This window comes from Ruegeria sp. BC1, from assembly GCF_056539305.1.
Genome location: NZ_JBQFUT010000006.1, coordinates 171,853 through 228,591, shown reverse-complemented (window position 1 = coordinate 228,591; position 56,739 = coordinate 171,853). Strand labels below are relative to the sequence as shown.

Annotated in this window: 54 protein-coding genes (2 of these 54 cut by a window edge); 18 read left to right on the top strand and 36 right to left on the bottom strand. The window is 58.5% G+C overall.

Annotated elements, in window-relative coordinates:
• The 5 genes from ACR0IY_RS14415 to meaB all read right to left on the bottom strand — a co-directional run.
• Window positions 1-274, bottom strand: partial view of a copper chaperone PCu(A)C gene (locus ACR0IY_RS14415; RefSeq protein WP_480674433.1) — the 5' portion only. Its footprint begins 200 nt before the window's first position; 274 of the gene's 474 nt are visible here — the first part of the coding sequence; the start codon lies at window positions 272-274; the stop codon falls past the left edge of the window.
• A 40-nt stretch (window positions 275-314) separates the two neighbouring features.
• The gene (locus ACR0IY_RS14410; RefSeq protein WP_480674431.1) at window positions 315-632 is read right to left on the bottom strand and encodes a hypothetical protein; all 318 of its coding nucleotides are present in this window, start codon (window positions 630-632) and stop codon (window positions 315-317) included.
• Window positions 633-1,068: 436 nt separating this feature from the next.
• Window positions 1,069-1,356, bottom strand: a complete 288-nt coding sequence (gene rpmB, locus ACR0IY_RS14405) for a 50S ribosomal protein L28 (RefSeq protein ID WP_480616186.1) — start codon at window positions 1,354-1,356, stop codon at window positions 1,069-1,071.
• A 119-nt stretch (window positions 1,357-1,475) separates the two neighbouring features.
• Complete coding sequence (locus ACR0IY_RS14400; protein WP_480674429.1) at window positions 1,476-2,669, bottom strand: Hint domain-containing protein; 1,194 nt, start codon at window positions 2,667-2,669, stop codon at window positions 1,476-1,478.
• Between the two features lie 130 nt (window positions 2,670-2,799).
• A complete protein-coding gene (gene meaB / locus ACR0IY_RS14395; protein WP_480674427.1) occupies window positions 2,800-3,774 on the bottom strand; it encodes a methylmalonyl Co-A mutase-associated GTPase MeaB in 975 nt (324 codons plus the stop codon).
• Between the two features lie 129 nt (window positions 3,775-3,903).
• Here meaB and hrpB point away from each other — a divergent pair, with 129 nt between their 5' ends.
• From hrpB to ACR0IY_RS14380, 3 genes are all read left to right on the top strand, one after another.
• Complete coding sequence (gene hrpB, locus ACR0IY_RS14390) at window positions 3,904-6,348, top strand: ATP-dependent helicase HrpB (protein WP_480674425.1); 2,445 nt, start codon at window positions 3,904-3,906, stop codon at window positions 6,346-6,348.
• A gap of 89 nt (window positions 6,349-6,437) precedes the next feature.
• The gene (locus ACR0IY_RS14385; protein ID WP_480674423.1) at window positions 6,438-6,896 is read left to right on the top strand and encodes an NUDIX hydrolase; all 459 of its coding nucleotides are present in this window, start codon (window positions 6,438-6,440) and stop codon (window positions 6,894-6,896) included.
• Between the two features lie 92 nt (window positions 6,897-6,988).
• On the top strand, window positions 6,989-8,467 hold the full coding sequence (locus ACR0IY_RS14380; RefSeq protein WP_480674421.1) for an inorganic phosphate transporter: 1,479 nt from the start codon (window positions 6,989-6,991) through the stop codon (window positions 8,465-8,467).
• 7 nt (window positions 8,468-8,474) lie between these two features.
• On the opposite strand, the gene ACR0IY_RS14375 is transcribed toward ACR0IY_RS14380, so the two are convergent.
• The 3 genes from ACR0IY_RS14375 to ACR0IY_RS14365 form a co-directional block, all read right to left on the bottom strand.
• The gene (locus ACR0IY_RS14375; RefSeq protein WP_480674419.1) at window positions 8,475-9,449 is read right to left on the bottom strand and encodes a 2-dehydropantoate 2-reductase; all 975 of its coding nucleotides are present in this window, start codon (window positions 9,447-9,449) and stop codon (window positions 8,475-8,477) included.
• A 66-nt stretch (window positions 9,450-9,515) separates the two neighbouring features.
• Complete coding sequence (locus ACR0IY_RS14370) at window positions 9,516-10,478, bottom strand: pirin family protein (RefSeq protein ID WP_480674417.1); 963 nt, start codon at window positions 10,476-10,478, stop codon at window positions 9,516-9,518.
• 130 nt (window positions 10,479-10,608) lie between these two features.
• Entirely contained in the window at window positions 10,609-11,451 is an 843-nt protein-coding gene (locus tag ACR0IY_RS14365; protein WP_480674415.1) for a phytanoyl-CoA dioxygenase family protein, read from the bottom strand.
• Window positions 11,452-11,630: 179 nt separating this feature from the next.
• Between ACR0IY_RS14365 and ACR0IY_RS14360 the strand changes: the two genes are divergently transcribed.
• Both ACR0IY_RS14360 and ACR0IY_RS14355 read left to right on the top strand, forming a co-directional pair.
• Complete coding sequence (locus ACR0IY_RS14360; RefSeq protein ID WP_480674413.1) at window positions 11,631-12,119, top strand: twin-arginine translocation pathway signal; 489 nt, start codon at window positions 11,631-11,633, stop codon at window positions 12,117-12,119.
• Between the two features lie 4 nt (window positions 12,120-12,123).
• Window positions 12,124-12,723 carry a ferric reductase-like transmembrane domain-containing protein gene (locus tag ACR0IY_RS14355; RefSeq protein ID WP_480674411.1) on the top strand — a complete coding sequence of 200 codons (600 nt, stop codon included), beginning with the start codon at window positions 12,124-12,126 and terminating at the stop codon, window positions 12,721-12,723.
• Here the strand turns inward: ACR0IY_RS14355 and argF are convergent.
• Window positions 12,720-13,646 carry an ornithine carbamoyltransferase gene (gene argF / locus ACR0IY_RS14350; RefSeq protein ID WP_480674409.1) on the bottom strand — a complete coding sequence of 309 codons (927 nt, stop codon included), beginning with the start codon at window positions 13,644-13,646 and terminating at the stop codon, window positions 12,720-12,722. The genes ACR0IY_RS14355 and argF overlap by 4 nt on opposite strands.
• Window positions 13,647-13,722: 76 nt before the next feature.
• Entirely contained in the window at window positions 13,723-14,910 is a 1,188-nt protein-coding gene (locus tag ACR0IY_RS14345) for an acetylornithine transaminase (RefSeq protein WP_480674407.1), read from the bottom strand.
• A gap of 295 nt (window positions 14,911-15,205) precedes the next feature.
• On the opposite strand from ACR0IY_RS14345, the gene ACR0IY_RS14340 reads away from it, so the two are divergent.
• On the top strand, window positions 15,206-16,096 hold the full coding sequence (locus ACR0IY_RS14340; protein WP_480674405.1) for a DMT family transporter: 891 nt from the start codon (window positions 15,206-15,208) through the stop codon (window positions 16,094-16,096).
• Here the strand turns inward: ACR0IY_RS14340 and ACR0IY_RS14335 are convergent.
• Complete coding sequence (locus ACR0IY_RS14335) at window positions 16,078-16,881, bottom strand: ABC transporter permease (RefSeq protein ID WP_480674560.1); 804 nt, start codon at window positions 16,879-16,881, stop codon at window positions 16,078-16,080. The genes ACR0IY_RS14340 and ACR0IY_RS14335 overlap by 19 nt on opposite strands.
• A 126-nt stretch (window positions 16,882-17,007) precedes the next feature.
• On the opposite strand from ACR0IY_RS14335, the gene ACR0IY_RS14330 reads away from it, so the two are divergent.
• Window positions 17,008-17,577 carry a GcrA family cell cycle regulator gene (locus ACR0IY_RS14330; protein WP_480674558.1) on the top strand — a complete coding sequence of 190 codons (570 nt, stop codon included), beginning with the start codon at window positions 17,008-17,010 and terminating at the stop codon, window positions 17,575-17,577.
• A gap of 143 nt (window positions 17,578-17,720) precedes the next feature.
• Window positions 17,721-18,470: a hypothetical protein gene (locus ACR0IY_RS14325; RefSeq protein ID WP_480674404.1), complete on the top strand. Its 750-nt coding sequence runs from the start codon at window positions 17,721-17,723 to the stop codon at window positions 18,468-18,470.
• A gap of 3 nt (window positions 18,471-18,473) precedes the next feature.
• On the opposite strand, the gene ACR0IY_RS14320 is transcribed toward ACR0IY_RS14325, so the two are convergent.
• Window positions 18,474-19,550 carry a DUF2235 domain-containing protein gene (locus ACR0IY_RS14320; RefSeq protein ID WP_480674402.1) on the bottom strand — a complete coding sequence of 359 codons (1,077 nt, stop codon included), beginning with the start codon at window positions 19,548-19,550 and terminating at the stop codon, window positions 18,474-18,476.
• On the bottom strand, window positions 19,528-21,819 hold the full coding sequence (locus tag ACR0IY_RS14315; protein WP_480674400.1) for a xanthine dehydrogenase family protein molybdopterin-binding subunit: 2,292 nt from the start codon (window positions 21,817-21,819) through the stop codon (window positions 19,528-19,530). The genes ACR0IY_RS14320 and ACR0IY_RS14315 overlap by 23 nt, the downstream gene beginning before the upstream one ends.
• A gap of 140 nt (window positions 21,820-21,959) precedes the next feature.
• On the opposite strand from ACR0IY_RS14315, the gene ACR0IY_RS14310 reads away from it, so the two are divergent.
• From ACR0IY_RS14310 to ACR0IY_RS14300, 3 genes are all read left to right on the top strand, one after another.
• Complete coding sequence (locus ACR0IY_RS14310; RefSeq protein ID WP_480674398.1) at window positions 21,960-25,082, top strand: valine--tRNA ligase; 3,123 nt, start codon at window positions 21,960-21,962, stop codon at window positions 25,080-25,082.
• A 142-nt stretch (window positions 25,083-25,224) separates the two neighbouring features.
• Window positions 25,225-26,388 (top strand): benzoate/H(+) symporter BenE family transporter, encoded by a 1,164-nt coding sequence (locus ACR0IY_RS14305; protein WP_480674396.1) that lies wholly within the window; start codon window positions 25,225-25,227, stop codon window positions 26,386-26,388.
• Between the two features lie 38 nt (window positions 26,389-26,426).
• A complete protein-coding gene (locus tag ACR0IY_RS14300) occupies window positions 26,427-26,759 on the top strand; it encodes a DnaJ family domain-containing protein (RefSeq protein WP_480674394.1) in 333 nt (110 codons plus the stop codon).
• Here ACR0IY_RS14300 and ACR0IY_RS14295 read toward each other — a convergent pair whose 3' ends face one another.
• On the bottom strand, window positions 26,760-27,542 hold the full coding sequence (locus ACR0IY_RS14295; RefSeq protein ID WP_480674393.1) for a crotonase/enoyl-CoA hydratase family protein: 783 nt from the start codon (window positions 27,540-27,542) through the stop codon (window positions 26,760-26,762).
• Between the two features lie 65 nt (window positions 27,543-27,607).
• Window positions 27,608-28,678: an SMP-30/gluconolactonase/LRE family protein gene (locus tag ACR0IY_RS14290; RefSeq protein WP_480674391.1), complete on the bottom strand. Its 1,071-nt coding sequence runs from the start codon at window positions 28,676-28,678 to the stop codon at window positions 27,608-27,610.
• Window positions 28,679-28,769: 91 nt separating this feature from the next.
• On the opposite strand from ACR0IY_RS14290, the gene ACR0IY_RS14285 reads away from it, so the two are divergent.
• Window positions 28,770-29,876 (top strand): pyridoxal phosphate-dependent aminotransferase, encoded by a 1,107-nt coding sequence (locus ACR0IY_RS14285; RefSeq protein ID WP_480674389.1) that lies wholly within the window; start codon window positions 28,770-28,772, stop codon window positions 29,874-29,876.
• A gap of 1 nt (window position 29,877) precedes the next feature.
• Here the strand turns inward: ACR0IY_RS14285 and ACR0IY_RS14280 are convergent, their stop codons facing one another.
• The 6 genes from ACR0IY_RS14280 to ACR0IY_RS14255 form a co-directional block, all read right to left on the bottom strand.
• Window positions 29,878-31,074, bottom strand: coding sequence for a pyridoxal-phosphate-dependent aminotransferase family protein (locus tag ACR0IY_RS14280; protein WP_480674387.1), 1,197 nt, complete (start codon window positions 31,072-31,074; stop codon window positions 29,878-29,880).
• A gap of 51 nt (window positions 31,075-31,125) precedes the next feature.
• A complete protein-coding gene (locus tag ACR0IY_RS14275) occupies window positions 31,126-31,761 on the bottom strand; it encodes a bifunctional 4-hydroxy-2-oxoglutarate aldolase/2-dehydro-3-deoxy-phosphogluconate aldolase (RefSeq protein ID WP_480674385.1) in 636 nt (211 codons plus the stop codon).
• Between the two features lie 3 nt (window positions 31,762-31,764).
• Window positions 31,765-33,570, bottom strand: a complete 1,806-nt coding sequence (edd, locus tag ACR0IY_RS14270; protein ID WP_480674383.1) for a phosphogluconate dehydratase — start codon at window positions 33,568-33,570, stop codon at window positions 31,765-31,767.
• A 2-nt stretch (window positions 33,571-33,572) separates the two neighbouring features.
• Window positions 33,573-35,018 carry a glucose-6-phosphate dehydrogenase gene (gene zwf, locus ACR0IY_RS14265; RefSeq protein ID WP_480674381.1) on the bottom strand — a complete coding sequence of 482 codons (1,446 nt, stop codon included), beginning with the start codon at window positions 35,016-35,018 and terminating at the stop codon, window positions 33,573-33,575.
• Between the two features lie 138 nt (window positions 35,019-35,156).
• Window positions 35,157-37,400 (bottom strand): phosphoenolpyruvate--protein phosphotransferase, encoded by a 2,244-nt coding sequence (gene ptsP / locus ACR0IY_RS14260; RefSeq protein WP_480674379.1) that lies wholly within the window; start codon window positions 37,398-37,400, stop codon window positions 35,157-35,159.
• A gap of 45 nt (window positions 37,401-37,445) precedes the next feature.
• Window positions 37,446-38,684, bottom strand: a complete 1,239-nt coding sequence (locus ACR0IY_RS14255; protein ID WP_480674378.1) for an aspartate kinase — start codon at window positions 38,682-38,684, stop codon at window positions 37,446-37,448.
• Between the two features lie 163 nt (window positions 38,685-38,847).
• Between ACR0IY_RS14255 and ACR0IY_RS14250 the strand changes: the two genes are divergently transcribed.
• Window positions 38,848-39,204, top strand: a complete 357-nt coding sequence (locus tag ACR0IY_RS14250) for a hypothetical protein (protein WP_480674376.1) — start codon at window positions 38,848-38,850, stop codon at window positions 39,202-39,204.
• An 85-nt stretch (window positions 39,205-39,289) separates the two neighbouring features.
• Here the strand turns inward: ACR0IY_RS14250 and ACR0IY_RS14245 are convergent, their stop codons facing one another.
• The 4 genes from ACR0IY_RS14245 to ACR0IY_RS14230 form a co-directional block, all read right to left on the bottom strand.
• Entirely contained in the window at window positions 39,290-39,748 is a 459-nt protein-coding gene (locus ACR0IY_RS14245; protein WP_480674374.1) for a DUF1178 family protein, read from the bottom strand.
• A 71-nt stretch (window positions 39,749-39,819) separates the two neighbouring features.
• Window positions 39,820-40,284, bottom strand: coding sequence for an NUDIX hydrolase (locus ACR0IY_RS14240; protein ID WP_480674372.1), 465 nt, complete (start codon window positions 40,282-40,284; stop codon window positions 39,820-39,822).
• Window positions 40,285-40,403: 119 nt separating this feature from the next.
• The gene (locus tag ACR0IY_RS14235; protein ID WP_480674370.1) at window positions 40,404-41,147 is read right to left on the bottom strand and encodes an EcsC family protein; all 744 of its coding nucleotides are present in this window, start codon (window positions 41,145-41,147) and stop codon (window positions 40,404-40,406) included.
• A 53-nt stretch (window positions 41,148-41,200) separates the two neighbouring features.
• Entirely contained in the window at window positions 41,201-41,695 is a 495-nt protein-coding gene (locus tag ACR0IY_RS14230; RefSeq protein ID WP_480674368.1) for a GNAT family N-acetyltransferase, read from the bottom strand.
• Window positions 41,696-41,766: 71 nt separating this feature from the next.
• On the opposite strand from ACR0IY_RS14230, the gene ACR0IY_RS14225 reads away from it, so the two are divergent.
• Window positions 41,767-42,372, top strand: coding sequence for a flavin reductase family protein (locus ACR0IY_RS14225; RefSeq protein ID WP_480674366.1), 606 nt, complete (start codon window positions 41,767-41,769; stop codon window positions 42,370-42,372).
• 134 nt (window positions 42,373-42,506) lie between these two features.
• Here ACR0IY_RS14225 and ACR0IY_RS14220 read toward each other — a convergent pair whose 3' ends face one another.
• Entirely contained in the window at window positions 42,507-44,141 is a 1,635-nt protein-coding gene (locus tag ACR0IY_RS14220) for a SulP family inorganic anion transporter (protein ID WP_480674364.1), read from the bottom strand.
• A gap of 207 nt (window positions 44,142-44,348) precedes the next feature.
• On the opposite strand from ACR0IY_RS14220, the gene ACR0IY_RS14215 reads away from it, so the two are divergent.
• Window positions 44,349-45,221 (top strand): S-methyl-5'-thioadenosine phosphorylase, encoded by an 873-nt coding sequence (locus tag ACR0IY_RS14215; RefSeq protein WP_480674362.1) that lies wholly within the window; start codon window positions 44,349-44,351, stop codon window positions 45,219-45,221.
• 12 nt (window positions 45,222-45,233) lie between these two features.
• Here ACR0IY_RS14215 and ACR0IY_RS14210 read toward each other — a convergent pair whose 3' ends face one another.
• Window positions 45,234-46,097 carry an alpha/beta hydrolase gene (locus tag ACR0IY_RS14210; protein WP_480674360.1) on the bottom strand — a complete coding sequence of 288 codons (864 nt, stop codon included), beginning with the start codon at window positions 46,095-46,097 and terminating at the stop codon, window positions 45,234-45,236.
• 230 nt (window positions 46,098-46,327) lie between these two features.
• Between ACR0IY_RS14210 and ACR0IY_RS14205 the strand changes: the two genes are divergently transcribed.
• Both ACR0IY_RS14205 and ACR0IY_RS14200 read left to right on the top strand, forming a co-directional pair.
• On the top strand, window positions 46,328-47,344 hold the full coding sequence (locus ACR0IY_RS14205) for a DUF418 domain-containing protein (protein ID WP_480674358.1): 1,017 nt from the start codon (window positions 46,328-46,330) through the stop codon (window positions 47,342-47,344).
• A 52-nt stretch (window positions 47,345-47,396) separates the two neighbouring features.
• Window positions 47,397-48,026 (top strand): LysE family translocator, encoded by a 630-nt coding sequence (locus tag ACR0IY_RS14200; protein WP_480674357.1) that lies wholly within the window; start codon window positions 47,397-47,399, stop codon window positions 48,024-48,026.
• Window positions 48,027-48,029: 3 nt separating this feature from the next.
• Here ACR0IY_RS14200 and ACR0IY_RS14195 read toward each other — a convergent pair whose 3' ends face one another.
• Window positions 48,030-48,197, bottom strand: a complete 168-nt coding sequence (locus ACR0IY_RS14195) for a hypothetical protein (RefSeq protein WP_480674355.1) — start codon at window positions 48,195-48,197, stop codon at window positions 48,030-48,032.
• 257 nt (window positions 48,198-48,454) lie between these two features.
• Here ACR0IY_RS14195 and ACR0IY_RS14190 point away from each other — a divergent pair, with 257 nt between their 5' ends.
• Entirely contained in the window at window positions 48,455-48,994 is a 540-nt protein-coding gene (locus ACR0IY_RS14190; RefSeq protein WP_480674353.1) for an adenine phosphoribosyltransferase, read from the top strand.
• A gap of 126 nt (window positions 48,995-49,120) precedes the next feature.
• Here the strand turns inward: ACR0IY_RS14190 and ACR0IY_RS14185 are convergent, their stop codons facing one another.
• The 8 genes from ACR0IY_RS14185 to ACR0IY_RS14150 form a co-directional block, all read right to left on the bottom strand.
• Window positions 49,121-50,533 carry an FAD-binding oxidoreductase gene (locus ACR0IY_RS14185; protein ID WP_480674351.1) on the bottom strand — a complete coding sequence of 471 codons (1,413 nt, stop codon included), beginning with the start codon at window positions 50,531-50,533 and terminating at the stop codon, window positions 49,121-49,123.
• A gap of 38 nt (window positions 50,534-50,571) precedes the next feature.
• Complete coding sequence (locus tag ACR0IY_RS14180; protein ID WP_480674349.1) at window positions 50,572-51,390, bottom strand: MBL fold metallo-hydrolase; 819 nt, start codon at window positions 51,388-51,390, stop codon at window positions 50,572-50,574.
• A 105-nt stretch (window positions 51,391-51,495) separates the two neighbouring features.
• A complete protein-coding gene (locus ACR0IY_RS14175) occupies window positions 51,496-52,080 on the bottom strand; it encodes a GNAT family N-acetyltransferase (protein ID WP_480674557.1) in 585 nt (194 codons plus the stop codon).
• The gene (locus tag ACR0IY_RS14170) at window positions 52,080-53,342 is read right to left on the bottom strand and encodes a M16 family metallopeptidase (RefSeq protein ID WP_480674347.1); all 1,263 of its coding nucleotides are present in this window, start codon (window positions 53,340-53,342) and stop codon (window positions 52,080-52,082) included. The genes ACR0IY_RS14175 and ACR0IY_RS14170 overlap by 1 nt, the downstream gene beginning before the upstream one ends.
• Window positions 53,339-54,727: a threonine synthase gene (gene thrC, locus ACR0IY_RS14165; RefSeq protein WP_480674345.1), complete on the bottom strand. Its 1,389-nt coding sequence runs from the start codon at window positions 54,725-54,727 to the stop codon at window positions 53,339-53,341. The genes ACR0IY_RS14170 and thrC overlap by 4 nt, the downstream gene beginning before the upstream one ends.
• Window positions 54,724-55,401, bottom strand: coding sequence for an SURF1 family protein (locus ACR0IY_RS14160; protein WP_480674343.1), 678 nt, complete (start codon window positions 55,399-55,401; stop codon window positions 54,724-54,726). Before ACR0IY_RS14160 ends, thrC begins: the two co-directional genes overlap by 4 nt.
• 155 nt (window positions 55,402-55,556) lie before the next feature.
• Window positions 55,557-56,372, bottom strand: a complete 816-nt coding sequence (locus ACR0IY_RS14155) for a cytochrome c oxidase subunit 3 (protein ID WP_480674341.1) — start codon at window positions 56,370-56,372, stop codon at window positions 55,557-55,559.
• A gap of 22 nt (window positions 56,373-56,394) precedes the next feature.
• A protein-coding gene (locus ACR0IY_RS14150; RefSeq protein ID WP_480674339.1) for a cytochrome c oxidase assembly protein crosses the window boundary here: on the bottom strand, window positions 56,395-56,739 show its 3' portion. Its footprint extends 231 nt past the window's final position; only the last 345 of its 576 coding nucleotides appear in the window; its start codon lies beyond the right edge, outside the window; its stop codon occupies window positions 56,395-56,397.

The following is a 56,739-nucleotide window of genomic DNA, read 5'->3' as shown; positions in this document are numbered from 1 at the left end:
AACCTTCCTCAACATGGGTCATCTTGGCAACGCCATTTTGGTCGATCAGGTGTGTGTGCAACTCAACCCGCGCGGCAGCGTCTGACGTCACACCAACTAGCCGGTCGTCAGCCTCACCGGAGTTCTGAATCATCATAAAGGCCGCACCGGCCTTGGCGCTTGCACCCGATGACCGGGCATAAGCATCCTCGACGGTAATAGTGTCCTGCGCAAAGGCAGATGTCGCAAAGGTGGCCGCGGCCAGTGTGACCAGCAATTTGGATTTGAGGGACATAGCACCTCTCCTTTTCTGAGTGTCTGATAGGAAAAACTCTTCAGACCACTTTCGGAGGCGCGCGTGCAGGCCTGTCCGGAACCGGCAGCGCAACCAGATTGCCTGATCTACGTAGGGGGGCCGGAGGTGTTATTTCCGGCGCTGCTGGCAATGCAGGCGCCGCGACCTCAATCGCGCTCAACAGGGTCAAGGCATATTCAGGGCAGAAGTGCGGAGCGTGCGTTGGCTGGCCTTCGGCGTCCATATAGACCACCACCGGCCCGGATCCGGTGCACAGCTCCATCTTCCCGACCGCTCTGTCCATTCCGCGCGAGGCAGCCACCCCCTGCCCCATCAAAATGATGAGCAGTGACAGCATTAGCGATACTATTTTGTGCAGAACGGTCTTCATCCTGCGCTTGGTATAGGCCGGGCATGAAGCAGGCTTCAAGCGCAATCGGATGCGCTTGAAGCCACAGGTCAGGAGTTTGGTGTCAGCTATCCAGTTCGGGACGTTTAACTGAACCTTTCGTCAGACTCGTATGCAACCTGTTCACCTGACGTTGCATCCGAAAGCATGTCCCAAACACTTTGCCTAAAAAGGCAGCCAACAGGGAGAGGAAATCAGAAAGCTTTAACGACATGAAACATAACTCCGTCAGATGAATATGTATGAGCATAAGATCAAACGAGCACCAAGTATGTGAACAACGTCACCCACTCAAATCTTTTAGTTCCGAACTGAGAACAGCCCACAAAAGAAAAACCCTGCACCTTTCGGTACAGGGTCGAATTCTTCGCAGTAAAGTAAAGGCTTAGGCCGAGGCTTGTGCCTTGGCGATTTCCTTTTTCACTTTCAGCGCGTTCGCAGACAGATCTTCGTCCTTGGCTTTGGCCAGGAACGCGTCCAGACCACCACGGTGGTCAACCGAGCGCAGCGCGGCTGCCGAGATGCGCAGCTTAACGCCACGGCCCAGGGTTTCCGATTGCAGGGTAACATCGTTCAGGTTGGGCAGAAAACGACGACGAGTTCTGTTTTTGGCGTGGCTGACATTGTTGCCAGTCATCGGGCCTTTTCCGGTCAGTTCGCAACGGCGCGACATGGTTTCTTCCTTTGTTTCTGGAGGCCGGGCATCGTGCCAGCGGCCAAATCACAAGGGGCGCAACCCGAAGTCGCGCCCGAAAACTGGTTGGATGCGTGTAGTGGGAATCGCCGGGAGGGTCAAGACGGATCGCACGAATTCTTTGCGCCAGCATCGCGGGTCAACATATCCGGGTGTATCTGGGCTAACAACAGAGGTTTGTTGTTTTTCCTGTGTCGCTCCAACAGGTGAACCAGCTGCCGCCCACGCGGGATAAACCGCGCTGGACGCGGTGCCAGGTTCTGTTCGACCAGTTCCGGGAAAATTTCGAATATCTCGCGCCGCGCTTCGGGGCCTAGGGCATTCATAGCTTCAACCCCGGTGAACAGGCTTTCGGTCGGCGCATTTTCTGCAAAAATCACCTGATGACTATTAAATAACAGGTGAAAATACTCGACCCCGGGTACCGTTTCATCAACGAAGATTCCAGGCAGGATCGTCAGTTTGATCGCCGGGATCAACACCTCGGCTGTACCAAACATCCGTTTCGCGATCTTCGATTGAACAAACATCCTGTGCTGCCGTGAGACCAATAGATCCCGCCTTGGCAGCCCATTTCCCAGCGCGCCAGCCAAAATACGCACGGGCCAAAGTCTCGGATTCTCCAGCAAAGTAGACCGGTCGAAATGCTTGCGCCCAATCCAGCGGATAGGCTGCGCTCCCTCGCCCAGCGTTGGAATCAGATCGCCAGCGCACAAGTTCTGAATCGGGCACCGCCCACGCTGTGTCAGGATCTCTGTGTCGCGGGTAAAGCACGGAACGCCTGATCCGTTCTCGAAGGCCGAATAGGTCACAACAATGCCTGACGGCAGGGTAAACGTGCCGCTGGACACGGAATAACCAACACCGTCCTGCACCGTGATGGTGCCGAACACATTGTCATTTATGACCGTTCCGACAGGCAGGTTCAGCGTATCGGTGCCACTGCCGCCGCGAATATCCTGACTGACGGAGGTACTGCTGAAATTGAGGGTATCGTCGCCAGCACCCAGCCGAATTGAGCCCACAGTGGACCCGCTAATGTTTACCGTGTCGGAATCTCCGCCGCTGGCTATCCGCCCGCCCACGGTACTGTTGGTGACGGTTATGGTGTCATTGCCCGCGTTTCCGACCACGTTTTCGGCGATGGTGCTGTTGCTGACATTTATGTCGTCATCACCACCCCGGCCCCTAATATTGTCAATCGGAGAGCCCTGCGGGGATCCATTCAGGATTCCGCTGTTGTCTGTGACGTCAATATTGTCGCCGCTATTTGTCCCAGTAATACGGGGCATTCAGACTGATCCTGTCCATCAGGGAGACCAGAATACCACCTTTCTTCACCGCAGTCAGCGCACTTTACAACTTTGGGTGGAAAGCGCTGATTTTTGGACTTCTTCACCTGGGGCTAAAGTGCGGAAATTATTACGTTATTAGCGAGGCCAACATGGTTTCTGCGGCTGCCGAGGGGCTCAGATCACCTGTACGTACCTGCTGGCCAAGCTCCTCCATCTCGGTCCGCGCCTGAGCGGTCGCAAGCTTTGCCAAGAGGGCTGCGCGAACTTCCTGCTCGAACCAATACTGCGCCTGAGCCGCGCGGTTCGCCTCCCAGTGGCCACTGCCCCGCCGGGCTTGCGACAGGGATTGCATCTCGGCCCATGCGCCCTCTAGCCCGTGCTCCTCGACCGCCGAGACCGTCATGGCCTTGGGAAACCCTTCGGGGTCTTGCGGGCGCTTGCGCAACAGGCGCAGCGCCCCTGCGTAATCGGCGCAGGTGCGCGTGGCGGTAGCCTTGAGGTCGCCGTCCGCCTTGTTCACCAAAATGATGTCGGCCATCTCCATGATGCCGCGCTTGACGCCCTGCAATTCGTCCCCGCCCGCCGGGGCCAGCAACAGCAGGAACAGGTCGGACATTTCGGACACTACGGTTTCCGACTGCCCGACGCCTACGGTTTCGATCAGAACCACGTCGAACCCGGCCGCCTCGCACAATGCAATCGCCTCGCGCGTGCGGCGGGCCACCCCGCCCAGATGCGACTGGCTGGGGGACGGGCGGATAAAGGCGTTCTTGTCGCGGCTTAGGCGCTCCATCCGGGTCTTGTCACCCATAATGGACCCGCCCGAACGGGCTGAGCTTGGATCAACGGCCAGAACCGCGACCCGCAGCCCCTGCCCTGTCAGCATCATGCCAAAGCTTTCGATAAACGTGGATTTTCCGACCCCAGGTGTGCCCGAAAGACCTATGCGCAGGGATTGCCGCCCGGACTTGGCCAGATAGCCCAGCAACTCGGTCGCTTGTGCACGGTGATCCGCGCGGCCGCTTTCGACCAGAGTAATGGCGCGGGCCAGCGCGCGCCGGTCCCCATTCAAGATCCTGTCGCCCATCTCAGCGATATTCATGCGCGGCCCCTTACCTGACTTCGCCCTAGATGAAGGAGCAGCACGGGGTTTGTCCAGAGCCAAGCGTCGAGGATGTGCCTCAGCCGCTTGGAACTGGACCTTGGTCCGGAGTTGACGGATAAACCCCGAATGACAACACGCCTGCCCATCGACGATGCCATTCCTGATCTGCTTGCAGCCCTGAAAGCCTCGGGGCGCGCGGTGTTGCAGGCCCCGCCGGGCGCGGGCAAGACGACACGAGTGCCGCTGGCAATTCTAAAGGCCGGGTTGTGTGACGGCAAAATCGTCATGCTGGAGCCGCGCAGGCTGGCCGCACGCGCCGCCGCCGAGCGAATGGCCGAGACATTGGGCCAACGCGTTGGCGAGACAGTCGGCTACCGCGTACGCGGCGAGACAAAGGTTTCGAAATCCACCCGGATCGAGGTCGTGACCGAAGGCATCCTGACCCGGATGCTGCAATCCCAGCCTGATCTTCCCGGAGTGGGCGCAGTGATCTTCGACGAATTCCACGAACGGTCCCTCAACGCTGATCTGGGACTAGCCTTGTGCCTAGAGGTCAGCGGTGCCCTGCGGGACGACCTGATCCTGTTGGCCATGTCCGCCACGCTGGATGCGGACCCTGTCGGGCGTTTGATGAACGCGCCACTGGTCACGTCCGAGGGCCGCAGTTATCCGGTCGAAATCCGCTGGGCGGACCGGCCATTGGACCCTCGGGGGCGACGGCTCGAGGCTTTGGTGGACTTGGTGGCTCAGGCCGAACGGGACACGCGTGCGACCGGCGGCGGCGTTCTAGCGTTCCTGCCCGGCGAGGGTGAAATCCGGCGCGCCGAAGCAGCCTTGTCAACCCGCTTGCCCGATGACTGTACAGTGCGCCCCCTGTTTGGCGCGATGCCATTTGCGGCCCAGCGTGCGGCGATTGCACCGGAGGAAAAAGGGCGGAAAGTGGTCCTGGCAACATCCATTGCAGAAACCTCTCTGACAATTCCGGACATCCGCGTGGTGGTGGATATGGGGCAAGCGCGTCGGGCGCGTTTCGATCCAGGTTCCGGGATGTCTCGGCTGGTCACCGAACGCGTTACGCGGGCCGAAGCGACCCAACGCGCCGGGCGCGCTGGGCGCGTGGCCGAAGGGGTTTGTTTCAAGCTGTGGTCCAAAGGAGAGGAAGGAGCGCTGGCAGCTTATCCCCCGGCGGAAATCGAGGCGGCAGACCTGACAGGACTGGCGCTGGAACTGGCCCTGTGGGGGGCAGAACCGGATGATCTGGCATTTCTGACACCCCCGCCCGAAGGAACGATGGCCGAAGCGAAAACCCTGCTGACAATGCTGGGCGCGCTGGATGCCAAAGGCCGGATAACCGATCATGGCCGCGCGCTGGCTGCGCTCCCCCTGCATCCACGATTAGGGCATATGCTTGAAAGCGCGGGGCCTGAAGCTGCACAGCTGGCGGCCCTGATGGCCGAGCGTGATCCGCTCAAGGGTGCTCCGTCTGACATGTTGCTGCGGCTGGAGGCCCTGCGCGACCTTCGCGCTTTCCAGCGCAACAGGGTCTGGCAGGTGAATACCGGCGCTGTTGACCGTATCCGGGCCGAGGCCAAACGCCTGCGGGCTTCGGGCGGCCCCGGCAACCTGAGCCCCGCTGCCATGGCCGCGCTTGCCTACCCGGACCGGATCGGGCAACGCCGCAAGGGTGACGTTCCACGTTACATCCTGTCAGGGGGCAAGGGGGTGATCCTCGATAGCGACGATATACTCGCCGCTGCGCCTTATCTTGTTGTCACTGACACGGACGGAAATCCCCGTGAGGCCCGGGTGCGGATGGCAGCGCAAATCACCGAACGCGAAATACGCGACCTGTTCGCCGACCAGATCGACTGGATAAACACCTGCGCGTGGTCCAAGCGCGACCGGCGCGTTATCGCACGGCGACAGGAGCGGTTTGGGGCAATCACTCTGGGTGACCTCATCTGGAAGGACGTTCCCGACGAAACGGTGGCACACGCAATGCTGGAAGGTGTACGCGATTTGGGGTTGAGGTTGGACGGTTCCGCCGCACGTTTGGCCGCCCGTGTGGAAATGGTGCGGGCCGAAGGGGCAGACCTGCCGGATTTCTCGACCGAAGGGCTAGCCGAAACACTGGAAGACTGGCTGTTGCCCATGCTTTCAGGCGTCCGAAATGCCGAGGATTGGAAACGGTTCGACCTGCTCCCTGCCCTGCGCGCCCGGCTGGACTGGAACCAGACACAGGAATTGGATCGCCGCGCACCGGGGTCGTTTGAAACGCCGCTGGGGCGAAAGGTCCCGATAGACTACGGCGCTGAAATTCCCGAAATATCGGTGCGCTTGCAAGAACTGTTCGGCGTCACACAACACCCAGTGGTTGGGGGTGAGGCGCTGAAGATTACCTTGCTGTCCCCGGCGCAGCGTCCGATCCAGATCACCCGAGACCTCCCTGGTTTCTGGGCCGGATCTTATGCCGATGTTCGCAAGGACATGCGGGCGCAATATCCCAAACACCCCTGGCCCGAAGACCCTACCCAGGCAGACCCAACACTGCGCGCCAAAAAACGCCGGTGAACCCGATTTTCGGGGAAACATTGTAATACCCTTACAACATTGTTATATTTCACAGCTTCAGGCGGCACCGAAAAAGAATAATTCGAGCAATGATGGCATGGCTGCAGAAAATCTGGGAAGAGGTCGCGCGACCTCTGTTTATGCGCCCGCAAATGGTGCAATTTGCGGCGCTGTGCACGCGCAACTCCAATTCCGGGAAAGAGGTCTTGCTGATCACCAGCCGCGGCACAGGACGCTGGATCATTCCCAAGGGTTGGCCGATTGATGGAAAAGACGGGGCCGAAACAGCGCTGCAGGAAGCCTGGGAAGAAGCCGGCGTGCGCGCGCCCTCTCCTGCCAAAGAGCCGGTTGGTCATTTCACGTACGAGAAAACCATGAAAGATGGCCTGATCCAGCAGGTCCAAACCAACGTGTACCAGATCGAGGTCCACGAACTGGCCGACGAGTACCCCGAAGCTGGTGTACGCAAACGGGTCTGGATTTCCCCGCAAGAGGCGGCTGAACGTGTAAATGAACCTGAACTGCGCGATTTGCTGCGCAAGATCTAGGAAATTCTCGAAAACTTGATGACGAACCGGTTGCCCGTCCGGGTGAAAGGGAATAGCCGCGTGCCTCTAACCCAAAGGCACGCTGGAAACTCATGTCGGATTCGACCGCAAAAACCCGTTGGCAGGCGCTGGACAGCGATTTGCAACGCATCTCACGCGTTGAGACTGCAAATGCCTATGTGGCGCGCCCAATGCTGGCCCCCGGTGTCGCACTGGCCTTTATTGCGCTGGCCGGATTGTCTGCGGCGGTGTTTTTCGGACAGGCCGATGGCAGCCTGGTTGTCATCGCTGCAGCGGCGTTCGGGGCCTATATGGCGATCAATATCGGAGCCAACGACGTAGCCAACAACATGGGCCCAGCTGTTGGCGCTAATGCGTTGACCATGGGTGGCGCAATCGTCATCGCCGCTATCGCCGAAAGTGCGGGGGCCTTGCTGGCCGGAGGGGATGTGGTTTCGACCATCTCAAAGGGCATCATCGACCCGGCATCAGTTCAAAACAGCAATGTCTTCATCTGGGCGATGATGGCCGCGCTGATTTCATCGGCCATGTGGGTAAACCTTGCAACTTGGATCGGCGCGCCCGTTTCGACCACGCATTCGGTCGTGGGTGGCGTGATGGGCGCGGGCATTGCCGCCGCAGGGCTGAGCGCGGTCAGCTGGAGCACTATGAGTGCGATTGCCGCAAGCTGGGTCATCTCGCCGGTTCTTGGCGGGCTGATCGCCGCTGGGTTCCTTGCTCTGATCAAAGCCAAGATTCAGCATCAGGACGATAAAATTGCCGCCGCACGGCGATGGGTTCCCATTCTTGTGGCCTTGATGGCGGCCGCGTTTACCACATACCTTGCTGTCAAAGGCCTCAAACGGATTGTGAAGATCGAACTGGAAGTCGCGGTGATGATCGGTCTGGCGTCGGGCCTGTTGGTCTGGGGTGTGACGGTACCCTGGGTTCGACGTAAGTCCGAAGGGTTAGAGAACCGAACTAAGTCATTGAAAGCCCTTTTCGGCTTGCCGCTCGTGATTTCAGCCACGTTCCTCAGCTTTGCCCACGGTGCCAATGACGTTGCAAACGCGGTTGGACCTTTGGCAGCCATTGTGCACGCCGCGGAAGTTGGTGATTTTGTTTCGAAAGTCGCTATCCCCGGTTGGGTCATGGTGATCGGGGCCTTTGGGATTTCCTTCGGACTTTTTCTGTTTGGCCCCAAACTGATACGCTTGGTGGGCAGTCAGATCACCAAACTGAACCCGATGCGTGCCTTCTGTGTGGCCTTGTCCGCTGCCATCACTGTGATCGTGGCCAGCTGGATGGGCCTACCGGTCAGCTCAACACACATTGCGGTCGGCGCTGTGTTTGGGGTCGGGTTCTACCGCGAATGGCACTCGGACCGCCGCCGGAAACGCTCAAACCAGATGCGCCCGCCCGAGCAACGTTTGGCCCGTGAAGAATATCAGCGACGCAAGCTGGTGCGTCGTTCGCATTTCATGACCATTGTTGCGGCCTGGATCATCACGGTTCCCGCAGCAGCTACAATGTCTGCGATGATTTTCATGGTTCTGACGGCCTTTGGCTGACAGCCCGCTAAGGCGTGATCTGACCCGGTAAAAACGCGGAATCGGGCGCCCGTTCCACCAGCTCCTGCACGCGGGAACAAATCGGAGTCGGCACACCGAATTCCGCGCCAAGGCGTATGATCTCACCCTGCAGGCTGTCGATTTCGGTCGGGCGCCCGGCCATCAGGTCATAGGCCATCGAAGTGCGCGCGCTGGGGTCAATTGTCAGCATACGTGCCGCAATCCGGGTAAAGACGGGCGTCGGCAGGCGCAGAATGTGCGGCGTCATCCACGCGGGCAGCGGCGTGGTCGATGTGACCGAGCATCCAGCGGCCTTCAAAACCGTCAATGCTTCGCTCATCTGGTCCGCCATCAGGCGACGCCAGTCCCGGTTCAGCAGTTGTTCTTTCAGAGTCAGGCCCGACAGGGCGTTCAACGCATTGTTGAGGTTGATCACCAGCTTGCCCCACTGAACGGCCTCAATGTTCTCGCTTTCGATGACAGGCAAGTCAGCATTGCTGAGCCTTTGACTCAGCGCACCCGGTCCGCTTTCAAGAACGATCTCGCCAGAGGTTGCGCGATGAAAGCAAGCCGGTTCGGTCGGAACCACGTTAAATGGCACCATCCCGGCGCGGACATCGTGATCCGGCAACGCCGCGCGCAGGGTGCGAATGTTCTCCATGCCGTTCTGCCAGGACAATACCGGGGCAGAGATTGGCGTGTGTTGCGCGACCTGCGCCGCCATTTCTGCCGTCGCACCAGCCTTGACCGTCACGATAACGGCCTCGGTTTCACTAAGGCAACCTGCGTCATGTGCCAGCGTCAGATTTTGCGGCGCAATATGGCGCTTGAGACCCGAGAAATCCGTGACTGTGAGGCCCTTGGCGCGTATCGGGTCCAGAATGCGCGGCCGGCCCAAAAGCGTGACGTTATGCCCGAAATGTGCCAGCAATGCCCCGCAATAGCACCCTATGCTGCCAGCACCAGCGATCACAATCTTCATGAAGTCCCTCCCCTGATGCAATGATCGCTGGGAACGAGGGTACAGACAAGGCCACCTGACGCTTGGTCAGCGCGCCCGCCTTGGCCTGGTGCGCTCCAGCTCTTCCGAGATGGGAGTGAACTCCTGATCGTCGCCCGGTGGCAGGTGAAACGCGCCCTTCGCCCAATCGGCGGCTTTCCATTCGCGCGTCGCCGTTTCGATCTTTTCCTTTGAGGATGACACGAAATTCCACCAGATATAGCGTTCTTCGTTCAACGTCGCGCCCCCCAGCAACATCAGTCGCGCGCCAAGCGGTCCGGCTTTGACGGATAGATGGTCGCCGGGGCGGAACACCATCATACGCCCCTCGTCAAAGCGATCACCCGCTATCTCGACAGAGCCCTGCAGGACGTAGACGCCGCGGTCTTCGTGATCATCAGGCAGTGGAATTGACGCACCGGCATCCAGCAGGACATCCAGATAGAAAGTTTCCGACAGCATTGTGACCGGGCTGACCTGACCATAGGCCGAACCCAGTATCAGCCGTGCACTAACACCTTTATCCTGAATATGCGGCAGTGCACCCTGTTTGTGATGTTCGAAATCTGGGGCCATATCCTCATGCGCTTCGGGGAGTGCCAGCCAAGTCTGGATGCCGAACAGGCTGTGATTTGTTTTTCGTGTGTCCTGACTTGTGCGTTCGGAATGGGTGACACCGCGACCGGCCACCATCCAGTTGACTTCGCCAGGGTAAATCATCTGATGGGTCCCAAGGCTGTCGCGATGCTCGAACTCTCCCTGATACAGATACGTCACCGTACCCAGACCGATATGAGGATGCGGCCGCACGTCAATGCCGCCATCCGTAATAAACTCGGCCGGGCCCACCTGGTCAAAAAAGATGAACGGCCCAACCAGCTGTCGTTTGACCGAAGGCAACGCGCGACGCACCTCAAACCCGCCCAGATCGCGGGCGCGCGGGATGATTAATGTGTCCAGCGCCGAATTCTTCGATTGGCAATCGGGGCCGAGGGTCGGATTCCAACTCATGCAGACTCTCCTGAGATCGAAGGAGTTAAGTTCACTCACGCATAATATAGGATCTTTTCTTTCTTGATCCCCAGCAAATTCGCACAGCGGAAGTGCGGCAATAACGTTGTGTCAGATCATACAGAGAGTTCTAAGAGGCATTTCTTGGCCAAAGTTTAGGAAAAAATGGCCCGTCTATACGGTCGCCTTCCCCGTAGCCGGCCGCCTCGAATTGCGCACGCTCGTCCTTTGCCCAGTCTCCACGGTATCGGATGATCCCGTCAGGGGCAGTCATCCGCAGAGTGAAACGGCGCACGGTCTCGGTCGGGGTGGTCAAAGACAGCCCGCCGTGCAGGGTCCTCATATCGAAAAAGATACAATCCCCACGGTCCATATCCCACTGCAAAAGCTCAAACGCGTCGGGGTCGGCGTTAACATCGGGCGGCGGGTGATAGGTCTGGCCCGCAACCACCGTCGGCTCATAGCTGGGATGCCCGTCCGCAAACCTAACCCGCATGAACAGCTTGCCCCAAAGGTGCGACCCTTTCACGAAAGCGATACCATTTTCCTTGCTCACAGGCTCCAAAGGCAGCCAAAGAACGCACATCGTGCCTTCGAAATCGAAATAGGCCAAATCCTGATGAAAGGGCGGGCGCGAGGTCGAACCGGCCTCGCGCAGAAACCAGTTGTCCATGACCAGATTGATTGATGGTGCACCCAGCAACCCCGCAGCCAATAGCGCACACGGTGAGTTATGAACAAAGTCGGTGAATTGCGGAATTTTGTTCCAGGCCCAGAAATCTTCGTAATAGGCAGGCGCGTCCGGGTCTTTGGTGTGCCGTGTGAAATTGTCGGTCGGGTCGGCAAAGTCTGCGTCGATACCAGTGCGCAGCTTGTCCAGCCAGCCATCTGAAAACTTCGACCTGAGAACAACCGCACCGTCCCGCTGGAACGCGGTGATTTCTTCTTCTGTCACGCGATCTGTCTGGAGCATATCGAGGTCCTCAGTGATGGAATGCGCTGCATAGAAGGTTACAGCCGTCAGGCAGACCGTCAAAGGAATTCAAAAATTGCCTCGGGGGCTCGGAATGTGCGGCAATAGTGCTATCTTGCAGATGTAGGACAGCCCGGCGGCAACCGGGATGAAGACATTGCTTTGAAAATGAGGTTCGCATGACCGGTGTTTCAATCTCTCGTCGCTCTATGATCCTGACCGGCAGCGCCACCATCACTACAGGTATATGTGGTCTGCTGACACCGGCAGGGGGCAGCGAGCTTGCCCCGACCCTGTCGATGCGTGGCGGGTCAAACAACTACCGCCCCGGTGCGCCAATAGTTGACCGGATCGGTGGGGGCGGGTTCTGGATGACAGGTACTGTGCGCCGCGCGGGTGATGGTGCCCCCCTGCCCGGCCAACGCATTCAGATCTGGGCGCACACCACCGAGGGACATGAGCGTGACCCACACAGCCATGGCGCAACTCTGACAGATGCAAATGGGGAATTCCGGCTGGAAATGCCGCAGATCGTCCCCGCTTTCGGGCAACCGCATGGCCATCTGGCCTATGACAGCGGTGAGTTTGAAACGGTTTTTCTGCGCCCGATCATGTCAAGTTCCAAGGACAAAACTCTGGCGGCACATTTCGTGTTACAGCCTGCCTGATTTCGTGACCCGACAACTTGCAATCTGGGTGGCTCTGACCGTTGCATTGACTGTGCCAGTGATCGCTGCCGCGAACAGCCCCCTCCTTGCTTGGCGCGATCCGATTTACATATTGGCGGGGTTTGCGGGCGTTTTCAGTATGGGGTTGTTGCTGCTGCAACCGCTGCTGACTGGGCGTGATTTACCCGGCATGTCACCCTTAACAAGTCGTCTTTGGCATCGGTGGATTGGCGTTTCACTGGTCTTGGCTGTCGTGATCCATGTGGGCGGGCTGTGGATCACCAGCCCACCGGATGTCGTGGACGCGTTGCTGTTTGTCTCGCCCACTCCGTTTTCGGCCTGGGGCGTCGTTGCGATGTGGGCGGCCCTCGCGGCCGCTTTTCTGGGCCTTTATCGTCGACGCCTGAACCTTCGGTTTCGGGTCTGGCGGCTGGGTCACACAGGGCTGGCCAGCGTGACGATCATAGGCAGCGTCGTGCATGCCATGCTGATCGAGGGCACGATGGAGATCATGACCAAAACCGCCCTGTGTGCTTTGGTTTTGCTGGCGAGCATACGGACGCTCGCCAAACTGCGTGTATGGGATGTCCGGCAGCGCGGTTAGACGCCCAGACACCAACGCATAACTGCCTTTTGCGCGTGCAGTCGGTTTTCAGCCTCGTCAAAGATAACCGAGTTCGGACCATCCATGACGTCCGATGTCGCTTCTTCCTCGCGGTGGGCTGGCAGACAGTGCATGAACAATGCGTCCGGTTTGGCATGGGACATAAGTTCGGCGTTAACCTGATAGGGCCGCAGCAGGTTGTGACGGCGTTCTTTGGCCGACTGAGAATCGTGCATCGAGACCCATGTGTCCGCAACAATCAGATCCGCCCCTTCGACGGCCTTGTATGGATCACGCTCGACCACGATTTTCGACCCTTGCTGACGGGCGAATCCCATGAACTCTTCCTCGGGGTCGAACTGCGCGGGGCCGGTGAAGGTCAGGTCAAACCCGAACTGCCCTGCTGCGTGAAGGAATGAGGCGCAGACATTGTTGCCATCGCCGGTCCAGACCACTTTTTTACCTGCGATGGGGCCGCGATGTTCTTCGAACGTCAGCACATCGGCCATGATCTGGCAGGGGTGGGTGCGGTCGGTCAGGCCGTTGATCACGGGGACATCAGAATACTCGGCCATCTCGGTCAGGATGGTCTCATCAAACGTACGGATCATAATCATATCGACATAGCGCGACAGCACACGCGCGGTATCAGCGATAGTTTCACCGTGGCCCAGTTGCATGTCTTTACCGGAAAGTACCATCGTCTGACCGCCCATCTGGCGCACACCCACATCAAAGGAAACGCGAGTACGGGTCGAAGGTTTTTCAAAGATCAGCGCGACCATACGGTCTTTGAGCGGCTGGTCGTCGTCAGGAGCAGCTTTGGGGCGTCCCAGACGCGCCTGCTTCATGGCACTGGCCTGATCAATCATGGACCGCAACGCGGTGGCGTCTGTTTTGTGGATATCGAGGAAATGGTTCATGTCGTTTCGCTTTTGGCTGAGAGGCGCGTGGGGGTCCGCCCCCACACCCCTCGGAATATTTGGGGAAAGATGAAGATCAGGCTGTGGCGAGGGATGTTTCGACCTGCGAGGCGGCCTTGTCGAGGCGGATCATCGCCTGAGCGATATCGTCTTCGGTAAGGTTCAGCGGCGGCAACAGGCGGATGACGTTATCAGCGGCGGGCACAGTGATGACTTCGTTGTCATAGCCCGCATTTACCACATCAATGTTCGTCACCTTGCATTTCAGCCCTAACATCAGGCCCACGCCGCGCACTTCTTCGAAGACCTCGGGATGGTCGGCGATCAGGCCTTCCAGCTTCTGACTCAACAAGCCGGATTTGCGGTTCACGCCATCGAGGAAGGCAGGTGTGGCAACCTGATCGATCACCGCACAGCCCACGGCGCAGCCCAGCGGATTACCGCCATAGGTGGACCCGTGTGTGCCTGCGGTCATGCCCGAGGCCGCATCTTCGGTTGCCAGCACAGCGCCCAGAGGGAAGCCGCCGCCGATGCCCTTGGCGATCATCATGATATCGGGCGTGATTCCCGCCCATTCATGGGCAAACAGTTTTCCAGTGCGACCCACGCCGCATTGAACCTCATCCAGGATCAGCAGCAGGCCGTTGTCATCGCAGATCTGCCGCAGGGCTTTCATCTTGGCGTCGGGCACCGGGCGAATGCCGCCCTCACCCTGAACGGGTTCGATCAGGATCGCGGCGGTTTTTTCGGTGATGGCGTTAGTCACGCCATCGAGGTCGCCAAAAGTGACATTCACGAAACCCGGCAGCAGCGGACCAAAGCCCTTTGTCATTTTCTCGGACCCTGCTGCAGCGATACCAGCCGAGGACCGACCATGGAACGAGCCGTCAAAGGTGATGATCTCAACCCGATCCTGCTGACCTTTGTCATAGAAATACTTGCGGGCCATCTTCACAGCCAGTTCGCAGGATTCCGTACCGGAATTAGTGAAGAACACCGTATCGGCAAAGGTATGTTCAACCAGTTTGTCGGCCAGCGCCTGCTGCTGCGGAATGTGGTAGAGGTTCGAGACGTGCCACAGCTTGTGTGCCTGTTCTGTCAACGCCGCCACCAACGCAGGGTGCGCGTGGCCCAGCGCATTCACAGCGATCCCGGCCCCCAGATCCAGAAAACGTCGACCATTAGCCTCAACCAGCCAGGAGCCCTCACCCTTTACGAATGTCAGGGGCGCGCGGTTGTAGGTCGGCAGAACGGACGGGATCATCGGATCATCCTTTTCAGATAGGTTAAGCCCCGTGAGTGGTACACGCAGGCCATGTTCGTCAACTAATTTGGTGGGGGCTGTGCTGATTTGGACAGCGCAAATGGATCAAACGGGTCGATTACGCGGCAAAGCGTCGGCGTCGGAGGCGCAGGGTATGAGCGTGTTTGATCATGGCCGGTCGTATAGCGGGGAGTGCGTCCTCTGAGAACCCCGAAAATCGCGGAACAGGAAAATTCCACGCTAAACCCGACAATTGCCGCTTGCTATTTGCACCGCCCTGACGCACCGCTTGGCCATGACACCTATTCGCCAGAACCCCGGCCTTGCGGCCTTGTTGATCGTGGCAGCCAGCGCGTTCATCGCCGGAACAACGCTGTTAGCAAAGGCGTTGGGTACCGACACGCTGGGTCCGGCCCTACACCCGATGCAGATCAGCCATGGCCGGTTCCTGTTTGCGTTTATTGTGATTGTTACTGCGGTCGGCATTCTGCGCCCTCGCTTTGGTCGCCCGCATTGGGGGTTGCACATTGGGCGGACCAGCTTTGGCTGGTTGGGGATTACGCTGATGTTCGCCTCTGTCGCGTTCATTCCGATTTCGGATGCGACTGCGATCTCTTTCCTGAACCCGGTCTTCGCCATGGTATTGGCAATCCCACTTCTGAAAGAAGGCGTCGGACCCTGGCGATGGTTGGCCGCAGCTGTTGCGCTGACCGGCGCGTTGATTCTCCTGCGTCCAACACCGGCCAGCTTTCAGCCCGCAGCCCTGTTGGCACTGACTGCGGCTATGATCATCGGGATGGAGCTGATTTTCATCAAAAAACTAGCCGGCCGGGAAATCCCGATTCAGATATTGTTGATCAACAACGCGATGGGCCTGACGATTGCCACAGTCGCGGTCAGCTTTGTGTTCCAGATGCCGACGCCTACACAATGGACAGCTCTGATTGCGATCGGCGTCCTGATGGCTTGCGCGCAGGCCTGTTTCGTTAACGGCATGGCGCGGGCGGATGCGTCATTTGTGGCTCCGATCAGCTACGCGACACTCCTGTTTGCGGCTTTCTACGACTTTGCGGTGTTCAACGTGATACCCGATCAAATCAGTCTGATCGGTTCAGGCATCATTCTGACCGGTGGGTTGATATTGGTTTGGCGCGAGGCACGACAGCGTCAAGCTTTGAGCCGATAGCCCGTTCGCAACATCTGCCAGGTTGCGCCCCCAACCAATATTGTTGCCCCCGCGCACACAGCCATTCCCAGCCAGGGCGAACTATCTGACACGCCGATCATTCCATACCTCAACCCGTCGATCAGATAGAACACCGGGTTCACATGGCTGAGGCGGTTTAGAACTGGAGGCAAAGCCTGAACCGAATAAAAAGTGCCCGAAAGAAAGGCCAAGGGCGTCACGATGAAATTGGTGATTGCAGCCATTTGATCGAACTTGTTGGCAAAAATCCCGGCCAACAGGCCCAAAGCCCCCATAAACCCTCCACCGAGGATCACGAAGGCCAAAGCAACCAGAGGGTTCTGCGGCAGCAATCCCAAAACCAGCGCTAACGCCACGGCAACAACGCAGGCAATCAAAACGCCTCGCACAATTCCCCCGGCAAGATATCCCAACAAAATCTCTAGCGGTGACAAGGGCGGCATCAGCGTATCGACAATATTGCCCTGCACCTTGGCAATCACCATCGAGGAAGAGGTGTTGGCAAACGCATTCTGGATCACCGTCATCATCATAATACCCGGAGCAAGAAAGGTCAGGAACGGAACACCCATCACGTCCGGGCGACCTGGCCCGATGGCGATGTTGAAGATCAGCAGGAACAACCCCGCCGTAACCAAAGGTGCCAGCAAGGTCTGGGTCCACACCGCCAGAAACCGCAACGTTTCACGCTGCGCTAGCGTATAAAGGCCCATCCAGTTGACCGCTCCAAACCGGCGCGTGTTCTGTTCTGCGCGAATCTGCATCATCTGCCCTCAACCTGATTCGAAGACCGCTTGTAACTCGGGCCGCAGTGATTAGAATAGGGGGCTGAGACGAATTCCCAAGGCGGCCCGAATCCGGGGCCGCTTTCCGCTTTTGAAAGGCAAATGATGTCCTGGACTGACGAGCGCGTAGAACTGCTGAAGAAGATGTGGGGCGAAGGCCAGTCGGCCAGCCAGATCGCCAAAGAGCTGGGCGGCGTAACTCGCAACGCCGTGATCGGCAAGGTGCACCGTCTGGGCCTGTCGAACCGCGCCACCGGTGCGACCCCGGCCAAAGCCGAACCCAAGGAAAAACCGGCCCCCGCCCCAAAGGCCGAAGCCAAGCCCAAACCGGCGCCCAAAACCGAGCCGGCCCGTCCGGCCCCCGCGCCCGAGGCCAAGCCTGCGGTTCCCGCCCGCCGCCAGATCATCCCGGCCGGTCAACCGCTGCCACCGCAGCCCTCGGCCAACGAGATCAGCCCCGAGGCCTTGGCCAAGGTGAATGAGGTCGAGAAGAAGGCGAAAAAGCTCTCGCTGATGGAACTGACTGAGAAAACCTGCAAATGGCCCGTGGGTGACCCCGCGACCGAGGATTTTTGGTTCTGCGGCCTGCCCGTTGAAGCCGGGAAACCCTATTGCGAGGCACACGTTGGCGTGGCCTTCCAACCAATGAGCGCGCGCCGCGACCGGCGGCGTTAAGTAACCGCCAAGCGGGTACGCGCAATCAATATCGGGTGCGTACCAGGCAGCGTGAAAACCCGTTGACTTACATCAGCCTCTGGCCACTAAGTGGTGCGGAGGCTGTACTTTTTTTAAACTTATCTTTTTCAGACCGTAAGTAATTGCGAACGCACGCCAAACTCCTTTTCTGCACATTTGCCATCTTGGTTTTTGTGGCGTATGTGCAGCCATTGAATCCAGCGGTATTCTCCCCCAATCGTTTGGAAAACGATCTTTCCCCGTTTTTTGCAGCTACCTACCTTGCGGTTTGGGCCGCGCCAGCGATTCCCATGTTAGTTTGCTGCCTCGTCCTGATGGGCGTGCATCAGATTCCACCTCTTGTAGCAAAATTACTCGCGGTTTTCTCGTTGGCCACCGGTCTACTTGTTACACTGGCATCCGGGGTGGTTTCGCTATTTTCCGACACTCAGATGGTGCATGCCATAACCCTCACAATTGCTGTTGCTTCCGGTTTTGCAATTTGGTCGAGCCGAGAAGAGCAAGCACATCCCCCGCGTCTGGCAATGCTCGGTATTTCGGTGGCGACAATCGCAGCGCTGTGGTCACTTCTGACAGTGCCGATGATCTCGCTCCAGTCACGCGTAATCGCGGATGGGTCACCGTATTGCATTGCGCATCATGCGCCAAATTCTCCGATCGAAACACTCCAAGAACTGCGTGGGTTTTCGTTCTACACTCAAGCCACAGGCTATAAGTCCACATCAGAGTGGTATTTTCACGGACTGCTGATCGTCGATCACCCCGAAAAGCAGAAAATCTACAACTGGTCTCCGAGAAGATGGCGTTTTGATCCAGTCGAACGACCTGACGCGTTGATCAAGCCTGTCAGAAAGGTATGCGTTCCCAGCTGACGTTTACTGCGCCGGGTGCGACGGCAGATCTGGCATCGGCACCCACCCCGGCAAATCTTCAGTCGAAACCGAGGCATGCAGATGCTCGGATTGGTCACGTCCAATTTTTCGATGCTTACGAAGCAAGAAAATCTTGCCCCAACCGCGCCAGGTTCCGACTGACGGGGCGGCCACATCGATGGGGTAGCGGTCGCGCCACCCTTCAGGCAAGGGCAGTCCATGCCGTTCTGCCTTGTCCAAAATCCAGACCAGGGAAATATTGCTAAGCGGGCGCGCCTCTTCGAACCCGTTCAACTGCCCTCCGACATCGCCATGCGTGCCGCGGAACCAGACTTGCTCCACATGCCCTTCAAAATCGGGGGTGCAGGACCAGAGCACCGGCTCATATACTTCTCGCGTCTCGTCCAAAGCCATGGCGTGATAGCCGTGACGGGTTGCGGGACCCAGCTGGTGGTTGTGGAACGCGTGCTTGTCCTCGGCCCATCGCCACAATAGGGGCAGCCGCAAGCCCAGCGCCTTAACCGTGTCCCAGACGCCGATCATTTCGATCGCCACGTCCTCGTGACAAAACGCCCGCCGAAAATCGGCAGCGGCAGGTCCGCTGGCGTTGCATTCATAATGGCGATAGGCCTGTTTGATATTCCGTTCGGTCGCGTGTTCGGCCTTGAGCAAACCGATCATGTCAATCACGCCCGCCAGACTGCGCACGCCATATGCCCCGCGCGAATACCCGATGAAGTAAATTCGATCACCCGGTTTGTAACGTGACGCCAGATACCCATAGGCGCGACGAATCTGGCGATTGATACCCCGCCCCATCATCACATCCAGCGAGGATTTCCAGCTTTCCCACTGCACACCCGATTCGTAAAACACCGAGACATTGCTGCCCATCTCACGGCACAGACGCAGGGTCTGACCCGCATGGGTTTCATAGCCCGGTTCAAGCGTCGACATTGTACCGTCAAGAATGATGACATGGCTGATGGGTTCGCGGTGCAGCGCCTCGGCCGAGTGTTCGGACCGCAGAGGCCGTCCGAGCCACCCCAGTACCTTTCTACTCAGCCGCGACAGAAACATGCGTCAGCAACTCCCATACTTTCTGAGGTGTAAAAGGCATGTCCGCCTGCCGCACCCCGTGATCCCAAAGCGCATCCTGAACCGCGTTTGCCACGGCAGCTAGCGCGCCTACGGTGCCAGCCTCGCCACATCCTTTCATACCCATAGGGTTGGTAGTTGAGGGAACCGGCGCCGAGGTAAACTTTATCATGGGTATCTCAACCGCACGGGGCAAGGCGTAGTCCATCAACGATGCCGTGAGCAGTTGCCCTTGCGCATCATGCACAACACATTCGCTCAGGGCCTGGCCTATACCTTGTGCCACTCCGCCATGCACTTGCCCTTCGGCCAGCATCGGGTTGATAAGATTGCCGAAATCATCAACGACGGTATAGCGATCGACCCATGTTTCACCGGTGAAGGAATCAATAACGATTTCGGCAACATGCGCACCGTTCGGAAAACTTCGCGCCTCCAGTTGAATGCGTGCTTCATGCTGCAACAGATCGGCGCGGCCTTCGGAGCGGGCCATCTCGGCCGCCTCGATCAAGGTGGGAGTCAGGTTCGACCCGGGTGCGCGGAATGTTTCGTGATCAAAACTCACGTCGACCTCCTCAACTCCCATCTTATCGGCCAGATAAGGCGTGAATGCGGCGATCATGACGTCGATTGTGGCCAGAGTAGCGGTGTTTTGCACCGTGACCGAACGCGATCCTCCGGTGCCACCACCACTGGGCAGTTGATCACTGTCTCCCTGAACGATTGTGATCCGGTCCATGGGTACCCCGATCTGATCCGACAGAAACTGAGTATAGGCGGTTTCATGCCCCTGCCCGTTCGATTGGGTCCCGACATGGAGGGTAACAGTGCCATCCTCACAGAACCTGATTTTTGCGTTTTCTGTAGGGTCTCCCAGAATGCTTTCGATATAGTAACAAAGCCCCTGCCCACGGATCAGGCCACGTTCGGCATCCGCATCCTTACGGGCAGCAAAACCCTTTGTCTGCTCTGCTGCGCGGGACAAAACCATGCCGAAATCGCCAACGTCATAGGTTTCCCCAGTGGTCGTTTTGTAGGGGAAATCAGCGGGTCGGATGAAGTTCTTGCGCCGCAACTCCCACGGATCGACGCCCAGCTCGCGCGCGGCACGGTCTAAAACCCGTTCAAGCACATAGATCGCCTCGGGCCGCCCAGCACCGCGATAGGCGTCAACTTGAGTGGTGTTGGTATAGAACCCTTCGACCCTCAGATAGGTGGTCTGTACGTCATAGGCACCCATTAGCACTTTGCTGAACAAGTTGGTCTGAATCGCCTGCCCAAAATGGCTGTTATAAGCGCCCAGGTTGACTTTGCTGTGCACACGATAGGCCGTGATCCTGTGATCTTCGTCAAACGCCAGCTCGGCCAGCGAGCTCAGATCCCGCCCATGATGGTCGGACAGCATCGCCTCGGACCGGTCCGACATCCAGTGGACGGGCTGACCCAGCTTCATCGCGGCAACGGAAACACAGAAATACTCAGGGTACGGCATCACCTTCATCCCGAACCCGCCGCCTACGTCAGGGGTGGTGACACGGATCGCCTCTGGCTCCAGCTTCAACTTTTGCGCCAATTGCCCGCGCATGGCCCAGACGCCCTGCCCTCCATACGAGAAATGCAGCCGACCGTCGGACCAACGGGCCTGACAACCACGCGGCTCGATTGAAGCGATGATCACCCGGTTATCCGCCACGTTCAACGAAACTGTATGTGCGGCATTCCGAAACGCCGCGTCTGTCGCCGCCTCGTTACCCATACCCCAATCAAAAGCGCGGTTGTCGGGGGCATCGGCATGCAGCGTCTCACCGCCCACGTCCAAATCAAGCTTGGTGGGCAGGTCCTCCGTCTCCATCCAGATTAGTTCAACCGCATCCCGGGCCTGCATCTGGGTCTCGGCAATCACCACGGCAACCGGCTCACCAACAAATCGCACGCGATCCTTTGCCAACATGTGCCGATCCGGCGCCGCCGCTTTTGTGCCGTCCCTGTTGGATACAACCGCCGCATTGAGTACCGTATCGATCCCCGCCCCTGTCAGATCGTCCAGCGCCATGACCAGACGCACCCCATCAGCCTCGCGCGCTTCATCCAGCTCCAGCGAGGTGATCTGCCCGTGCGCCACCGGGCTGCGAAAAAACGCGGCGAACAGGGTGTCATCAGGCACTACGTCGTCGATGTATGCCCCCTGACCGGTCAGAAACCGCTGATCCTCGATCCGTTTCACAGGCTGGCTTTTTCCGAACTTTTCCATGAGGTGCTCCAACGGCTGCCATTCAGAGCGACTTTAGGCGGCCCCGGTTCGTTGTCCAGAGCGTGCGCAGACCCTTCCCCTTCCCGCGCGCATTCGCTATTGCAGGCGCTGACCCGAGATTGATGACGCAGGACGCACCCATGGCGATGGAAAAGACATTCAACGCGGCCGATGCCGAGGCCCGCATCTATGAGGCCTGGGAACAGGCCGGAGCCTTCAAGGCAGGCGCAAACAAATCGCGCGACGAAAGCTTTACCATCATGATCCCGCCCCCCAACGTGACGGGCGCGCTGCACGTGGGCCATGCGTTCAACAACACTCTGCAAGACATTCTGATCCGCTGGCACCGCATGCGCGGGTTCGACACGCTATGGCAGCCCGGTCAGGACCACGCGGGCATCGCCACGCAGATGCAGGTTGAAAAAATGCTGGCCGCCACGCAACAGCCCGGCCGGCGCGAGCTGGGCCGCGAGAAATTCCTTGAGAAAGTCTGGGAATGGAAAGGCGAATACGGCGGCACGATCATCGAACAACTCAAGCGCCTAGGCTCGTCCTGCGACTGGTCGCGCAACGCGTTTACCATGGCCGGTGCGGCGGGTGATCCGCGTACCGGCCATGAGAACTCAGCCAATTTCCACGACGCGGTCATCAAGGTCTTCGTCGATATGTACGAAAAGGGCCTGATCTATCGCGGCAAGCGGCTGGTCAACTGGGACCCGCATTTCGAAACCGCAATATCGGACCTTGAGGTCGAGAATATCGAAGTCGCGGGTCACATGTGGCATTTCAAATACCCGCTGGCCGGTGGCGAGACTTACACCTATGTCGAGAAAGACGATGACGGGAACGTCATCCTCGAGGAAGAACGCGATTACATTTCCATCGCTACCACGCGTCCCGAAACCATGCTGGGCGACGGTGCGGTCGCGGTTCACCCGTCGGATGAGCGTTACGCGCCAATCGTCGGGAAACTCTGCGAAATTCCGGTTGGGCCGAAAGAGCATCGCCGCCAGATTCCGATCATCACCGATGACTACCCCGATCCTGATTTCGGCTCGGGCGCGGTGAAGATCACCGGCGCGCATGACTTCAACGACAACATGGTGGCCAAGCGCGGCGGCATTCCGATGTACCGCCTGATGGACACCAAAGGCGCGATGCGGGCCGATGGCGCGCCCTATGCCGACGAGGCAGGCAAAGCGCAGGAATTCGCACGCGGGCGTGAATTCACTGAGAACGAGATCGACGCCATCAACCTCGTCCCCGATCACCTGCGCGGGCTCGACCGGTTCGAAGCACGTGCCAAGGTGGTCGAAGAGATCACTGCCGACAGTCTGGCCGTGATGACCCGCGCGGATGATGCGCGGCTGGGGTCCACGGCGCTCAAGCCGGATCACGAAGGCGCGGACAAGCTGGTACCGCTGGTCGAGAGCAAGCCGATCATGCAGCCCTTCGGCGACCGCTCGAAAGTCGTCATCGAACCGATGTTCACCGACCAGTGGTTCGTCGACGCCGAAAAGGTCGTCGGCCCCGCTCTGGACGCGGTCAAGGACGGCACGGTCAAGATCATCCCCGAGTCGGGCGAGAAGACCTATTACCACTGGCTGGAAAACATCGAGCCCTGGTGCATCTCGCGCCAGCTGTGGTGGGGGCATCAGATTCCGGTTTGGTATGGGCCTGCCGTTTCTACCAAGTCGAGCGACGGTAGCGGGTTTTCGTTAATGTCTGACGCTGTGAGTTTCGACGACACCGTTGCATTCTGCGCTCCGACGTTTGAGTTGGCGAAGAAGCAGGCTCTCGAATACTATTCGAGCAAGCTAATCGACCAAACTAATCTGCGCTTTGTTGACGACGACGGAGAAACTCTGATCTTCATCGATGAGGCGGACGATGAAGCTGACGCAAAGTTGCAGTTGGCCTCAGGGAAACACATTTACCTTTTCCGCGACCCCGACGTCCTCGACACCTGGTTCTCCTCCGGCCTCTGGCCCATCGGTACGCTGGGCTGGCCCGAACAGACCGAGGAACTGGAACGCTACTTCCCCACGGACGTTCTCATCACCGGCTTCGACATCCTGTTCTTCTGGGTCGCCCGGATGATGATGATGCAACTGGCCGTGGTCGATCAGATCCCGTTCCACACCGTCTACCTGCACCAGCTCGTCCGTGACGAGAAGGGCAAGAAAATGTCCAAGACCACCGGCAACGTCATCGACCCGCTTGAGATCGTTGACGAGTTCGGCGCCGACGCGCTGCGGTTCACCAACGCCTCGATGGCGGCGATTGGCGGTGTTCTGAAACTGTCGCGCGAACGCATCACCGGCTATCGCAACTTCGGCACCAAACTGTGGAACGCCGTTCGCTTTGCCGAAATGAACGAGGTTTTCACCGACGCCGTCCCGCAGCTGGATGTGGTCGACCTGAAACCCAAAGCGGCCGTAAACCGCTGGATCATCGGCGAAACCGCCCGTGTGCGGGAAGAAGTCGACGCGGCGCTGGACAGCTATCGCTTCAACGATGCGGCCAACGGGCTTTATGCCTTTGTCTGGGGCAAAGTCTGCGACTGGTACGTGGAGCTATCGAAACCGCTGCTGCAAGGCGATGACGTCGAAGCACAGGCCGAGACCCGCGCCACCATGCGCTGGGTTCTGGATCAGTGCATGGTCTTGCTCCACCCGATCATGCCCTTTATCACCGAAGAACTCTGGGGTCTGACCGGCAACCGTTCCAAGATGATCGTCCACGCCGATTGGCCCTCATACGGTTCCGAACTGGTCGACGCTGACGCGGATCGCGAGATGAACTGGGTGATCTCGGTGATCGAGAACACCCGCTCGGCCCGCGCGCAGATGCGCGTTCCGGCGGGCCTCTACGTGCCGATGCTGGTCACCGAGATTGACACCAACGGACAGGCCGCGTGGGACCGCAACGAGGCGCTTATCAAACGCCTTGCGCGGATCGACAGCCTGACCAAGGCAGATGCGCTGCCCAAAGGTACGATTTCAATCGCCGCCCCCGGAGCAACTTTCGGGCTGCCACTGGCGGATATCATCGATATCGGTGCCGAAAAGGAACGGTTGGAGAAAGCCAAAGGCAAACTATCCAAGGAACTGGGCGGTCTGCGCGGGCGTCTGAACAACCCGAAATTCGTGGCCTCGGCCCCGGAAGAGGTTGTCGCCGAAGCCAAAGCAAACCTCGCCGCCCGCGAGGAGGAAGAAGCTAAACTGAACGAGGCACTGGCCAGATTGGCCGAAATCGCCTGATCGTCTTCGTTTCTTAGCCTCTCAAATTTCGAACCCCGCCGCGCGTACACCGGCGGGGTTTTTCATTGTCTTGTCGGCTTTCGCTCTTGTTCGCAACCCCTTGCAGTTGTTAGCCATTGCGAGTGACAAACCCGAGGTCGAGATGCCGAATAACATTCCCCCGATGCAAACCGTCTCAACCGGGTTGGTGGTGGCTATTGTGGGCTTTTTCAGCTCATTCCCGATTGTTCTTCAGGGGCTGAACGCAATGGGGGCATCGCCAGCACAGGCGGCCTCGGGCTTGATGAGTGCAGCCATCGCTATGGGTGTGGCCGGTATCATTCTCAGCCTGTCGTTCCGGCAACCAATCAGCGTCGCATGGTCCACGCCGGGCGTGGCATTGCTGGCGGTCTCGGCGGCACCGGCTGGCGGGTTTTCCGAAGCGATCGGAGCGTTTTTGTGTGCCGGAGCCCTGACCGTTCTGGCGGGGGCGTGGCGTCCATTGGGGCGGCTGGCAGCAGCGATCCCGACGTCACTGGCGCAAGCGATGCTAGGCGGCGTCCTTCTGCCGCTATGCATCGTGCCGTTCAAGGCCGCAGTAGAACTACCGTGGCAAGCGCTGCCGGTAATCCTGACCTGGTTCGTTGCCGGGCGGATCAATCGCTTGATCGCTGTACCCGCAGCAGTGCTGACTGCTGCAATTGTGGTTGTTGTGACCGCTGGTGACAATACCGTCTTGCCAGCCGAAGTGATGGCGGCCCCAGTCTGGGTCACGCCCAGTATTTCACTGGCCTCAGTTATTGGCATCGGTCTTCCCCTTTTTATCGTGACCATGGCCACCCAGAACATTCCCGGCATTGCCGTGATGCGCAGCTTTGGGTTTTCGCCCAATCCGGGCAGGCTGTTTTCATCGGTAGGCGGCGCAAGCATCCTGACCGCTCCCTTTGGGGCCCCTGCCACTTGCCTTGCCGCTATCACGGCCGCGATGTGCGCAAATGAAGACAGCCACCCGGACCCGGACCGGCGCTATTGGTCAGCTGTCATGGGCGGCGTGTTCTACTGCCTGTTTGGTGTTTTTGCAGTGGCCATCACTGGATTCGCGACCCATGCCAACCCGTTGCTGATGGGAACGCTGGCTGGGGTCGCACTGATCGGTGTGCTGGCCAATGCCACGGCTGCGGCATTGGAAAATCCTGCCGAACGAGAGGCCGCAATTCTCACCTTTGCCATTACCGCGTCCGGCATCACCGTCTTAGGGCTGGGGGCCGCCGTCTGGGGCTTGCTGGCCGGGGGCGTCACCTACCTGTTGACGCAGCGACAGGCCTGAGGCTTTTCACCAACCCCGATCGCACCTAAATACGGTGTATGTTTGGTTCACTTGGAAAACTGGTCGAACGCCAGATCAAAAAGGCACAGGCTGAAGGTCAGCTGGAGAGGCTGGAAGGTGAGGGGCACCCCCTGCCCGACCGTTCGTCCGAGGCGCAGACCGATCCCGCCGTTGCTGCCGGGCATCGGATCATGGCGCAGGCCGGAGTGTTGCCCGAAGAATTCACCATCAAGAAAGAGCTCGACGCGATCCGGCGAACCTACCCTTCCCTGACCGACCCCGAGGAACGCAAGACAGCGATGGCCCGCATTGCTGATCTTGAGATGCGGTACAACATGGCCCGCGATGCGCGCCGGGCATTCATGCGATGATTATTTGAACTCAGGTTTGCGGCCCTGCATCTGCGCCATGACGACCTCCATCTGATCGGGTTTTCCGATCAGCTCTACCTGTTCTGCGGATTCTTCTTGCAACACCTCGGCTCGGGATTTGGTTTCGGCGACCTCGATCAGACGCTTGGCTGCGCGTATGGCCGAGGGGCTTTTGCCTGCAATATCTTCGGCCAGCGCCAGCGCTTCGGTCACCGGATCATCCGACAACTTGGTGATCAGCCCCCACTCTGCCGCCTGCTGCGCACCGATGGGGCGCGCAGTATAGGTCAACAGCCGCAGAACATCAGAACGCACCAATTTAGGCAGCAACACCATCCCGCCCATATCTGGGATAATGCCCCATTTCATCTCCATCACCGCCAATTTGGATTCGGGATGGGCGATGCGAACATCTGCGCCAAGTGCGATTTGCAGCCCGCCACCGTAAGCTACCCCCTGAATGGCGCAGATCACCGGCACCGGAACACGACGCCAAACCATGGCAAGTTCCTGCATCTCGTTGGCGTCCTCGTGGCTGCGGGCCATCAGCCACTCGGTCGGGTCCATGTGCGCCATCGAAGCAAAGCTGGCCATATCAAGCCCTGCGCAAAAGCTTTTACCCTCGCCCGACAGAACCACCGCACGCGCATCTGAGGCGGCAACCTCCTGCCCTGCGGAAAGGATCGCCTTGATCATTGCGTCATCCAACGCGTTCATCTTCTCGCCGCGGGTCAAGGTGACTTGGGCAATGTGATTTTTGTATTCGACGGATACGCGCGCCATGGGGGGCCTCCAATTCCTGTTACCCAGACCATGCCCTGAAAGTCAGGTTCAGTTCCACTACGACGTCAGGGCATTTCGTCGACAGGCATCCGTCCGAACCATGGGGAATCCAGCGTCATGACATAGAATTGATCCCCCACAATCTTACCCCCGGTCGTGATACCTACCCGCCCATCCGGGTCTTGCAAGGTGCGCAGGATCGCCCCATCCCCGTCAAACTGCACCAACATGCCCCGATGGATCGGCGCCGGGCGGACCAGAGGGCCCAGACGCCAGATGATCTTGCGCAGAAACGGATAAGGCATCAGCTTTTCCGCGGGCACACGGGGACTGGCAAAGGCCACCCAATATGTGCCATCGCCCTGCGCCTCGAGGTTGTCAGGGTAGCCGGGCAGATTGTCCAGCAGCACCTCTTGCTGACCTGCCTTGGGGCCTTTGAGCCAGAGTTTATGAACTCGCGCCCGCCCGGTTTCGGCGATCAGCAGGAAATCTTCGTCAGGCGACAGAGCGACACCGTTGGTATAGACGAACCCTTCGGCAATCTTCTCGGTGTGGCCGTCGGGGGCGTGGCGGGCGACATAACCGCTGTCCGATTGCTCCCAAATCGTCAGAACGGATGTTGGTTTCGTGCCGCCCATGGTTTCGGGGTCGAACCGATCGGAGGAGTTCGAGAAATAGATCGTGCCATCCCGGGCCACATCCAGTTGGTTTGCGTAAATCACGGGAGCACCGTCAATATCAGCGACCACGCTTTCCAATGCCCCCGGCCCGGTCCAGCGCATCAGGCCACGGAAACTGTCCGCGATGTAAAGCGCACCGTCCGGTCCGACTTTCAGGCCCAGAGGGCGCCCGCCCAGTTGGTCAACCTCAACCGGTTCAGCCCCGTCGATCCGAAAAAGGCCACCGGACAGGCTGGTGGTATAGATCGCCCCATCGGGCATGACCGCAATATCTTCGGGGCCAATCTGGCCGTTCGGCAGGGAAATCAGCTCTAGTTGGTCCAGTGTAGCGTTTTGGGCAAAGTCGCCGGTAAATCCTTGTGCCTCGGGTGGTTCATACGCAATTGGGTCAACTGGAACAGGCCAGAACAACAGATAAGCGAGCCCGATTACAATCAAGCCAAACAGATAGCGCATGATATCCTCATTCGATTTTGTGTCACACTGACGGTGAATACCATCAGGCACAAGACTTGCCCCGCCGTCGCCCTTGCGCTTATCTGCCCACATGACCGGACCTCGATACACCTCGCTGACCCAATCCCTGCCCGCAACTGTTCCCTTTGTGGGACCTGAAACGCAGGAACGGCAGCGCGGGGCGTCATTCACGGCGCGACTGGGCGCGAATGAAAGCGTGTTTGGCCCGTCGCCGCGCGCTATTGAAGCGATGCGGCAGGCCGCAGGTGATGTCTGGATGTATGGAGATCCTGAAAATCACGACCTTCGCCACGCTCTGGCAGATTTTCACGGGGTGAAGCCCGAGAACGTTGTAGTGGGCGAGGGCATCGACGGGCTACTGGGCTATTTGGTTCGGCTGATCGTCGGGCCGGGGGAGGCAGTTGTGACCTCGGACGGGGCATATCCGACGTTCAATTATCACGTAGCCGGGTTTGGTGGTACGCTGCACAAGGTGCCCTATCGTGACGACCTTGAGAACCCTGCAGCGCTGTTTGCCAAGGCCACTGAGGTTGACGCCAAACTTGTTTATCTGGCGAATCCTGACAACCCGATGGGCAGCTGGCATACCGGTGCCGACATTGTCGCCGCGATGGATGCATTGCCCGACGGCTGCCTGCTGGTTTTGGACGAGGCTTATGTAGAATGCGCCCCCGATGGAACAGCTGCGCCCCTTGATGCCGATGATCCGCGTGTCATTCGGATGCGCACATTTTCAAAGGTTTACGGCATGGCGGGCGCGCGGGTCGGCTATGCGATAGCTGCGCCAGAGTTAATTTCCGCCTTCAACAAGGTGCGCAATCATTTCGGAATGAACAGGGCCGCTCAGGCAGGGGCGCTTGCAGCTCTGAAGGACGCCGATTGGCTTGTGCAGGTTCAGACCAAAATCACCGATGCCCGCAATCGGATCGGGCAGATAGCCCGTGAAAATGGACTTAAGCCGCTGCCATCGGCCACCAATTTCGTGGCCATCGACTGTGGTCGGGATGGCGCGTTTGCCAAGGTCGTTCTGGACGCGCTGGTCGCGCAGGGCATTTTTGTGCGTATGCCCTTTGCCGCCCCGCAAAACCGCTGCATTCGCATAAGCTGCGGCGAGGCCGCCGATCTGGACGCCTTTGCCGTTGCCCTGCCCAATGCACTGGCAGTCGCCAGAGGCTAACCTAGCCGTTAGACGCCAATACAGCTGCAGCGGCCTCAAGCGCGCCTTTGCCGCGCGGTATGTCCAACGCAGCCAATGCGGCCTCGATCCCGCCCAGCATGGCCATCACCATCTGACCGTTCACGTGCCCCATATGACCTAGGCGGAAACACCCGTCCCTGTCCTCCTTCCCCAGACCGATGCCCAATGTCAGACCCAACTGGGTCTCGGTGAACTGGCGCAACGGCGTGCCCCGCCCTTTGGTCAGGCGCAAAGCGGTGACTGCGTGGCTGCGATAGGCGCGGTCAGCCACATTCAGGTGCAACGCACCACCCTGCCCCCAGATCTCACAGGCAGTCCAGATCGCCGTAGCGAGGCGCTCGTGGCGGGCCCAGACGTTTTCGATCCCCTCAGCGTGGATAATGTCCAAGGCGGCGCGAAGGCCATAAAGATGGTGGGTCGGCGCGGTTCCATTGAAATACTGATAGAAAATCTCCGGTTTCGCGCGCGGTTGCCAGTCCCAATACCGCGAGACGCGGGACATTTCGGCGCGCTTGGCCTGCGCCTTATCGTTAAAGAACACAAAGCCGACACCCGCCGGAGTCATTAGCCCTTTTTGGCAAGCAGACACCATGACATCGACACCCCAGGCGTCCATTTCAAACCGGTCACACCCCAACGAGGCGCTACAATCCGCCATCAACAGCGCCGGGTGACCCAGTTCATCCAGCAACGCCCGCAAGGCCGGGATTTCGTTGCGAACCGAGGTCGACGTGTCCACATGCACTGCCAGCACAGCCTTGATTGCACGGGCTTTGTCGGCACGCAGCGCCTCGGCAATGCGACTCATATCCCAGGGCGAGGACATTCCAAAATCGATTTGATCTACCTTGGCACCGATCCCTTCGGCCATTTCGGCCCAGCCATAGGTGAAGCGGCCCGAAGCCGGAGCGAGCACGGTGTCTCCTGGCGCGATCACATTGGACAAAGCGGCCTCCCACGTGCCATGCCCGTTTGCGGTATAGATGGCAACGTTGTGGTCAGTCCGCGCCACGCGACGCAGGTCGCGAGTCAGCGCAGGCATCATCTCGATCAACTCGCCTTCATAGATATTTGGCGACGGGCGGTGCATCGCCTGCAACACCGCGTCGGGCATGACCGATGGACCCGGAATAGCCAGATACTCGCGCCCCTGCGCAAGGAATGATTGGTTTGTCATGAGGTCAACCTGATTGAATTGACGCCTACCCTAGCGAGAGTATACGGCGCGTCAATCCATCAGCTTGGATGCCTCACGCGCAAGAGATTCGATCCCTGCCCAGTCGCCGCTTTGCACCATCTGTTTCGGAGCGACCCAGCTGCCACCGGCGCAGACCACATTGGACAGCGACAGGTACTCGTGGGCATTCGAAGGTGAGACACCGCCGGTCGGGCAGAAATTGATCTGCGGTAGCGGCGCGCCGATTGCTTTCAGCGCCGGGGCACCGCCCGAAGCCTCGGCGGGGAAGAATTTCAGCATGTCATAGCCCTGCCCTAGCAGACGCATGGCCTCGCTGGCCGTGGCCGCACCGGGCAACAGGGGCAGACCCTCGGCCTCGCATGCGGCAATCAGGACGTCGGTCGCGCCGGGCGAGACGCCGAACTGCGCCCCGGCCTCTGTGGCCGCGCGGACATCTTCGGGAGTTACCAATGTACCGGCACCGACGACACCTCCGGGCACTTGCGCCATAGCACGGATCGCGTCCAACGCCGCCGGAGTTCGCAATGTAACCTCCAGTGCCGGTAACCCCCCTGCGACCAGAGCCTCGGCCAGCGGTCGCGCCTGCGCGGCGTCGTCGATGACCAGAACCGGGACGATGGGCGCAAGCGCGCAGATTTCACGGGTGCGTTGGGTTTTTGCAGACATGTCTTACACTCCGAAAATACTTGCACCGGTGTCCGCCGAACCGACCGCGTTGCGGAAGGCGCCGAACAGGTCACGGCCCGTGCCGAATTGATTTGCTGAGAGGTCGGCCTTGACAGGGGCGCGGTCCAACACCCCTTCGGTCAGAATTTCCAGCTCACCTTTGACAGCATCGACTCGCAAAACATCGCCATCCTCCAAACAGGCGATGGGGCCGCCGTCCAGTGCTTCGGGGCAGACATGGATCGCGGCGGGAACCTTGCCGGACGCGCCGGACATACGGCCGTCAGTGACCAGGGCCACTTTTTGCCCCCTGCCCTGAAGGATCGAGAGGATCGGCGTAAGAGAGTGCAGTTCAGGCATACCGTTTGCTTTGGGACCCTGGAACCGAACAACGACGATGACATCACCGGCGAACTCTCCGGCCTTGAAGGCAGCTTTGACTTCATCCTGATCGTGGAACACGCGGACCGGAGCCTCAACCACCTGATGCTCGGGTGCCACGGCCGAGACTTTCATGACCGCAGTTCCGAGGTTGCCGGTCAGGCGGGACAGGCCGCCGGTAGGCTGGAACGGGTCCTTAGCCGAGCGTACGATCTTTTCGTTCAGGCTGTGACCGGCACCGTCCTGCCAATGCAGTTCATCACCAATCAGCTTGGGTTCTTTGGTATAGTGGTGGAGACCCTGCCCGGCGACAGTCAGCGTGTCTGGGTGCAGCAGCCCATCCTCCAACAGCGTGCCGATGCAATAACCCAGACCGCCAGCCGCGTGGAAATGGTTCACGTCCGCCAACCCGTTCGGATAGACCCGCGCAACCAGGGGAACAACGGCAGAAATATCGGAAAAGTCCTGCCAATCCAGAATGATACCACCCGCCCGCGCCATGGCGATCAGGTGAATCAGCAGATTGGTCGAGCCGCCCGTCGCCATCAGACCGACAATCCCGTTCACAAAAGCCCGTTCATCAAGAACCTGATAGACGGGTGTGTAATTGTTGCCCAATGCGCTGAGGGACAATGCGCGGCGAGCCCCCTCTTCGGTCAATGCATCGCGCAAGGGCGTATTGGGGTTAACAAAGCTGGACCCCGGCAGGTGAAGGCCCATGAACTCCATCAACATCTGGTTGGTGTTGGCGGTGCCGTAAAAGGTGCAGGTGCCGGGGCCGTGATAAGCGGCCATCTCGGCGGCCATCAACGCGTCGCGCCCGACCTCTCCGGCAGCAAATTGCTGGCGAACCCTGGCTTTTTCGTCGTTGGGCAGGCCGCTGGTCATCGGGCCGGCGGGCAGGAACACCGCTGGCAGGTGACCAAACGCCTGTGCGCCGATCACCAATCCAGGAACGATTTTGTCACAGACGCCAAGGAACACAGCTGCATCATAGGTGTTGTGGCTGAGTGCCACGCCCGTCGCCAAAGCAATCACATCGCGAGAAAATAAAGACAACTCCATCCCCGCCTCGCCCTGCGTGACGCCGTCGCACATGGCAGGAACACCGCCCGCGACTTGCGCCGTGCCCCCCGCAATACGGATCGCCTGACGGATCAACTCTGGGTAACGCTCAAACGGCTGATGGGCCGACAGCATATCATTATAGGCGGTGACGATGCCAAGGTTGCCCGCATGGCCCGTGGCCATTGCCTGTTGATCCTTACCCGCCCCGGCATAGGCGTGGGCCTGACCGCTGCATGACAGATGCGCGCGCGCAGGGCCTTTGGACCGGGCGTGCTCCATGCGCTCCAGATGCGGGCCGCGCAGGTCTGCGCTCCGCCCGATGATCCGTTGTGTAACATCGGCAATAACTGAATGAACCATCGTTAACCTCCGATTTGACGCCAGCGGCGCCCGTCGCGATGCATCAGCATCAGTGCTTCCTCAGGCCCGGAACTTCCCTGATCATATCGCGAAGGTCGATCACCGCGATCTTCCCACTCTTGAATGATAGGATCGACCCAAGCCCAGGCGGCTTCGGCCTCATCCCCGCGCATGAACAGGGTCTGGTCACCACGAATGACATCCATCACTAACCGTTCATAAGCATCCGGCGATTGGGATTCATCACCCAGCGCGTCAGCAAAGCTCATATCCAGCGCCACATCGGACAGACGGAACCCACCCTGTCCGGGTTCTTTGATCGTAGTGCGCAGCGTGATTCCTTCGTCCGGCTGCAGGCGGATCACCAAGACGTTGCCGTGCAGCGGGCCGACATTGGGAAAAATAGTGTGCGGTGGATCACGGAAGAACACGGCGATCTCGGACTCTCTCGCGCGCAGGCGTTTACCGGTGCGCAAGTAGAATGGGACACCAGCCCAACGCCAGTTGCCCAGATGGACTTTGAGCGCAATAAAACTTTCGGTTCGGCTGGCAGGATTACCAACGTGGTCTAGATATCCGTCTCCACCCTTGTCCGTGCGATATTGGCCGCGCGCGATGTCTTTGGGTTCCACGGGCTCCAACGCCTCGATCACCTTTACCTTTTCGTCACGCACCGCGTTGGGCGAAAACTTCGAGGGCGGCTCCATCGCGGTCAGGCACAAAAGCTGCACCAGATGGTTCTGGATCATGTCCCGCATTGCGCCGGACTGGTCGTAGTAAGCCCCGCGCCCACCGACTCCGACGGTTTCGGCAACTGTGATCTGAACATGGTCGATATGGGTGGAGTTCCAAAGTGGCTCGAACAATGAGTTGGCAAAACGCAGAGCCATCAGGTTCTGTACCGTCTCTTTACCAAGGTAGTGGTCGATCCGGTAAATCTGGTGTTCCTCGAAACAGGCACGCAGACCTTCGTTGAGGGCCTTGGCCGAGGCAAGATCATGGCCAAAGGGCTTCTCGACCACGATACGGCTGTCTGGCGTGGCCAACCCATGATCATTCAATCGTTGGGCAATGCCTGAAAACAGACTGGGGCCGACCGACAAATAGAAGGCTCGCACAACGTCCGGACGCAGCGCCTTGGCCAGTTCAGGCCAGCCAGCATCACCAAGCGCGTCAACGGCAACATATTCTACCCGGTTGAGAAACTGATCCAGCACGTCCTTTTTGAACTCAGGCGCAAATTCCCGCATAGAGGCACGTACCTGCTCGCGGAAAGCTTCGCTGTCGATATCTGACCGGGCCGAGCCGATAATCCGTGCATCCTCGGGCATCTGGCCCACTTCGAAGCGATGATACAGCCCCGGCAGGATTTTGCGCTGCGCCAGATCACCCGTCGCGCCGAACAACACAAGGTCGAACGGGCTTACCGGAATTACGCGTGAAACCATCGGCGGGCTCCTTTAGTTCTCACCTTTGCCATCTTAACACCAGACGCCGTTGCGCCTGAGGTATTAGCAATGTTATCGCTAACAGTTGCGGTTTGAATAGGCAATGCAGATGCAGAAAGCAAGCCCGGATATTGATTATCACCCCTGATTACGCAGCCATTCCATGACGGCGGGGCGCACCGATTGTTCGCCGCGGTGCCGTGCATCGGCGATGATTTTGCGCAACGATTGAAGATCAGCGCGCAACAGGACGCTCTTGACCGGCCCAATTGAAGCCGGGCGCATCGACAGGGTCCGAATACCCATTGCCGCCAGACACAACGCTTCAACCGGGCGCCCGGCATCCTCGCCGCAGAAGCTGAGAGGTGTGTCTGAGATACTGCACCGTTCTACGATCCGCTCAATGAAAGTCAGAAAACTGACATTCAGCGTATCATAGCGACGGCGTACCAGTTCGTTTTCGCGGTCGGCCGCAAAGAAGAACTGTTTCAGATCGTTGCCGCCGATCGAAACAAAATCGACTTCGTCAAAGAACTTTTGCGGTGCAAAGGCCAGCGAAGGGGTTTCCAGCATCGCACCAACTTCGATGGTCTCTGGCAAGACGTGACCAAGGCGCTTTTCACGTTCTATGGTCTTGTTGACTTCCCATTTGGCTTCGCGAAACTCATCAGCCTGCGCCACAAACGGGAACATCAACGTCAGCGGACGGCCATTGGCGGCTCGCATCAAGGCCTGCAACTGCATCCGCATCACGCCGCGCTTGTCCAGCCCCACACGGATCGCTCGCCATCCCAGTGCCGGATTGGGCTCGGCCACGTGTTTCATGTAAGGCAGAACCTTGTCCGAACCGATATCCAAGGTCCGGAATACCACGCGCTTTTCCCCCGCTGCATCCAGAACACGCTGATATTGCGTCACAAGTTCGGACCGCTTTGGCATCTGATTGCGAACCAAAAACTGCAGCTCGGTGCGGAACAAGCCTACACCTTCGGCCCCCGAATTATTCAGCGAAGGCAAATCTGCCAGCAGGCCTGCGTTCATCACCAGGTTAATCCGCTCCCCGTCCCGCGTCACCGTCGGAGTTTCACGGATCGACGCGTAACGCTCCTGCGCCTTGGCTTGCATAGCGATCTTGTCGCGGAACGCGGTGACAACCGTATCCTCGGGTCGCAGGTGTACGAGGCCCTGATCCCCGTCGAGCAGAACATGATCCCCATTGAGCGCCTCGGTGGTAATCCGGTCCACATGCACAACAAGCGGAATTGCAAGGGCGCGGGCCACGATCGTCGCGTGACTGCCGACTGAGCCTTCTTCGAGAATGACCCCCTTCAACGACCGGCCATACTCCAACAGATCACCGGGGCCGATATTACGGGCAATCAGGATCGGGTCAGGCGGCAAGTCAGCCCCGTTGGTATTACCCTGACCGGTCAAAATCCGCAGCAGTCGGTTAGACAAGTCGTCCAGATCGGCCAGCCGTTCGCGCAGATACGGATCAGTCACCTGCCCCATGCGGGCACGGGCTTGGGATTGCTCTTTTTCAACCGCAGCCTCTGCGCTAAGGCCTAGGGCGATGTCCTCCTCCATCCGGCGCATCCAGCCTTTGGAATTGGCGAACATGCGATAGGCTTCAAGCACCTGCAACTGTTCCTTGTCGCCGCCCTGCGAGATTTCCAGCATCTTGTCGACGCCCACACGCAGTTCCTCGACCGCCTCAGTCAGGCGTTCCCGTTCCCGATGCGGATCGTCAGCAATTGGATTGGTCACAACCACACGGGGTTCATGCAGCCAGACGTGGCCTTCGGCTGCCCCTTCCTGAGCAGGCCCGCCACGCAACAGAACCGATTGCTGGTGCAGAGGCGACAGGGCCGCACCTTCACCGACAAAGGCACCCAGTTCGGCCATTTCGGCCAAAACCATTGCGACAACTTCCAGCGCGTATATCTCATCTGCTGAAAACTCGCGCGCCTCGCGGGACTGGACCACCAGCACGCCCAGTTTCTCTCCTAGCCGCTGCACCGGGACGCCCAGGAACGAGGTAAACCGCTCCTCGCCCGTTTCCGGCATATAGCGGAAGCCCTTGGCCGATGGCGCATCTGCGGTGTTCATGACTTTGCCGGACTGGGCAACACGGCCAACCAGCCCCTCGCCCAGACGCATGCGGGTCTTATGCACGGACTCAGGGGCCAGCCCCTCGGTCGCGCACAGCTCCAGCGTTTCTTCGTCGCGGAACAGGTAGACCGAACAAACCTCGGCTCGGATACTGTCGGCAATCAGGTGGGTGATCCGGTCAAGACGTTCCTGACCGGCGGCCTCGCTCGCCATCTCTTCGCGCAGCCGCCCCAGCAGCTTACGGGATTCTGTTTCGGTGCCGTCCGCCATGGCCAAACCAAATTAGTGCGTCAGGCGAAACCTTTGGCTGAAAGCTTAGGCCGCCTTGTCCAGTTCAAAGGCATCATGCAGTGCCTGAACCGCAAGTTCCATGTATTTCCGATCCACCAGAACGGAAATTTTTATCTCAGAGGTTGTAATCACCTTGATGTTGATCCCCTCATCCGAGAGAACTTTGAACATTTTGGCTGCAACACCCGACTGAGAACGCATACCGATGCCCACGACCGACACCTTGCAAACGTCGGTATCGGCAACCAGTTCGGCATAGTTCAGCTCGCCGTGTTCCTTGATCTCAAGCAATGCCTTTTCGGCGCGGGTCACCTGATCGGTGGGGCACGAGAAGGTCATGTCAGTACGCCCCTCGTCCGAGATATTCTGAACGATCATATCAACATTCACCCCAGCCTCACTGAGCGCGGTGAAGATGATCGAGGCGATACCGGGGCGGTCAGCCACGGAAACAACGGTCATCTTGGCTTCGTCGCGGGAATAGGCCACACCGGCCACAACATTGGATTCCATGATATCCTCCTCGTCGCAGACCAGTGTACCGGCCTCGTCGGATTGTTCTTCGAAACTTGAGAGAACGCGCAGTTTCACCTTATAGCGCATCGCCAGCTCGACCGAGCGGGTCTGCAGCACCTTGGCCCCTAATGAGGCCAGTTCGAGCATTTCTTCAAATGCGATCCGGTCCAGTTTGCGGGCCTTTTCGCAGATGCGCGGGTCTGTGGTATAGACACCGTCCACATCCGTATAAATGTCGCAACGTTCGGCCTCGAAGGCGGCAGCAAAGGCAACAGCAGTCGTGTCCGAACCACCCCGGCCCAGCGTGGTGATGCGGCCTTCCGGGCTGATACCTTGGAAACCAGCGACTACGGCAACCTTCATACCTTCCGCGAATTTCTGTGAAATGTTCTCTGGCGGGATGTCTTCGATCCGGGCCTGGCTGTGTGCGCTGGTGGTCAGCAGCGGAACCTGCCAGCCCTGCCAACTGCGCGCCGGAATATCCATTTCCTGCAGCGTCAGCGCCATCAGGCCAGCGGTTACGTTTTCCCCCGAGGACACCACGGCATCATATTCGCGCGCATCGTACAGCGGCGACGTCTCATCAACCCAGCCCACCAACTCATTGGTTTTGCCCGACATTGCCGAGACAATGACGATCACGTCATAACCCTTGGCCACCTCAACGCCAATGCGCTTGGCCGCGCGGCGGATGCGGTCCAGATTGGCAACCGACGTGCCACCGAATTTCATAACGAGTACGGGCATGAGGGTGGTTTCTCCGCGCCTTGGAATTCAGGTCTGGTGCCTCTTATGCGAGGGGGGCGGTAAGGGCAAGGGTTCAAAACCGCTCCAAACGCGGCATTGGGCCGCTTTACTTCTGGCAGGTTGAGTGTCAGCTTTGGGCAACAAATTCTCCAAGAGGTTTTCCATGCCCCGCCTTGCCATCGCGTTTGCACTGCTGTCCTCACCCGCCTTTGCGCAGGTCGCCACTCTTACCGGGACCGATGGAACGAATGCTCTGGGCACTATTCCCTGTGCGGCCGTTGCGGGTGAACCGTTGCAAAGCTGCCATGCCGAGTTGCGCCACCATGACGATGGCACCACCACCCTTGCCGTTGGGCTGGGCGGAGGTGAGGTGCGCAGCATCTATTTCACGGATGGTGTGCCGACTTCCAGCAGCTCTGCATCAAAACTAGCCTATGAAAAGCGCGGCGACCTGACAGTGGTCTTCATTGACCCCGGTGAAGTCTATGAAATCCCTACAGCAGCGCTGATCCGCCAGTAAACACTGGACCTGGTGTCTCTCGCTTCGTACTTGTGACGAGCATCGATCACAAGGCGCCAGACCATCTGGCGAGGCCCAGTGCGGCCTAGTTGGTTTTTCGGCTTGGAACGAATGGCAAGTGGGCGACCGGCACCCCATCGTCAATCAGGGCCTGCGCCTCTTCCGGCTTGGCTTCGCCATAGATCGAACGCTCGGGCGCATCGCCCAAATGGATTTTACGCGCCTCGCTGGCAAAATCCTTACCGACGTAATCCGAGTTCTGTTCAATCTTTTGCCGCAACTCGGCCAGCACCTTCTCAACATCCGGCGACGGGGCCGCGACATCAATGGAGGGAGTGGATTTCTGCACATTGGGCTCGCCCCGTGCCTCAACTTTACGAGCGGTGCGCACGCGCGGGGTCATGATCGCTTTTTCGACATCCGCGCAACCACACACGGTGCATGTCACCATGCCCGCATTTGCCAGTTTGTCGTAAGCGGCGGCCGATTGAAACCAACTGTCAAATGTATGGCCGTTGCTGCATTTCAAAGCGTATTGAATCATGTTCCGTCCAAAAGTCGGTTGCCAATTAGATACCGGGCGGCATGGCAAGTTCAAGCCTCTCCAGAAGCAGCTCAGTGCCTAACAGACCCCACCTTGCGTAACAATACCGCCAATTCCGGTGGATTGACCAAAAATGCGGCCATTTCTGGCGAAAACCACTGCCTCTGACGTTGTTCGCATTCGGGGAAATGTATCTCTGCTGTCTCAACCAACAACGCAAAGACATTAACCGCACACATCACTCGCCCCTTTTTACGATGGTGCTTTTCGTAATAATACTGACCCACCGCATGTGACCCACACGCCCCTCGCACGCCAGCTTCCTCCCACGCCTCTTGCTGAGCGCTCTGCGACAGCGTCAGCCCATCAATGGGCCAACCCTTTGGTATGATCCATCGCCGCGATTTGCGCGTTGTGATCAGAAGAACTTCGGGCTGCTCTTCCCTGACACGGTAACACAATGCCGCCGATTGCTGCAGCACCGGCAACTGCCGTGTTCTTCGCGAAACATGGGGCGAATGCCGTGCGTTAATCACGCTGGGTCGCCTTTCGAATGGTAACTATGCCTGTTTACCCGCGTTTTTTAGCTTATTTAGCGGGGCTTCTAGGTTACTAATACCATATAAAGCGCATTTCTCCAAACACTTAGAGCGCATTACATGCGTGCTGCCAGTTTTCGCAGCAAGTCATCGTGGGGAATATCCGCATCAACCGCCAGACGTCGAAGCCCGAAGTGCACGCGTGCGATCTGCTGATAGTACCGGGTGTAGACAAAGTTGGTGCCGCCCCCGGCAATCGCGCCCAAAACAGGCACAGACTGAGCCGCCAGTTTTTGCCCCAGAACAACAGATAACCTGGGTGCCACAGCGGCAATCAGCTTTTGCATGGCAGGGCCAGTCAATGTCAAACGCACTGAAAAGAAACCCAAATCAGCGCCGTCGTCAAAAGACAGAGGTCCCGCAGCGGATAAGACGCGAACGCAATCGAATTTCACCCCATCCTCTGACGGGTTGAACCCTTCTCGCGCTGCCGCGCCCTGTATGGCACGCAAAAGCATCGTTGTGGTCGCAGGCAGTTCCATCAAGGCAGTCGACATGCCGCCCAGCCCTCCTGCCGCGCCCATTGCAGTGGTGACGGCCGTGTTAACCCATGGGGTCTGATCTGGAACCGCACTGCGAGAGCTTTCCGCTGCGCGCATGGCAAGCCACAAGGCTTGCTCGGTTGCTCCGGTCAAACCCTGCCGAACCGAGGGCGGCAACTGTTCCAGCAGTGTTTCAGCCGAACCCCCTAGACTATTCAACAGCTTAACACCGGGTCCACCAGCGGATCTGTAATATTTGGCCAACCGATCAAGTTCGGCCTCGGCATCCAGTTTTTCAACAAGAACCACGTCCTGCATAAAATCCCTCCTGTCCATTAGACATCGGGATTTTCGATCAGGGTTTCAATAGTTCAGCGACTCCAGCGGGTGACAGGCCCCCCAACACCGTCCCAGACACCCGGAGTTAATTCCAAACCCAATATACGATCCGGGTTGGTAGGTGGTGGCATCTCGACCCCAATGAGGCGAGAAAATCCGAACCGTGCGTAATACGGCGCATCACCGACAAGCATGACACGGTCCCAGCCGAGCCTGCGGCCGGCCTGCACACCTTCGTGGATCAAATATCCCCCCAAACCTTCACCCTGATGGGTCGGGTGTACGGCCACAGGCCCCAACAGCAGGGCATCAAAATCCCCGACATGCACCGGCCAGAACCGGATCGCCCCGGCCAAAATGCCCTGCCCGTCCCGCGCCACCAGAGACAACTCCGACACGGGCGGCACGTCGTCGCGCAACCGGTAAGAGGACAGAGCCTCGCGCCCGGGCGCAAAGCACAGATCGTAGAGGGCTTCGACTTCCCACCAATCCTCTGGCTCTTCCGGCCTTATCCCGAACTGCTGCACGCCGCCCCTCTTTCCTTGCTGGCATTCGCCCTAGCACTTCGATACGCCTTGAGCAAACGCCTGGAGACAATATGTTCTATCGCCCCGAAGACGGCCACGGTTTGCCGCACAATCCATTCAACGCCATCATTACCCCACGTCCGATCGGTTGGATTTCGACCCGCGACACCGAAGGTATCAATAATCTGGCCCCCTATTCGTTTTTTAACGGCGTCGCCTATACGCCGCCTCAGGTCATGTTCGCTTCGACCGGCGTCAAGCACGATCAGGACGGTGGCAAAGACAGCATTGCAAATATCGAAGCAACCGGCGTCTTCTGTGTAAACGTCGTGGCATTCGCCCATCGTGACGAAATGAATGCCAGTTCAGCGGGCCTGCCAAAGCATATTGATGAATTTGCACATGCCGGTTTGACCCCGAAGGAATGCGAAACGATCCCCTGCGCACGCATCCCAAATGCCCCGGCAGCCCTGGAGTGCAAACTGACGCAGATTGTCAAACTACCCGGAGAAGCCAATCGCGTGGTGTTTGGAGAAGTTACCGGCGTGCATTTGCAAGACGACCACATCCGGGATGGCAAGTTTGATGTCACATCCTTCAACCCGCTGGCGCGGCTTGGATACCGAGACTATTCCGTCGTCACTGAACTGTTTTCACTGAACCGCCCGGACGATTGAGTGGGGTATAGGGGCTCTGCCCCACTGCCCTTAGGGCGTCTCTTCCAGGATATTTATCGCCAGAAGAAGCAGGGAACCCCCTTCATTCATCTGACCGCAAATTTCCCGGAGAGCGAGACACAGCCTCGCATTAATCAGTGGCCACCCAAAATGCCGGTGCGAACCGAGTAATCCACGGCAAGTTCGTAATCCGGGTCATCGTCGCTATCGACCATCAGGTGACCAGCTTTGTTCAGCAGCCTGTGACAATCACGGCTGAGGTGTCGCAACATCAAGCGTTTGCCTGCTGCCTCGTATTTGGCAGCAATGTTTTCGATAGCCTGAAGGGCGGATTGGTCGACAACCCTGCTTTCGGCAAAATCCACAATTACGGTTTCCGGGTCGTTCGACACGTCGAACAGCTCAATAAACCCGTCAGAAGATCCGAAGAATAGCGGGCCCTGGATTTCGTAAACCTTTGCCCCTTTTTCGGTCTCGGAATCGCGGGTGGTTGCGTGAATACGTTTGGCGTTGTTCCATGCGTAAGCCAACGCCGAGACGATCACCCCAACTACAACGGCAACCGCCAAGTCTTCCATCACGGTCACAACCGTCACCAGCACGATCACAAACGCGTCCATCAGCGGTACTTTCCGCATGATTTTGAACGAATTCCACGCGAAGGTCCCGATAACCACCATGAACATCACACCAACCAGCGCGGCCAGCGGGATTTGCTCAATCATGGGTGAGGCAAACAGGATGAACACCAGCAGGAACAGAGCCGCCGCGATTCCTGCGATACGGGTACGGCCACCGGATTTCACGTTGATCATCGACTGACCAATCATGGCACATCCCCCCATGCCGCCGAAGAATCCCGTGGCCACGTTGGCGACACCCTGCGCAATACACTCCTGCGAAGCACCGCCTCGTTTGCCGGTGATTTCACCAACAAGGTTCAGCGTCAGCAAGGATTCAATCAACCCGATTGCAGCCAGAATGACTGCGTAGGGCAGTATGATTTCGAAGGTTTCCCAGTTCAGTGGCACCATTGGGATGTGGAACGGTGGCAATCCGCCCTCGATCGAGGCCAGATCGCCGACACGCGGCACGTCCAACCCAAAACCGATCACCAGCGCGGCCACGACCAGAATACCCGCCAATGGCGCAGGAACGATACGCGTGATGCGTGGCATGACCCAGATCACTGCCATGGTCAGGGCCACCAGACCCAGCATGGTGTACAGTTGCAGGCCCGACAGCCACTCGCCTCCGCCAACGCCGTGACCGGTGTTTTCCATAGTGCCCGGTACTTTGAACTGCCCCATTTGCGCCAGAAAGATCACAATCGCCAGGCCGTTTACAAAGCCCAGCATCACGGGATGCGGTACCAGACGGATGAAACGCCCCCAGTGCATTGCGCCGGCAATCACCTGCAGAATGCCCATCAAAACAACGGTCGCGAAAAGGTATTCGACCCCATGTTCCGCCACCAGCGCGACCATGACCACGGCGAGCGCCCCGGTTGCGCCCGAAATCATGCCCGGGCGACCACCGATCAACGCTGTAATCAAACCGACCATGAACGCAGCATAAAGGCCGACCAGCGGATGCACCCCGGCAACAAAAGCAAATGCCACCGCCTCGGGCACCAGCGCCAAAGCCACGGTCAGGCCAGACAGCAATTCAATCCGCAAGCGCGAAACGGTTAAACCCTCGTCCGGCACCCAACGCAGATCGGGTTTGGCAATACGATTGGCAAAGCTTGCCAGCATGGCTCGGGGCATGGGGCGGTCCTGTCGGTTTTGTTTTGTTCGCGCGAAAGGGGTCTTCTTAGCGGTCAAGCCCGACCTGAGATACCGCGCTTGGCGGGACCCTGACATGCAAAAAACGCATAGCTAAACGGCAATCAGCACAAACTGTTGAAGCCGCTTGCCAAATCCCTCGCCGCCGAGCAGAAATTCTACAGTAGTTTTTTCATGCGGAGTGCGACCATGACCCAGACAAAGATCGCCATCATCGGCGGATCAGGTATTTATGACATCGACGGGCTGGAAAACGCAGAATGGGTCACGGTTGAAACCCCCTGGGGCGCCCCGTCAGATCAGATCCTGACCGGGTCGCTGAACGGTGTCGGCATGGCCTTCCTGCCCCGCCACGGGCGCGGTCACGTTCATTCGCCGACCGAGGTACCCTATCGCGCCAATATCGACGCGCTGAAACGGCTGAAGGTTACTGACGTGATCTCGGTTTCGGCCTGCGGATCGTTCCGCGAGCATATGGCGCCCGGAGATTTCGTGATCGTTGATCAGTTCATCGACCGGACCTTCGCGCGGGAAAAGAGCTTCTTTGGCACCGGTTGTGTCGCGCATGTCAGCGTGGCCCATCCGACCTGCCCGCGCCTGTCAGATGCGTGCGAAACTGCCGGAAAGGCCGCCGGTGTCACCATCCACCGCGGCGGTACGTATCTAGCAATGGAGGGGCCGCAATTCTCGTCTCTTGCGGAATCCAAGATGTACCGTGAGCAATGGGGCTGCGACGTGATCGGCATGACCAACATGCCCGAGGCGAAGCTCGCCCGTGAGGCCGAGCTTTGTTATGCCTCGATTGCCATGGTCACCGATTACGACAGCTGGCACCCGGACCACGGAGAGGTGGACGTCTCCGCAATCATCGCCACCCTAACTGGCAATGCCGAGAAAGGCCGCGCGCTTGTCAAAGGTCTGCCTGATCTGCTCGGGACCGAGCGTGAACCCTGCCCGCATGGCTGTGACCGAGCACTGGAATATGCAATCCTAACAGCGCCCGAGAAACGCGATCCGGCCCTGCTGGCCAAGCTGGACGCGGTTGCGGGACGGGTTCTCTGACCGGCCACAAGCCTATTGCGACAACGTTGTTTGAACCTCATCCCACAGCCCGTGCGACCAGAGATCGTTATGGGTGCCGTCCTGAATGACGTGCAGCTTTGCGGTGTCACCGGACATCGCGGCCAGAGCCTTACCATGATGCAATGGAACCGTTTTATCCTCGGTTCCGTGGAATATCAGGATCGGAACGGTGATGTCGCCGATAAGGTCTCGGGTTGCGAACTGGTCTTTCATTAGGGTCGCCACCGGCAACCATGGGTATCTTTCCCCGGCTACATCAACTGTGGCGGTGAAGGGCGCCTCGAGCACCAGCAACTGAGCATTGGGGCGCTGTGCAGCCACTGCGGCGGCCACGCCGGTGCCCAGGCTTTGACCATGCAAAACAACATCTGTGTCTGTGGCTTCCAGCCAGTCGAACATCTGCACCCCGTCCGAGATCAAGGCCAACTCAGATGGCTCACCCTCGCTGCCCGGATAGCCGCGATAGCTGGGTGCGAGCAGGCCAAAACCGCTATTGAGGATTTCCCGCAAACGATCCGCCCTGTCGCCCAGATTTCCGGTTTGACCATGAAAGAAAAGAACCGTTGGCGCACCCTCGGTCGCCGGTGGCGCAGACCAAGCCGTCAGAACCGCCCCGTCGGACATGGAGAGTGAGATCACGTCAACATCGGCAAGTTCGACCGCCTTGGGGTCGGGCAGTTCTCCGGACGGTTTATACAACAACGCATCCTGATTGGCGTACATGTATCCCACGACCCCGGCGTAAAACACGCCGCCGATCAAAACCAACAGGATCAGCACACGCTTCAAGGGTCCCGTTTTCGACCGGGACATGTCTTTGAAAGCTTTCGAATAGTCGGGATGTGTCTGCGCCATGTTCCCCTCCAATCCTGTGTTTGCTGTAATTTTGGGAAATAAAACGGGTGTTTCAAGGAAGATGCACAAGCCTTAATTCAATCTTTAGTTTGTGCTTTCTGGGCGCAACGCTGGTCCGTCACCGAAGCTTATCCGCATTGATCCTCGCAAAATGTTTATCCAAAACAAGCAGGTGGGCCGTATTTGCGTCACATAGTTCCGGCACCAGACCGCGAGATCAGAGGACAATCATGAAACGATACGAAGCATTGGACGCCGCCCGGTTTTTAGCCTTCTGCGGCATGGTGCTGGTAAATTTCCGCATCGCGGCAGATGTTGCGCCGGGTCACGATTGGGCCTCGGCGCTTGTCGATGCGATTGAGGGACGAGCCGCCGCATTGTTCGTAATATTGGCCGGGGTTGGGATTGGATTGTCGGATATCCAGGCAGGTGTTTTGCTGCGGCGCGCGGCATTTCTGTTTGTGCTCGGGCTGATCAACATGACGGTGTTTGACGCCGACATTCTGCACTTCTACGCCCTGTATTTCGTAATCGGCGCCGCTTTTCTTTCGGCCCCATGGCGCGGGCTTTGGTACGGAGCGTTTGGGATCATTGTGCTGTCCGCTCTGGCGATGTTGATCTTCAACTATGACGCGGGTTGGGATTGGGCGACCCTCAGCTATACCGATCTGTGGACCCTACCGGGCTTTCTACGCAACGCTTTGTTCAACGGCTGGCACCCGGTCCTGCCATGGGCGGCTTTTCTGCTTATCGGAATGGCCATCGGTCGATCGGATCTGAGCACACTTTGCATTCAGCACCGCCTGATCATGTGGGGCTTTGGAGCGGCGGTATTTGCATTGGTTCCACAGATGTTGACGTCTGACCCTGAACTGGTGGCCTTTATGGGCACCGAGTCGATCCCACCTGGGCCGTTTTACATTCTGGCCGGAACCGGTTCGGCCTGTGTGGTGATCGGTTTACTGCTGAAACTGTGGCCAAAGATCGAAAAGCTGCACATTGGCGCGCCCTTGACGGCACCCGGGAGACAAAGCCTTACGCTTTACATGGCGCATATTCTGATCGGCATGGGGCTGCTTGACGAACTTGGCCTGCTGAACGGCACGCTAACTGCGCCTCAGATCGTGGGTTATGCAATTGTCTTCTGCGCCTTGTCTTCGGTTTATGCCCTGTTGTGGTTGCGCTGGTTCAAATGTGGCCCGCTAGAGGCCCTGATGCGTCGTGTAACGGAGCCCAAAAAGACTTGACCTGTCCGCCGCTCCGGGGCTTGGTGAGGGCGACAACATGACAGGAAATCCAATGTCTCTCGATCTCTGGCTGGCCTTCGTGACCGCATCAACTGCGTTGCTGCTGATCCCCGGCCCGACCGTACTGCTGGTGCTCAGCTATGCCCTGTCCAAGGGGCGCAGCGTTGCCGTTGCCTCGGCCACAGGCGTCGCATTAGGGGACCTGGTAGCGATGACCGCCTCGCTTCTTGGACTGGGCGCCCTGGTTCTGGCGTCGGCAACCTTTTTTTCGGTGCTGAAATGGGTGGGCGCGGCCTATCTGGTGTGGCTGGGCATCAAACTGTTGCGCAGCGCTCCTTCCGGTGGTTTGCAAACTGTGGATACCGGGCGTGACGTTACCGCCCGCAGCGTTTTTGGCCACGCCGCTGCCGTTACTGCGTTAAACCCGAAATCCATCGCGTTTTTCATAGCGTTCGTGCCGCAGTTCCTGCGCCCGACCGATCCTCTGGGGCCGCAATTCGTCATTCTCATCGCGACTTTCGTGGGTTTGGCCGGGCTGAACGCGCTGGCCTATGCATTGCTGGCGGACCGGCTGCGCAGAATGATCGGGCGTGCCGGGGTTATTACCGCCATAACCCGGTTCGGGGGCCTGACACTGATTGGAATGGGTGTTGCAACCGCAGTCTTACGTCGCCCGGCCTGAGCATCACTGCTCGGCGTTCTCTTTCATGAAACCGCGAATGAAGCGCCTGATTTCCCGTGCGGCCGAGGTGTCCAGCTCTCGGCACAGTTCGACAAAGGCATCGCGCTCTTCCTTGTCGAGGCGCAGGACCAACTGACTGTTCTTCTTGGTGGAAACCTTACCGTCTTTCATTTGCACACCTCTTGCCCCTGTCAACTTTTTGATTCAACACGCAATGCTTTGTATATGCATTGCATGTCAATTGTAGATATCGACCACCTAACAACAATTTGCGTACATGGCAATGAAACTTCACCCCTTTCAGCCAATTCTTTTGCGCGATCAGCACGGTTCGGAAAAACGCGTGCGCACATCGGCAATCTTCCCTTGCAAGGGTGACCCCGATGGGCCAAAAAACCCAGCGTATTTTGACGCCAAAGGGGTTGGCCATGACCAGACACAAGTCAGTCAAGGATTACATTCGTACAATCGTTGATTTCCCGCATGAAGGGATCATGTTCCGGGACGTGACCACACTGTTCTCTGACCCGCGCGGGTTTCGCATTGCAATTGACCAGATGCTGCACCCTTACGCGGGTGAACAGATCGACAAAGTTGTCGGGCTCGAGGCGCGGGGCTTTATTCTGGGCGGTGCCATCGCGCACCAGCTAAGTGTCGGCTTTGTGCCGATCCGCAAAAAGGGCAAGCTGCCCGGAACCACGATCAGTCAAGACTACAAACTGGAATACGGCGAAGCCATCGTCGAAATTCATGATGACGCCATTCAACCAGGTGAGAAAATCCTTGTGGTCGATGACCTGCTGGCTACCGGAGGCACCGCAGCTGCCGGGATCAAACTGATCGAGCGTCTGGGCGGTGAAATCGTTTCATGTTCGTTCATCATTGATCTGCCCGATCTGGGCGGCCGCAAAGTTCTTGAGGAAATGGGCATGGACGTTCATGTCCTGTGCGAGTTTGAAGGGCTCTAACCTCAATTCGGTTGCAAGAACATTCTAAAGGCAAAATCGTCCGTTCACGTCGCAACCTTCAGGCCGGTACTGAACCTGCAAAATGGTAACGCCCATGCCATCGACAAGGTGATCCCGCCGCGCCCGTTACCCTAATACTGCGCCCGGGTTCATGATCCCTTTTGGGTCCAGAGCAGATTTGATTGCACGCATCGCCGCCAGCTTTACCGGATCGCCATATCGCTCCAAATCATCGGTTTTCAAACGCCCGACCCCGTGTTCGGCACTGACCGAGCCGCCGAATTCATGCACGAGGTCGTGAACTGCGGTTTTGACGGTCTGTCGCTGCTGGTCAAATTCCGACCGACGACGCCCTTGCGGCGGGAACACATTGTAATGCAGGTTCCCGTCTCCCAAATGTCCGAAACAATTGATGCGGAACGGTCCCAACTCTGCCACCAAGTCCGCCCCCCGGCGGATGAATTCGGGTATGCGAGAAATCGGCACCGAAATATCGTGACTTGAGATCGATCCGATCAGACGATTGGCCTCGGGGATACGTTCACGCACGGCCCACAATTCCATGTGCTGTGCCTCGCTCTGCGCGATAACTGCATCCCCTACCAGCCCGGAACTTTCCGCCTCTGCATAGAGGTGTTCCAGAGCCTCTGATGGCGACAGCCCGGATGACAGCCCCAGTTCAATCAGAACGCACCATTCAGGCTGCGCGGCAAAAGGCTGGCGGACATCTGGCAGCACTTCGGACAGGAATTGCAACCCCTGCCGATGGATCAGTTCAAAGCTGCTGACCGCTTCGCCGACCTGGCTGCGGGCCAGTGCCAACAACTCGATCGCGGCCTCGGGGGATGTGACCTGTACGATCGCGGTTCCTACCGCCTCGGGGCGTGGAAACAACTTCAACGCGGCTGCAGTGATAATGCCCAGCGTTCCTTCCGATCCAATCAGCAGATTGCGCAGGTCATAGCCGGTGTTGTCCTTACGCAACCGGCTTAGGCCATGCCAGATTTCACCACTGGGTAGAACCACCTCAAGCCCAAGACACAGATCGCGGGCATTTCCGTACCTAAGCACATTCACCCCACCCGCATTCGTGGCGAGATTCCCGCCAATCCGGCAAGAACCCTGCGCGGCCAGAGACAAGGGGAAAAGCCGGACGGCCTCTTCTGCTGCAGCCTGCACTTCAGCTAGGATGGCACCTGCCTCTGCGATCAGAATATTCTCAGTTGGATAAACGGCCCGGATCGCCGTCATACGCTCCAGCGAAACCAACAGCGGCGCCGGCCCATCCGGCTTCACCTGCCCGCCTACCAGCCCGGTGCCCCCGCCGTACGGAACCACTGGCACGCGCACGTCCGATGCCAACCGAACCAACGCAGAAACCTCGTCAACCGTGCGTGGCAGAGCCAGGAGCCCCGCTTGCCCCAAAAAACGGCGACGCGGTTCTTCCAGATAGCGTTCAGTGACGGGCCGCAGAATATCATCGCCCAATTTGGCATGGATAAGGTGGGCAAGACGTTCATCGGCAGAATTCAGTGTCATGCCTTTTCCTTGCCCAAGCCGGACCTCTTCGACAAGCCCTATTCCAGATCAATCAAGTATTGGGGCTCAAGCACAACGATCGTCGGCCTGTCCGGTAGCGTGCGCAGGGACACCGTGATTTCAGACACACCCGCGCGCTCGACTGGGAAATCATTGCGAATATCGACCAGAAACCGGTCCAGCGAAAACCCGGAAAACCAGTGCATCGGGATGATAACAGAGCTTTTCAGCCGTTTTAGAACCGAGATCATGTCTGGCAGCGGCATGGTCGTACCCCCATCCACCGCAGCCATCACCACATCCAACCGCCCCAAGGCCGCAAATTGCTCGTCGGAAGGCACATGATGCAAATGACCCAGATGGCCGATGCACAGTCCTTCGACCTCGAACACAAAAATCGAGTTGCCACGCTCCTCCACCCCGCCATAGGCGGACCGAATATCGGTCGAGACATTGCGCACCAGCATTTCACCCAAATCCAGGTAGTGCTCGATTCCCTGCCCAAAATCGCCCCATCCAGGCAAAACGTGGGGAATGGCCGGATCCGGGTGAGCAGTCCAGTGGGTGCTGTGGGCATGGTTCATGGTGACAATATCGGGGATTAGATCAGCACTACCGATAAAGCCGGTGAAATCGGTCACCGCGCTCAATCCGCCCTGCGTATGGATCAGGAACGACGCATGAGCAATGTAGCTGATCCGCACCGAATACTCTGGGATTGGGTCCGTCCAGGCGGCTTTCTGGATATATTCTATACCTGGCGCGGCATCGGCGATTGCCACACAATGGCTCGGCCGCCGCTCCTGAGCCATCGCCCCGCCCGAGATCAACATCAATACCGCAACTACCCAACGCATGAGATGAGTTTAGCGCAAGCCGCCCTCAAGTCATCTCCCTTGTTCATCTAGCTGCAAAATTCACAGGGGTTTGGGGGCAAAGCCCCCTCGTCCCGGCAGAGCCACCTACCCCGCGTCCGTTTTGCCGCGCCGATCCGACCGCAGGCTGGCATACAGCACATGTGTCCGCCAGCGCCCGTTGATCTGCAGGTAGGATTGCGCCACACCTTCGTACTTGAACCCCGAGCTTTCCAAAAGCCCGCGCGAAGGCGTATTTTCCGGCAGACAGGCCGCCTCGATCCGGCTCAGGTCCAGTCGGGTAAATGCGTAGTGGACGACTGCACCGATGGCTTCGCGCATGTACCCGTTCCGCGCAAAGGATTGCCCCGTCCAATAGCCCAACGTTCCCGCCTGCGCCGGGCCACGACGGATATTGTCCAGCGTGATCGCACCGACCAGAACATTGTCAGACCGCCGAAACAGGAACAACGGGGTTGCCGTGCCACTGGCCACCGAACGCTGCGCCCAATAAACCCGGTTGGTGAAGGCCTTCCGGCTCAGATGATCCTTGGCCCAGATCGGCTCCCATGGGGTCAAGTATGCTTTGGACGCGCGGCGGAGAGCCGCCCAATCGTTGAAGTCGGAATGGACAGGCGGACGCAGACTCAACCGCTCGGTTTCGAGTTTCAGCTTGCGTCGGCCCAACAGCATCACGCCGCACGCCTCTCCTGCAGTTCAACCAGCGTTGGTGCACTTGAGACAGGACCATAAAGCGCCAGCGCCGCAGGGGCCTGCACTGCCATCCGTTCCGCAAAAGCGCGCACATCTTCGGTGCTGACCGCATCGATTTTGGCAACCGTATCCTCGAGCGAGGGTACACGTCCCCAGATCTGCACCAACCGTGCCAGACGTTCGGCGCGGTTCGACGGGCTTTCCAGCCCCATCAACATGCCTGCCTTCATCTGGGCACGCGCACGGGCAACCTCTTCCGGGCTCATATCCTCGGCGGCGCGTTTCATTTCGTCGATGGTGATAGTCGCCAGTTCTGCAACCTGATCAGCGGACGTTCCAGCATAAATCGTGGTCGTCCCTGTATCGGCATAGGCGCCGGTCTGCGCAAAGATCGTGTAGCAAAGCCCACGCGTTTCACGCACTTCCTGGAACAAACGTGAGGACATGCCACCGCCTAGCGCCGTCGAATAGATCTGCGCTGTATATATCGCATCGTCGCGATAGCCCGGGCTTTCCAGTGCCAGCGCAAAATGCGCCTGCTCCAGCTCTTTCTCCTGCCGTGCCTCACCACCTGTGAAACGAGCAGCTTCGGGAATCAGACCTTTGCGCGGTTGAAGATGGCCAAACATCTCCTCGGCCATCTTCATCAACGCATCGTGGTCCACAGCCCCAGCTGCGGACAGGATCATCTGCTCAGGACCGTAATGTTCTGCCACAAAACCAGACAGGTCTTCACGGGAAAACGCACTGACCCGCTCGGACGGGCCGAGAATGGTCCGGCCCAGCGGCTGGTCGTGATAGCTCTGCTCCTGCAACCAATCAAAAATCACATCGTCAGGCGTGTCATAGGCCTGTCCGATCTCCTGAAGGATCACGCCGCGCTCGACCTCAATCTCGCGCGGATCGAAGACGGGGTTCAGAACGATGTCGCCGATCACGTCCATCGCCAGCGCAACGTCATCCTTAAGGACGCGCGCATAATAAGCCGTCACCTCGCGCGAGGTATAGGCGTTGATGTATCCGCCAACATCCTCGATCGCCTCGGCGATTTGCAGCGCGGATCGACGCTCGGTTCCCTTGAAGGCCATGTGCTCAAGGAAATGCGCGATGCCGTTCTGTTCGATCCGCTCATGCCGCCCGCCGGCGGTCACCCAGATGCCGATGGCCGCCGATTGCAGCCCCGGCATATGTTCACTGACGATACGAAAGCCGTTCTTCAGTTGGTCTTGTCTGACAGTCACTCAGCAATATGCCTTTTGATATGATCCTCGAGGGTGCCCAGGTCCTTGGCGATGCGGGTCACCCGTTCCGGACGTTCATACAGATCAGACATGCGGGATGGAAGAGGCGGATGTTCACCGCTCGCCTTCTCGACCGCTGCCGGGAATTTCGCCGGGTGCGCAGTGGCCAACGTGATCATCGGCACATCAGCGGCACGGTGTTCCTCAGCCACTTTGACACCAACAGCGGTGTGAGGACAAATCAGCTCGGCGCTATGGACCAGCGTATTCTTGATCGTCGCCAGCGTTTCATCCTCTGATACCCGGCCCGAGTCAAAGCTCTCGCGCAGTGCCTCCATCGCGCCTTGGCTGACATTGAAGCCACCGTTCTTCAGCTCATCCATCAACTGCGCAACCGCACCGCCATCCTCGCCATAGGCATAGTACAACGCGCGTTCGAAGTTCGAGCTGACCTGAATATCCATCGACGGGCTGATCGAGGGGATGGTGTCGCCCTTAAAATACCCCTCCCCACTCAAGCAGCGGTGCAGAATGTCGTTTTGGTTCGTCGCCACCACCAGACGGTCGATCGGCAGCCCCATACGTTTGGCCAGATAGCCCGCAAAGATATCGCCGAAGTTTCCGGTCGGCACTGTAAAGCTGACTTTGCGATGCGGAGCACCGAGGCTGACGGCGGCCGAGAAATAGTAGACGATCTGCGCCAGTACCCGCGCGAAGTTGATCGAGTTCACACCGGCCAGTTTTACACCGTCGCGGAAGTCGAAATCGTTGAACATATCCTTGAGCGCGGCCTGGCAATCGTCAAAATCTCCATCCACGGCCAGCGCATGCACGTTGCTATCCGCAGGCGTCGTCATCTGGCGGCGCTGCACCTCGGAGACCCGCCCATGCGGAAACAAGATGAACACGTCTACAGCATCCAGGCCTCGGAATGCCTCAATCGCAGCTGATCCGGTGTCGCCGCTGGTGGCACCCACGATGGTCACGCGATCTCCGCGACGCTTCAGGGCCACCTGGAACAACTGACCGATCAGTTGCATGGCAAAGTCCTTGAAGGCCAGCGTTGGGCCGTGGAACAGCTCGAGCAGGAAGTGGTTCTCGTTCAGTTGCTTCAACGGCGCGCGGGCGTCGTGGCCGAAGCCTTCATAGGCGCGGGCGATGATCTCTTTGAATTCATCCTCAGCAAACGACCCACTGACATAGGGCCACATCACGCGAAAGGCGATTTCCTCATAGGGCAGACCAGCCAGCGCGGCGATCTCGTCCTGCGACATCACCGGGATCTCAGCAGGCAGGTACAGGCCACCGTCCCGGGCCAGACCGGTCAGCATCGCCTCTTCAAATGTCAGTTCGGGCGCTTGCCCACGGGTAGAGATATATTTCATTGCTCTTCACTCTTTGAAGGGACGCGGGTGCGCCACAGGAAATAGCCGGTCATCGCGGCCCAGACCAGAGCCAGACCAAACCATGTGATTGCATATTGCAGGTGATCGTTGGGAATACCCGCCGTGTCCACCGGCAGAGGCGTGATGCCCGGATCAGTTTGCGAGCGGGCGATTAGCAGCACCGGTTCGGCCCCCAATGCAACCGCCAGATTGGGTACGTCGCGGGCAAACCAGATGTTGTCATCAATATCAGGCGCGGGCGTGTAGCTGTCGACTTCATCCGGCCAGTGCAGATTACCAGTTACTTCCATCGGCCCCGTCAGTCGATCAACCTGTTTGGCGACTGTCGGCACAAAGCCTCTGTCCACCAAAATCGTCCGACCTTCGGTGCTGAAGGATTGGATAATGCGATACCCCGCCCCAACCTGTTTGACCGAGACCAGAACGTGGATTTCACCCGGCTCCATCTCACCAGACAGTGTGACAGGCAGGTACTTGTCGTGCTCAGCCGAGATAGCCTCTGGCAAACCCAGCGGTTCGGCTGCAATACGACCTTCGATCTCTGACAGTATTCCCTGTTTCCACACCAAACGCTGTGTCTGCCAGAAACCCAGCGACAACAGGATTGCCAGACCGGCAATACCAAATATCAGCAGGAACAGGATGCGGCGCATGGCGATGCCAAACCTCGTTGCAGAAACCGGCGTCTTGTTAAGGGGGGAGCCAACGTAAATGCAACCACCCAATTGTATCGGGCGCAATCTAGCGCCCCGCACAGAGAAAAAGCCGCCCCAAAGGGCGGCTTTTGCAATTGATCAGCCCGTCCGGCTTACATCAGCGGAGCCTGGCCCCAGATGTAAACGGCGAAGAACAGGAACAGCCAGACAACGTCAACGAAGTGCCAGTACCAGGCTGCCGCCTCAAATCCGACGTGCTTCTCTGGCGTGAAGTCTCCACGCAAAGCCCGGATCAGACAAACGCTTAGGAAGATTGTTCCGATGATTACGTGAGCGCCGTGGAAACCAGTGGCCATGAAGAAATTCGAGTAGAACTGGTCGCCGCCAAACTCCCAACCCTCATGCGCCAGCAGTTCGTAGTATTCAAACGCCTGCAGGAAGGTAAATGCGAGACCCAGCACGATACCGATAGCCAGACCATTGATCAGCGCCTTGCGGTCATTGTCGTGCACCAGCGCGTGGTGCGCCCAAGTGATCGCGCAGCCCGACAGCAACAGGACCAGAGTGTTGATCAGCGGCAGGTGGAACGGGTCAACCGCGTGGATGTCCGGCTGAATGTATTCAGTGCCGGCATAGTCGTACATCGGATACATGCGATGTTTGAAGAACGACCAGAACCAGGCAAAAAAGAACATAACTTCGGACATAACGAACAGGATGAAGCCATAACGCAACCCGATGCGCACGACCGGAGTATGATCACCTGCACGGCTTTCGGCCACAACTTCGGACCACCAGGCGAACATGGTATACAGGACGGCCACCAGACCAGCCCAGAACATGAACGGGGTGATCCCGTGCATCCAAAGGACGGCTCCGAACAGCATCACAAAGCCACCGATCGCGCCGATCAGCGGCCAAATCGACGGGGCCAGAATGTGATAATCATGGTTTTTTGCGTGTGCCATCAGCGTCCCTCACCTACAGGCGTTAGTTCGTGTTTGTATCAGCCTGCGTCTCTAAGGCGGCATAGCCTTCGGGCAGGTCAATTTCGTAGAATGTATACGACAGAGTGATCGTATGCACATATTTGGCTTCGAGATCCTCGACCATTTCGGGATCCACGAAGAAAGTTACCGGCATTTGAATCCGTTCGCCGGGCTCCAGCACCTGCTCTTCAAAGCAGAAACAGGCGATTTTCTGGAAATACCCACCTGCCGAATAGGGTGCCACGTTATACGACGCTTGACCGGCAATCGGGCGATCCGTCGGGTTAAAAGCCTCATAAAACGCCAACCCGGTTTCGCCGATGCGTACTTCCATCTCGCGCTCAAC

Excerpts from the sequence above, each read along its gene's own strand:
- ACR0IY_RS14190 (WP_480674353.1), top strand. The coding sequence starts at position 48,455 with ATGACCAGACACAAGTCAGTCAAGGATTACATTCGTACAATCGTTGAT.
- ACR0IY_RS14275 (WP_480674385.1), bottom strand. The coding sequence starts at position 31,761 with ATGTCTGCAAAAACCCAACGCACCCGTGAAATCTGCGCGCTTGCGCCC.
- ACR0IY_RS14360 (WP_480674413.1), top strand. The coding sequence starts at position 11,631 with ATGACCGGTGTTTCAATCTCTCGTCGCTCTATGATCCTGACCGGCAGC.
- ACR0IY_RS14195 (WP_480674355.1), bottom strand. The coding sequence starts at position 48,197 with ATGAAAGACGGTAAGGTTTCCACCAAGAAGAACAGTCAGTTGGTCCTG.
- ACR0IY_RS14370 (WP_480674417.1), bottom strand. The coding sequence starts at position 10,478 with ATGAGTTGGAATCCGACCCTCGGCCCCGATTGCCAATCGAAGAATTCG.
- ACR0IY_RS14210 (WP_480674360.1), bottom strand. The coding sequence starts at position 46,097 with ATGGCGCAGACACATCCCGACTATTCGAAAGCTTTCAAAGACATGTCC.
- ACR0IY_RS14185 (WP_480674351.1), bottom strand. The coding sequence starts at position 50,533 with ATGACACTGAATTCTGCCGATGAACGTCTTGCCCACCTTATCCATGCC.
- ACR0IY_RS14180 (WP_480674349.1), bottom strand. The coding sequence starts at position 51,390 with ATGCGTTGGGTAGTTGCGGTATTGATGTTGATCTCGGGCGGGGCGATG.
- ACR0IY_RS14400 (WP_480674429.1), bottom strand. The coding sequence starts at position 2,669 with ATGCCCCGTATTACTGGGACAAATAGCGGCGACAATATTGACGTCACA.
- hrpB (WP_480674425.1), top strand. The coding sequence starts at position 3,904 with ATGACAACACGCCTGCCCATCGACGATGCCATTCCTGATCTGCTTGCA.
- argF (WP_480674409.1), bottom strand. The coding sequence starts at position 13,646 with ATGAACCATTTCCTCGATATCCACAAAACAGACGCCACCGCGTTGCGG.
- ACR0IY_RS14175 (WP_480674557.1), bottom strand. The coding sequence starts at position 52,080 with ATGCTGTTGGGCCGACGCAAGCTGAAACTCGAAACCGAGCGGTTGAGT.
- ptsP (WP_480674379.1), bottom strand. The coding sequence starts at position 37,400 with ATGGCGGACGGCACCGAAACAGAATCCCGTAAGCTGCTGGGGCGGCTG.
- ACR0IY_RS14250 (WP_480674376.1), top strand. The coding sequence starts at position 38,848 with ATGCCCCGCCTTGCCATCGCGTTTGCACTGCTGTCCTCACCCGCCTTT.
- ACR0IY_RS14340 (WP_480674405.1), top strand. The coding sequence starts at position 15,206 with ATGACACCTATTCGCCAGAACCCCGGCCTTGCGGCCTTGTTGATCGTG.
- ACR0IY_RS14225 (WP_480674366.1), top strand. The coding sequence starts at position 41,767 with ATGTTCTATCGCCCCGAAGACGGCCACGGTTTGCCGCACAATCCATTC.
- edd (WP_480674383.1), bottom strand. The coding sequence starts at position 33,570 with ATGGTTCATTCAGTTATTGCCGATGTTACACAACGGATCATCGGGCGG.
- ACR0IY_RS14375 (WP_480674419.1), bottom strand. The coding sequence starts at position 9,449 with ATGAAGATTGTGATCGCTGGTGCTGGCAGCATAGGGTGCTATTGCGGG.
- ACR0IY_RS14285 (WP_480674389.1), top strand. The coding sequence starts at position 28,770 with ATGACCGGACCTCGATACACCTCGCTGACCCAATCCCTGCCCGCAACT.
- ACR0IY_RS14160 (WP_480674343.1), bottom strand. The coding sequence starts at position 55,401 with ATGCGCCGCATCCTGTTCCTGCTGATATTTGGTATTGCCGGTCTGGCA.
- ACR0IY_RS14235 (WP_480674370.1), bottom strand. The coding sequence starts at position 41,147 with ATGCAGGACGTGGTTCTTGTTGAAAAACTGGATGCCGAGGCCGAACTT.
- ACR0IY_RS14330 (WP_480674558.1), top strand. The coding sequence starts at position 17,008 with ATGTCCTGGACTGACGAGCGCGTAGAACTGCTGAAGAAGATGTGGGGC.
- ACR0IY_RS14365 (WP_480674415.1), bottom strand. The coding sequence starts at position 11,451 with ATGCTCCAGACAGATCGCGTGACAGAAGAAGAAATCACCGCGTTCCAG.
- zwf (WP_480674381.1), bottom strand. The coding sequence starts at position 35,018 with ATGGTTTCACGCGTAATTCCGGTAAGCCCGTTCGACCTTGTGTTGTTC.
- ACR0IY_RS14290 (WP_480674391.1), bottom strand. The coding sequence starts at position 28,678 with ATGCGCTATCTGTTTGGCTTGATTGTAATCGGGCTCGCTTATCTGTTG.
- meaB (WP_480674427.1), bottom strand. The coding sequence starts at position 3,774 with ATGAATATCGCTGAGATGGGCGACAGGATCTTGAATGGGGACCGGCGC.
- ACR0IY_RS14380 (WP_480674421.1), top strand. The coding sequence starts at position 6,989 with ATGTCGGATTCGACCGCAAAAACCCGTTGGCAGGCGCTGGACAGCGAT.
- ACR0IY_RS14310 (WP_480674398.1), top strand. The coding sequence starts at position 21,960 with ATGGCGATGGAAAAGACATTCAACGCGGCCGATGCCGAGGCCCGCATC.
- ACR0IY_RS14245 (WP_480674374.1), bottom strand. The coding sequence starts at position 39,748 with ATGATTCAATACGCTTTGAAATGCAGCAACGGCCATACATTTGACAGT.
- ACR0IY_RS14335 (WP_480674560.1), bottom strand. The coding sequence starts at position 16,881 with ATGCAGATTCGCGCAGAACAGAACACGCGCCGGTTTGGAGCGGTCAAC.
- ACR0IY_RS14205 (WP_480674358.1), top strand. The coding sequence starts at position 46,328 with ATGAAACGATACGAAGCATTGGACGCCGCCCGGTTTTTAGCCTTCTGC.
- ACR0IY_RS14345 (WP_480674407.1), bottom strand. The coding sequence starts at position 14,910 with ATGATCCCGTCCGTTCTGCCGACCTACAACCGCGCGCCCCTGACATTC.
- ACR0IY_RS14200 (WP_480674357.1), top strand. The coding sequence starts at position 47,397 with ATGTCTCTCGATCTCTGGCTGGCCTTCGTGACCGCATCAACTGCGTTG.
- ACR0IY_RS14155 (WP_480674341.1), bottom strand. The coding sequence starts at position 56,372 with ATGGCACACGCAAAAAACCATGATTATCACATTCTGGCCCCGTCGATT.
- ACR0IY_RS14280 (WP_480674387.1), bottom strand. The coding sequence starts at position 31,074 with ATGACAAACCAATCATTCCTTGCGCAGGGGCGCGAGTATCTGGCTATT.
- ACR0IY_RS14255 (WP_480674378.1), bottom strand. The coding sequence starts at position 38,684 with ATGCCCGTACTCGTTATGAAATTCGGTGGCACGTCGGTTGCCAATCTG.
- ACR0IY_RS14320 (WP_480674402.1), bottom strand. The coding sequence starts at position 19,550 with ATGTTTCTGTCGCGGCTGAGTAGAAAGGTACTGGGGTGGCTCGGACGG.
- rpmB (WP_480616186.1), bottom strand. The coding sequence starts at position 1,356 with ATGTCGCGCCGTTGCGAACTGACCGGAAAAGGCCCGATGACTGGCAAC.
- ACR0IY_RS14295 (WP_480674393.1), bottom strand. The coding sequence starts at position 27,542 with ATGGCGCGCGTATCCGTCGAATACAAAAATCACATTGCCCAAGTCACC.
- thrC (WP_480674345.1), bottom strand. The coding sequence starts at position 54,727 with ATGAAATATATCTCTACCCGTGGGCAAGCGCCCGAACTGACATTTGAA.
- ACR0IY_RS14220 (WP_480674364.1), bottom strand. The coding sequence starts at position 44,141 with ATGCCCCGAGCCATGCTGGCAAGCTTTGCCAATCGTATTGCCAAACCC.
- ACR0IY_RS14385 (WP_480674423.1), top strand. The coding sequence starts at position 6,438 with ATGATGGCATGGCTGCAGAAAATCTGGGAAGAGGTCGCGCGACCTCTG.
- ACR0IY_RS14300 (WP_480674394.1), top strand. The coding sequence starts at position 26,427 with ATGTTTGGTTCACTTGGAAAACTGGTCGAACGCCAGATCAAAAAGGCA.
- ACR0IY_RS14410 (WP_480674431.1), bottom strand. The coding sequence starts at position 632 with ATGCTGTCACTGCTCATCATTTTGATGGGGCAGGGGGTGGCTGCCTCG.
- ACR0IY_RS14215 (WP_480674362.1), top strand. The coding sequence starts at position 44,349 with ATGACCCAGACAAAGATCGCCATCATCGGCGGATCAGGTATTTATGAC.
- ACR0IY_RS14315 (WP_480674400.1), bottom strand. The coding sequence starts at position 21,819 with ATGGAAAAGTTCGGAAAAAGCCAGCCTGTGAAACGGATCGAGGATCAG.
- ACR0IY_RS14305 (WP_480674396.1), top strand. The coding sequence starts at position 25,225 with ATGCCGAATAACATTCCCCCGATGCAAACCGTCTCAACCGGGTTGGTG.